44 protein-coding genes, 1 rRNA gene, 3 pseudogenes and 1 riboswitch (2 of these 49 only partly in view) are annotated in these 57,671 nt (G+C 45.4%); of the genes and pseudogenes, 14 read left to right on the top strand and 34 right to left on the bottom strand.

Going from position 1 to position 57,671, the window contains the following annotated elements; all coding sequences use genetic code 11:
- Positions 1-289, bottom strand: a 16S ribosomal RNA gene (locus AAC853_RS06270); it reaches 1,253 nt to the left of the window's first position.
- A gap of 589 nt (positions 290-878) precedes the next feature.
- On the opposite strand from AAC853_RS06270, the gene purH reads away from it, so the two are divergent.
- Positions 879-2,468, top strand: coding sequence for a bifunctional phosphoribosylaminoimidazolecarboxamide formyltransferase/IMP cyclohydrolase (gene purH / locus AAC853_RS06265; RefSeq protein WP_340613983.1), 1,590 nt, complete (start codon positions 879-881; stop codon positions 2,466-2,468).
- A 30-nt stretch (positions 2,469-2,498) separates the two neighbouring features.
- Positions 2,499-3,794 (top strand): phosphoribosylamine--glycine ligase, encoded by a 1,296-nt coding sequence (gene purD / locus AAC853_RS06260; protein ID WP_338804317.1) that lies wholly within the window; start codon positions 2,499-2,501, stop codon positions 3,792-3,794.
- A 29-nt stretch (positions 3,795-3,823) separates the two neighbouring features.
- Here the strand turns inward: purD and AAC853_RS06255 are convergent.
- The 6 genes and pseudogenes from AAC853_RS06255 to nudC form a co-directional block, all read right to left on the bottom strand.
- Positions 3,824-4,383, bottom strand: a pseudogene (locus AAC853_RS06255) (DUF1481 domain-containing protein).
- 154 nt (positions 4,384-4,537) lie between these two features.
- Positions 4,538-4,810: a nucleoid-associated protein HU-alpha gene (hupA, locus tag AAC853_RS06250; RefSeq protein WP_047771029.1), complete on the bottom strand. Its 273-nt coding sequence runs from the start codon at positions 4,808-4,810 to the stop codon at positions 4,538-4,540.
- Between the two features lie 185 nt (positions 4,811-4,995).
- Positions 4,996-5,584 (bottom strand): annotated as a pseudogene (locus AAC853_RS06245) (YjaG family protein).
- Between the two features lie 76 nt (positions 5,585-5,660).
- Positions 5,661-6,338 (bottom strand): deoxyribonuclease V, encoded by a 678-nt coding sequence (gene nfi, locus AAC853_RS06240; protein WP_273570668.1) that lies wholly within the window; start codon positions 6,336-6,338, stop codon positions 5,661-5,663.
- A gap of 4 nt (positions 6,339-6,342) precedes the next feature.
- Positions 6,343-7,407 carry a uroporphyrinogen decarboxylase gene (gene hemE / locus AAC853_RS06235; RefSeq protein WP_189759096.1) on the bottom strand — a complete coding sequence of 355 codons (1,065 nt, stop codon included), beginning with the start codon at positions 7,405-7,407 and terminating at the stop codon, positions 6,343-6,345.
- 106 nt (positions 7,408-7,513) lie between these two features.
- A complete protein-coding gene (nudC, locus tag AAC853_RS06230; protein WP_273570665.1) occupies positions 7,514-8,281 on the bottom strand; it encodes an NAD(+) diphosphatase in 768 nt (255 codons plus the stop codon).
- Between the two features lie 263 nt (positions 8,282-8,544).
- Positions 8,545-8,669: riboswitch (TPP riboswitch) on the top strand.
- Positions 8,670-8,814: 145 nt separating this feature from the next.
- Between nudC and thiC the strand changes: the two genes are divergently transcribed.
- Genes thiC through thiH form a run of 6 tightly spaced genes read left to right on the top strand, consistent with a single transcriptional unit; the run spans position 8,815 to position 14,351 of the window.
- On the top strand, positions 8,815-10,791 hold the full coding sequence (gene thiC / locus AAC853_RS06225; RefSeq protein ID WP_338884162.1) for a phosphomethylpyrimidine synthase ThiC: 1,977 nt from the start codon (positions 8,815-8,817) through the stop codon (positions 10,789-10,791).
- Complete coding sequence (thiE, locus tag AAC853_RS06220) at positions 10,775-11,449, top strand: thiamine phosphate synthase (RefSeq protein WP_273570661.1); 675 nt, start codon at positions 10,775-10,777, stop codon at positions 11,447-11,449. The genes thiC and thiE overlap by 17 nt, the downstream gene beginning before the upstream one ends.
- A complete protein-coding gene (locus AAC853_RS06215) occupies positions 11,443-12,228 on the top strand; it encodes a HesA/MoeB/ThiF family protein (RefSeq protein WP_340613982.1) in 786 nt (261 codons plus the stop codon). Before thiE ends, AAC853_RS06215 begins: the two co-directional genes overlap by 7 nt.
- On the top strand, positions 12,225-12,440 hold the full coding sequence (gene thiS / locus AAC853_RS06210; RefSeq protein WP_273570657.1) for a sulfur carrier protein ThiS: 216 nt from the start codon (positions 12,225-12,227) through the stop codon (positions 12,438-12,440). The genes AAC853_RS06215 and thiS overlap by 4 nt, the downstream gene beginning before the upstream one ends.
- A gap of 19 nt (positions 12,441-12,459) precedes the next feature.
- Positions 12,460-13,230, top strand: coding sequence for a thiazole synthase (locus tag AAC853_RS06205; RefSeq protein WP_273570655.1), 771 nt, complete (start codon positions 12,460-12,462; stop codon positions 13,228-13,230).
- Positions 13,227-14,351 carry a 2-iminoacetate synthase ThiH gene (gene thiH, locus AAC853_RS06200; RefSeq protein ID WP_338804300.1) on the top strand — a complete coding sequence of 375 codons (1,125 nt, stop codon included), beginning with the start codon at positions 13,227-13,229 and terminating at the stop codon, positions 14,349-14,351. Before AAC853_RS06205 ends, thiH begins: the two co-directional genes overlap by 4 nt.
- Before the next feature lie 128 nt (positions 14,352-14,479).
- On the opposite strand, the gene AAC853_RS06195 is transcribed toward thiH, so the two are convergent.
- The 6 genes from AAC853_RS06195 to malT all read right to left on the bottom strand — a co-directional run bounded on the left by AAC853_RS06195 (position 14,480) and on the right by malT (position 22,283).
- Positions 14,480-15,076 carry a DUF1349 domain-containing protein gene (locus AAC853_RS06195; RefSeq protein ID WP_338884158.1) on the bottom strand — a complete coding sequence of 199 codons (597 nt, stop codon included), beginning with the start codon at positions 15,074-15,076 and terminating at the stop codon, positions 14,480-14,482.
- Positions 15,077-15,090: 14 nt separating this feature from the next.
- A complete protein-coding gene (locus AAC853_RS06190) occupies positions 15,091-16,242 on the bottom strand; it encodes an MFS transporter (protein WP_338884157.1) in 1,152 nt (383 codons plus the stop codon).
- A gap of 99 nt (positions 16,243-16,341) precedes the next feature.
- The gene (locus tag AAC853_RS06185; protein WP_340613981.1) at positions 16,342-16,998 is read right to left on the bottom strand and encodes an HAD family hydrolase; all 657 of its coding nucleotides are present in this window, start codon (positions 16,996-16,998) and stop codon (positions 16,342-16,344) included.
- Positions 16,999-17,023: 25 nt separating this feature from the next.
- Entirely contained in the window at positions 17,024-18,085 is a 1,062-nt protein-coding gene (locus AAC853_RS06180; RefSeq protein ID WP_340613980.1) for a zinc-dependent alcohol dehydrogenase, read from the bottom strand.
- Positions 18,079-19,332, bottom strand: a complete 1,254-nt coding sequence (locus AAC853_RS06175; RefSeq protein WP_340613979.1) for a class-III pyridoxal-phosphate-dependent aminotransferase — start codon at positions 19,330-19,332, stop codon at positions 18,079-18,081. Before AAC853_RS06175 ends, AAC853_RS06180 begins: the two co-directional genes overlap by 7 nt.
- A gap of 236 nt (positions 19,333-19,568) precedes the next feature.
- Positions 19,569-22,283: an HTH-type transcriptional regulator MalT gene (malT, locus tag AAC853_RS06170; protein ID WP_340613978.1), complete on the bottom strand. Its 2,715-nt coding sequence runs from the start codon at positions 22,281-22,283 to the stop codon at positions 19,569-19,571.
- 472 nt (positions 22,284-22,755) lie between these two features.
- Between malT and malP the strand changes: the two genes are divergently transcribed.
- The gene (gene malP / locus AAC853_RS06165; RefSeq protein ID WP_340613977.1) at positions 22,756-25,200 is read left to right on the top strand and encodes a maltodextrin phosphorylase; all 2,445 of its coding nucleotides are present in this window, start codon (positions 22,756-22,758) and stop codon (positions 25,198-25,200) included.
- Between the two features lie 9 nt (positions 25,201-25,209).
- The gene (gene malQ / locus AAC853_RS06160; RefSeq protein WP_340613976.1) at positions 25,210-27,345 is read left to right on the top strand and encodes a 4-alpha-glucanotransferase; all 2,136 of its coding nucleotides are present in this window, start codon (positions 25,210-25,212) and stop codon (positions 27,343-27,345) included.
- Between the two features lie 189 nt (positions 27,346-27,534).
- Here the strand turns inward: malQ and malG are convergent, their stop codons facing one another.
- The 3 genes from malG to malE form a co-directional block, all read right to left on the bottom strand.
- On the bottom strand, positions 27,535-28,425 hold the full coding sequence (gene malG / locus AAC853_RS06155; protein ID WP_189759082.1) for a maltose ABC transporter permease MalG: 891 nt from the start codon (positions 28,423-28,425) through the stop codon (positions 27,535-27,537).
- Between the two features lie 12 nt (positions 28,426-28,437).
- A complete protein-coding gene (gene malF, locus AAC853_RS06150; RefSeq protein ID WP_340613975.1) occupies positions 28,438-29,994 on the bottom strand; it encodes a maltose ABC transporter permease MalF in 1,557 nt (518 codons plus the stop codon).
- 90 nt (positions 29,995-30,084) lie between these two features.
- Positions 30,085-31,284 (bottom strand): maltose/maltodextrin ABC transporter substrate-binding protein MalE, encoded by a 1,200-nt coding sequence (gene malE / locus AAC853_RS06145; protein ID WP_340613974.1) that lies wholly within the window; start codon positions 31,282-31,284, stop codon positions 30,085-30,087.
- 436 nt (positions 31,285-31,720) lie between these two features.
- On the opposite strand from malE, the gene malK reads away from it, so the two are divergent.
- Genes malK through malM form a run of 3 tightly spaced genes read left to right on the top strand, consistent with a single transcriptional unit; the run spans position 31,721 to position 35,068 of the window.
- Entirely contained in the window at positions 31,721-32,830 is a 1,110-nt protein-coding gene (gene malK, locus AAC853_RS06140) for a maltose/maltodextrin ABC transporter ATP-binding protein MalK (RefSeq protein ID WP_338884145.1), read from the top strand.
- Positions 32,831-32,864: 34 nt separating this feature from the next.
- Entirely contained in the window at positions 32,865-34,127 is a 1,263-nt protein-coding gene (locus AAC853_RS06135) for a maltoporin (protein WP_340613973.1), read from the top strand.
- Complete coding sequence (gene malM, locus AAC853_RS06130) at positions 34,127-35,068, top strand: maltose operon protein MalM (protein ID WP_340613972.1); 942 nt, start codon at positions 34,127-34,129, stop codon at positions 35,066-35,068. Before AAC853_RS06135 ends, malM begins: the two co-directional genes overlap by 1 nt.
- A gap of 499 nt (positions 35,069-35,567) precedes the next feature.
- On the opposite strand, the gene AAC853_RS06125 is transcribed toward malM, so the two are convergent.
- The 18 genes and pseudogenes from AAC853_RS06125 to fkpA all read right to left on the bottom strand — a co-directional run bounded on the left by AAC853_RS06125 (position 35,568) and on the right by fkpA (position 57,268).
- Complete coding sequence (locus AAC853_RS06125) at positions 35,568-36,833, bottom strand: polysaccharide deacetylase family protein (RefSeq protein ID WP_422824181.1); 1,266 nt, start codon at positions 36,831-36,833, stop codon at positions 35,568-35,570.
- 90 nt (positions 36,834-36,923) lie between these two features.
- Positions 36,924-41,150: a DNA-directed RNA polymerase subunit beta' gene (gene rpoC / locus AAC853_RS06120; RefSeq protein ID WP_340613971.1), complete on the bottom strand. Its 4,227-nt coding sequence runs from the start codon at positions 41,148-41,150 to the stop codon at positions 36,924-36,926.
- 130 nt (positions 41,151-41,280) lie between these two features.
- Positions 41,281-45,308: pseudogene (gene rpoB, locus AAC853_RS06115) on the bottom strand (DNA-directed RNA polymerase subunit beta).
- A 383-nt stretch (positions 45,309-45,691) separates the two neighbouring features.
- Entirely contained in the window at positions 45,692-46,057 is a 366-nt protein-coding gene (gene rplL, locus AAC853_RS06110; protein WP_189759073.1) for a 50S ribosomal protein L7/L12, read from the bottom strand.
- 63 nt (positions 46,058-46,120) lie between these two features.
- Positions 46,121-46,618: a 50S ribosomal protein L10 gene (gene rplJ / locus AAC853_RS06105; protein WP_074020846.1), complete on the bottom strand. Its 498-nt coding sequence runs from the start codon at positions 46,616-46,618 to the stop codon at positions 46,121-46,123.
- Between the two features lie 337 nt (positions 46,619-46,955).
- A complete protein-coding gene (gene rplA / locus AAC853_RS06100) occupies positions 46,956-47,660 on the bottom strand; it encodes a 50S ribosomal protein L1 (protein ID WP_340613970.1) in 705 nt (234 codons plus the stop codon).
- Between the two features lie 3 nt (positions 47,661-47,663).
- Positions 47,664-48,092 carry a 50S ribosomal protein L11 gene (gene rplK, locus AAC853_RS06095; protein WP_047684958.1) on the bottom strand — a complete coding sequence of 143 codons (429 nt, stop codon included), beginning with the start codon at positions 48,090-48,092 and terminating at the stop codon, positions 47,664-47,666.
- Positions 48,093-48,307: 215 nt separating this feature from the next.
- On the bottom strand, positions 48,308-48,853 hold the full coding sequence (gene nusG / locus AAC853_RS06090) for a transcription termination/antitermination protein NusG (RefSeq protein ID WP_189759071.1): 546 nt from the start codon (positions 48,851-48,853) through the stop codon (positions 48,308-48,310).
- Between the two features lie 3 nt (positions 48,854-48,856).
- Positions 48,857-49,240: a preprotein translocase subunit SecE gene (gene secE, locus AAC853_RS06085; RefSeq protein WP_074020841.1), complete on the bottom strand. Its 384-nt coding sequence runs from the start codon at positions 49,238-49,240 to the stop codon at positions 48,857-48,859.
- A 335-nt stretch (positions 49,241-49,575) separates the two neighbouring features.
- Positions 49,576-50,760 (bottom strand): elongation factor Tu, encoded by a 1,185-nt coding sequence (gene tuf / locus AAC853_RS06080; RefSeq protein WP_338804007.1) that lies wholly within the window; start codon positions 50,758-50,760, stop codon positions 49,576-49,578.
- A gap of 70 nt (positions 50,761-50,830) precedes the next feature.
- Positions 50,831-52,939: an elongation factor G gene (gene fusA, locus AAC853_RS06075; protein WP_338884140.1), complete on the bottom strand. Its 2,109-nt coding sequence runs from the start codon at positions 52,937-52,939 to the stop codon at positions 50,831-50,833.
- Positions 52,940-53,032: 93 nt separating this feature from the next.
- Positions 53,033-53,503, bottom strand: coding sequence for a 30S ribosomal protein S7 (gene rpsG, locus AAC853_RS06070; protein ID WP_047770766.1), 471 nt, complete (start codon positions 53,501-53,503; stop codon positions 53,033-53,035).
- A 98-nt stretch (positions 53,504-53,601) separates the two neighbouring features.
- On the bottom strand, positions 53,602-53,976 hold the full coding sequence (gene rpsL, locus AAC853_RS06065) for a 30S ribosomal protein S12 (RefSeq protein WP_010848548.1): 375 nt from the start codon (positions 53,974-53,976) through the stop codon (positions 53,602-53,604).
- Between the two features lie 210 nt (positions 53,977-54,186).
- Positions 54,187-54,474, bottom strand: a complete 288-nt coding sequence (tusB, locus tag AAC853_RS06060; RefSeq protein ID WP_189759325.1) for a sulfurtransferase complex subunit TusB — start codon at positions 54,472-54,474, stop codon at positions 54,187-54,189.
- A gap of 19 nt (positions 54,475-54,493) precedes the next feature.
- Positions 54,494-54,853 carry a sulfurtransferase complex subunit TusC gene (gene tusC, locus AAC853_RS06055; RefSeq protein WP_338884138.1) on the bottom strand — a complete coding sequence of 120 codons (360 nt, stop codon included), beginning with the start codon at positions 54,851-54,853 and terminating at the stop codon, positions 54,494-54,496.
- A 34-nt stretch (positions 54,854-54,887) separates the two neighbouring features.
- Positions 54,888-55,283 carry a sulfurtransferase complex subunit TusD gene (gene tusD, locus AAC853_RS06050; RefSeq protein WP_338884137.1) on the bottom strand — a complete coding sequence of 132 codons (396 nt, stop codon included), beginning with the start codon at positions 55,281-55,283 and terminating at the stop codon, positions 54,888-54,890.
- The gene (locus tag AAC853_RS06045) at positions 55,283-56,020 is read right to left on the bottom strand and encodes a helix-turn-helix transcriptional regulator (RefSeq protein WP_338884136.1); all 738 of its coding nucleotides are present in this window, start codon (positions 56,018-56,020) and stop codon (positions 55,283-55,285) included. Before AAC853_RS06045 ends, tusD begins: the two co-directional genes overlap by 1 nt.
- A 483-nt stretch (positions 56,021-56,503) precedes the next feature.
- Positions 56,504-57,268, bottom strand: coding sequence for an FKBP-type peptidyl-prolyl cis-trans isomerase (gene fkpA / locus AAC853_RS06040; RefSeq protein ID WP_338884135.1), 765 nt, complete (start codon positions 57,266-57,268; stop codon positions 56,504-56,506).
- A gap of 244 nt (positions 57,269-57,512) precedes the next feature.
- Between fkpA and AAC853_RS06035 the strand changes: the two genes are divergently transcribed.
- A protein-coding gene (locus AAC853_RS06035) for a SlyX family protein (protein ID WP_338884133.1) crosses the window boundary here: on the top strand, positions 57,513-57,671 show its 5' portion. The gene runs 60 nt beyond the window's last position; only the first 159 of its 219 coding nucleotides appear in the window; its start codon is at positions 57,513-57,515; its stop codon lies beyond the right edge, outside the window.

The following is a 57,671-nucleotide window of genomic DNA, read 5'->3' as shown; positions in this document are numbered from 1 at the left end:
CTAGGGATCGTCGCCTAGGTGGGCCATTACCCCACCTACTAGCTAATCCCATCTGGGTTCATCCGAAGGCGTGAGGCCCGAAGGTCCCCCACTTTGCTCCTTAGAGATTATGCGGTATTAGCCACCGTTTCCAGTGGTTATCCCCCGCCCTCGGGCAGATCCCCAGACATTACTCACCCGTCCGCCGCTCGCCGGCAGGAAAGCACGCTTTCCCCCGCTGCCGCTCGACTTGCATGTGTTAGGCCTGCCGCCAGCGTTCAATCTGAGCCATGATCAAACTCTTCAATTAAAAGTTTGATGCTCAAAGAATTTCACTGTTAGTTCATAATGAATTAACTGCTTAGTCACTCTTTAAGACTTGAATCTTTTTTGCCTTGCGGCAATTCGATAGTCTCTTGCGAGTGCCCACACAGATTGTCTGATTAACTTGTTAAAGAGCGTTGGCAACCGGAAGCGTCTTCCGGGTTGCGAGGCTGCGTATCTTACGCTTTTCGCCTTGAGAGTCAAGCGATTATTTTCACTTTTCTCTCACCGGCCTTCGCGGCTTGTTTCAGCGCAGCGTCGGTCAGTGGTGGCGCATTATAGGGGGTTTTTCGGCGCTGGCAATAGTTTTTTTTGAAATAATTATCGTTTGATGAATTACACAGCAAAACACTGCTTTATACCTACATATGCACAGATTTATCCACAAAGTGATATTTTGATAAAATTTATCGAGCATCACGCAAACGTTTTCGTTACAATCTGCGAAGGAAAAATCACCAAGTGTTTTTTCAGATTGTTTTGAAATGTTATTGCAGAAACCATTTTTTTCTCTCAATCAGTGGATTTTCCCCAATAGCACATTCTTGTTTTATGAAATTCAAGGGATCACACCAATGCAACAGCTTCGTCCAATCCGCCGTGCCCTGCTAAGTGTTTCTGACAAAGCGGGGGTTGTTGAATTTGCCAAAGCCTTATCCAATCGCAGTGTCGAACTGCTTTCAACGGGAGGCACTGCTCGTCTGCTGGCCGAAGCAGGATTGAATGTCACCGAGGTTTCTGACTATACAGGCTTTCCCGAAATGATGGATGGGCGTGTCAAAACACTCCATCCTAAAATTCATGGCGGCATTTTGGGTCGGCGTGGATTAGATGATGAAGTGATGGGACAACACCAGATTTCACAGATTGATATGGTGGTTGTTAACCTTTATCCCTTTGCCCAAACCGTAGCGAAACCCGATTGCTCTCTGGAAGACGCAGTAGAGAATATTGATATTGGCGGCCCAACAATGGTTCGCTCCGCGGCTAAAAACCACAAAGATGTGGCGATTGTTGTCAATAGCCAGGATTACGACAAAATTATTGAGGAGATGGACAACAATCAAAATTCACTGACACACTCCACTCGCTTTAATCTAGCCATCAAGGCGTTTGAACATACCGCCGCTTATGACAGCATGATTGCCAATTATTTTGGCAAGTTGGTTCCTCCATATTATGGCGAAACTGATCAGCCATCAGGACGCTTCCCTCGCACGCTGAATCTCAACTTCATTAAAAAGCAGGATATGCGTTATGGTGAAAACAGCCACCAAGATGCCGCTTTCTATATAGAAGACCAAATCGCAGAAGCTTCAATTGCTACGGCAACCCAGTTACAAGGTAAGGCACTTTCTTATAACAATATCGCAGATACCGATGCCGCACTGGAATGTGTAAAAAGCTTTTCCGAACCAGCTTGTGTCATTGTCAAACATGCCAATCCTTGTGGCGTTGCGATTGGTTCTGATATCCATACCGCCTACGATCGTGCCTTTAAAACCGATCCTACTTCCGCATTCGGTGGCATTATAGCCTTCAACCGTGAACTCGATATCAACACCGCTCAGGCCATTATTGAACGTCAATTTGTTGAGGTCATCATTGCGCCTTCTGTTAGTGAAGCAGCACTGCCAATTCTGGCAACAAAACAAAATGTCCGCGTTTTGGCGTGTGGTGAATGGCATTCTCCGGTTGCCGGCTTGGATTTCAAACGTGTCAACGGCGGTTTGCTGATCCAAGATCGCGATTTAGGTATGGTGACAAACGATGATCTGGTTGTTGTCTCCCAACGTCAGCCAACGGAACAAGAAATGCAGGATGCTCTGTTTTGCTGGAAAGTTGCTAAGTTCGTCAAATCCAATGCGATTGTTTATGCCAAGGATAATATGACCGTTGGTATTGGAGCCGGACAAATGAGCCGTGTTTACTCTGCCAAAATCGCCGGCATTAAGGCAGCAGATGAAGGATTGGAAGTTCAGGGCTGTGCCATGGCTTCAGATGCATTTTTTCCATTCCGTGATGGTATTGATGCCGCAGCCGCTGTAGGTGTGAGCTGTATTATCCAACCTGGTGGCTCCATTCGTGATGATGGGGTGATTGCCGCTGCCAATGAACACGGCATCGCCATGATTTTCACTGGCATGCGCCATTTTCGCCATTAACAACTTATGTCTTATTAATAGGAGATCTAGATGAACATATTAGTTATTGGCAGTGGCGGAAGAGAACATGCATTAGCCTGGAAAGCAGCACAATCGCCTCTGGCAAACAAGGTATATGTCGCACCAGGTAACGCAGGTACTGCGTTGGAAGCTAATTTAGAAAATGTGGACATTGCCGCGACAGATATTGAAGGGTTACTGGCATTTGCCCAAGATAATGATATTGGCCTAACCATTGTGGGGCCTGAAGCGCCACTGGTTATCGGTGTAGTTGATGCTTTCCAACAGGCAGGGCTGACTATTTTCGGCCCAACAAAAGCGGCTGCGCAATTGGAAGGTTCCAAAGCCTTTACTAAAGATTTTCTTGCCCGCCATCATATACCTACAGCGGCCTACCAAAATTTCACAGAAATTGAACCCGCACTGGCTTATCTGGAAAAGGTAGGCGCGCCAATCGTTATCAAAGCCGATGGTTTAGCTGCCGGTAAAGGCGTAGTCGTTGCTACAACTCTGGAAGAAGCACAAAACGCGATCAAAGATATGCTGGCAGGCAATGCATTTGGTGATGCCGGGCATCGTATTGTCATTGAAGAATTTCTGGCAGGAGAAGAAGCCAGTTTTATTGTTATGGTGGATGGCAAAAACGTGGTTCCGATGGCAACCAGTCAAGATCACAAGCGCGTAGGTGACGGTGATACAGGGCCAAATACCGGCGGAATGGGGGCTTACTCCCCCGCTCCGGTAGTCACAGATGAGATCCACCAGCGAGTGATGGAAAAAATCATTTACCCCACAGTGGAAGGAATGGCGGCTGAAGGCCATACCTACGTTGGATTTCTGTATGCGGGATTGATGATTGATAACCAAGGTGAACCGAAAGTGATCGAATTTAACTGTCGATTTGGTGATCCCGAAACCCAACCTATCATGATGCGTCTACGTTCTGATTTGGTCGAACTGTGTCTTGCCGGAGCTAAAGGTCAGTTAGGTGAAAAAACCTCTGAATGGGACGCTCGTCCTGCTTTGGGCGTTGTACTGGCGGCTGGCGGTTATCCGGCCAGTTATACCAAAGGTGACATTATCAGTGGGTTAGAGAAGTCTGATGCCGATGAATCTGACACCAATGAAAAAGTCTTCCACGCAGGGACAGCCCTTAAAGATGAAAATATTATCACCGCGGGCGGGCGTGTCTTATGTGTTACTGCCTTAGGTTGCGATATCGCAGAGGCCCAGAAAAAAGCCTATCTGAGAGCCGGACAAATCGATTGGGAAGGGTGTTTTTATCGTAAAGATATTGGCTACCGAGCCATTGCCCGTTTGAAATAGCTCAACCTCAACCGACGAAAATAACAGAATTACAGCTTATCTTTCGTCGGTTCCCAACGACAAAAATCATCATTGGCGACCAACAATAGCTTTTTACCTTCAGGCGAATCCAACCATGCAATAGTCAGTAAACCGGAGCTATTGCTTTGCCTTTCTTCGAGCCATTTTTGCGCATGAGGCCCAAATTCAATGAATAATTGTTTTCCTAAGCAGGTGGTCACTCGTCCATTCTGCCAATGCCCTTGCAGCAACTTAACCTTATCGGCAATTAAAGCGTCACTAATTTTTTCTATCGGCTTAGCATCAACTTTCAGACGAGCCATGTCATCGTCGGACAAGGTTCATCACGTTTTTGTAATTGCCGTAGCTTGAAAATGACAGAATTATCCTGGGAAATACGTAACGTCTCTACAATGGGTGGATTATCAAACACATTGCGGCGAATTTGCCACAAGCTGCCATGACGATATTCGTAGAAAGTCACAATCGTATCTTTATTATGGGGAGCTTTATTGTGGTAGGGGCTGTAAACACTCATGATAACCTGAGGCTTACTGTCTTGATCGTTTAAACGCCATAAACGAATCACGCCGTTATCGGTCACAAAACCACTGGCGCTGAAAAGCGGGGTTGTTGGCTGAATCGAACAGGCGCTGAGCAAAGAGATGAACCCTAATGCTAACAGCCCCTGTAGAATCAACAAAAGGGGTTTATTTCCCCTCTTTTTTTTTTTTGCAATTCGATTACTTAACTGCGTCTTTCAGTGCTTTACCAGCGGAGAAAGCAGGTACGTTTGCTGCTGCGATTTTAATTTCTTTACCAGTCTGTGGGTTACGACCAGTACGCTCTGCACGATGATTAACTTTGAAAGTACCAAAGCCTACCAACTGCACTGCATCACCGTTTTTCAGAGATTCAGTGATTGCATTCAGAGTTGATTCCAGAGCAGCTTTAGCCTGGATTTTGGTCAGGTCTGCACCTGCTGCAATTGCATCAACTAATTCAGTCTTATTCATAGATTATCCTTACAGTGTGTTTATCGTTTGCAAAGCATCGAGTGCGACGGATATGCCGATTTGACAGCACCCCTGCATACACGCACCGATAGCCACTTCTTTTCGCCCCCCAATGTAGAACAGAGTGAGGGCAAATGTGAAGCCTTTAAATACGGCAAATCAAGCACTAAGTCACGTTTTATAAGTTATTGCGCCAAATTTATACCGATATTGCTAACCCCCGCTTCACGGAGATCAGCCTTTAATCCTTTAATCAATTCGATGTCCCGTTCTTCGCAATTTGCCAACAAACGGTAAATCTCCCATTGAATGTCCCACTCTTCCTCAATGGCAGGTAATACTTTTAACTCATCCTCAGTCATTTCCCTACCGGCCTGCGTCATTTCTAGCATCGCAACAGTACGGACGGATGTTTCACTGACGGTTATTGCATACTCTAACGTTGAGCCACTCAGACGAGAATGAATTACTTCACTCAATGCAATACACGCATCAATCGCTGGATACACACCATAAATATCATAATCTTCTGCTGATGGGATAATGGTTTCCAATTTTTCCAGCTGATTATCAAAATTCACTTTTACATCTTTAACAACTAATTTTCCCACACCAGATCCAAAATGCGGCGATATTGTACAGGGTCTGCAAACTCCGTCTGAGACAAAATGCCTGATAATTTGGATACATCCGCTCACATAGACTAGCCATAAAAGTCAAATGTTGCCAACTTTCGAGTTTCTCCAACCGCAGGTGGATCGGGTTTCTTAACATTGGTCGTTACTCATAATGCCTAATTTGCGTCGAAGTTTACCTGAAAATCAAGAATATCCACACTTTTCCGCCACAATTATAGATTTTTCTGCATTGTTTGCTCAAAAAACGCCCTATTTGAAGCAATCCCGTCCGCCCAACGGGTGGGTTCAGGCAGTTTATATCCCCTTATACACTGCTCAACCCAGAATACCGCACTATCAATACTGATCTTATGTCCAAGAGAAATATAGAGCGGATTGCATCTTTTTTTGCTTCTCAATACGACACCAATCTGTTCACCGTGATCTATTAATGGCTGACGATCACCCAGAACCTCACCTACCGGTATATGCTCACCACACAAACGGCTTTTTGCCACCCCAATGGTGGGAACATCCACTAAGACACCAAAATGGCTGGCGATACCAAAACGCCGAGGATGGGCAATGCCCTGACCATCCACCATGACCAAATCAGGCCGCAAACTTAATTTTTGCCATGCAGCTATCAGTGCAGGATATTCACGAAATGAGAGCAAACCGGGGATATAGGGAAGTACTGTATCAATTCTGGCAATTTGGTACTCGACCAATTCTAGTGAGGGATATTGCAATACCGCAATAGCGGCACGCGTCACCGTACCGCTTTTTTCAAATCCAACATCAGCACCGGCAATGAACCTTGGCGTAAAAGATGCGGAAAAAACATCATGGCGGATAACCAGCTGTGATTTCTCTCTCTGTTCTTGACGTAATGCCTTTGTATCAATCATAAAATCATTGGTGGTATTTTACTGAAAGTCTATGTACAGCTTCGACAAATGCACCTGCGTGCTCTGGCGGAACATCCTGATGAATACCGTGCCCCAAATTGAAAACATGCCCACTACCTACACCAAAATCCTGTAAAATTGTCGAAACTTCTTCTTCAATTCGCGCTGGCGGGGCATATAGCATGGACGGGTCCATATTACCCTGCAAAGCGACCTTATCTCCAACGCGCCGACGCGCATCAGCCATATTCGTTGTCCAATCCAAACCCAGCGCATCACATCCTGTCGCCGCCATCGCTTCAAGCCACTGCCCTCCCCCTTTGGTAAACAGGGTAACAGGCACACGACGTCCTTCATGTTCGCGGATCAAACCATCAACAATTTTATGCATATATTGCAGGGAAAACGCCAGATAATCGCGATGGGACAAAACCCCACCCCAAGTATCGAAAATCATGACAGATTGAGCACCGGCTTTTATTTGCGCATTCAGATATAGAATAACGCTGTTTGCCAATTTATCCAGTAACATATGCAAGGTAGCAGGCTCTGTATACATCATGGCCTTAATTTTGGTGAAAGCCTTGCTGCTACCGCCTTCAACCATATAAGTGGCCAATGTCCACGGGCTACCAGAAAAACCGATCAAAGGGACTTGCCCTGCCAATGCCTTACGAATAGCCCGCACGGCATCCATAACATAGCCTAACTCCAGTTCGGGATCAGGCACAGGCAATTTTTCTACATCAGCATGATTTTGAATCGGAGAATGAAAACGTGGCCCTTCTCCGGTTTCAAAATACAGCCCTAATCCCATCGCATCAGGAATAGTCAAAATATCAGAAAACAGGATAGCTGCATCCAGCGGAAAGCGACGTAAGGGCTGGAGAGTGACTTCACAAGCCAGTTCGGTGTTTTTACATAACGAGATGAAATCTCCCGCCGCCTGACGCGTAGCTTTATATTCAGGTAAATATCGACCAGCCTGACGCATCATCCATACCGGTGTGATATCGACAGGCTGACGCAATAAGGCACGCAGATAGCGGTCGTTTTTCAACTCATTCATGACAAGCTCCCTTGATTAATTTATGCACGACAAACACACGAGAAAACCGGTGCAGTTTAACATGCCTAAATTTGAACTTCTGGCATAACCGCCGATAACGTGATGATTATTGATGTCGGCATAACGCAACTGTATCTTCAATTAAACGGCGGGCAATCGTATCAGGGGGAGGAATCAAGGGAAGGTGATCATAACGGTGCCAATCTGCACTAATAAGTTCGACCGGATCAATATTGATTTCACCGCTCTCATAATCGGCCAGAAAACCCACCATCAATGAATTTGGAAAAGGCCACGGCTGGGAGGCGACATAACGCAAGTTACGGATCTTAATTCCGCTCTCTTCCATCACTTCACGATGCACAGCTTCCTCCAGAGTTTCCCCCACTTCAACAAACCCGGCCAGCACGGTATGGATCCCATTACGGTGACGCTGGTGTTGTGCCAACAAGATATGGTCATCACGGCGAATACCGACAATGATGCTGGGCGCAATTTGTGGATAGTAATGTTCATGGCAGTGGTTGCACAAACAGGCCCATTCATGCTGACTATGCTGCATTTCATGACCACAGTAACCACAATAATGATGTGAACGATAAAATTCAGCCAGTTGAACACCGCGCCCAACCAACTGAAATAACTTAGCATCCCGATCAGCAATTAAACGGGGAGAGGACATATCTGAAGCCATTTTATGACGCACCAGCCAGACCGTTTCCCCCAACCACTCACCAATCGGTTTTGCCATATGGCCTTGTAAGGACCATTGACTGGCCGTACCTAAAGGTAACTCCCCTTGTGGGAGCCAAACGCGATTTTCGAGACTGACAATCCACCAGCCTTGTTCTCCACCTGTCAGTTTTTGTTGCATAATCTGTTCCATCATGGGTTATGTGATTTATACGCTTTACCTTTCAAGTTGCTCATTATAAGACAACATAACTCATTGTTTCTCCCCGCTTCGCGGGGAGAAACAATATGCATCTTGAAGTGAGATGGGTATATAACGTCTTCAATCTCATTATATTAACCGCACTGGCGAATACTCTTCTTAAATGGGCGTCACAGTAATAAACACATGCTCCTAAAAACGGGGTTGTAGTTTTCACAATCCCCTTTATACTTTGGGGTGTTTTTTTCTTGTCGGAGTGCCTAGCGTTCAACGTATATCACGATGGACACAGGCTGAGACCGTTAATTCGGGATCCGCAGAACCTGATCGGGCTAATACCCGCGAAGGGAACAAGAGTAATCCCCCGCTGCCAACAATCGTACATCTATACATTACATGTACAGATATTAATCAGCACCAACCATTACTCCCTGCGCGCTCCAGACAAGCAATTTTCTCAACTTAAGCCTGATCAACAATGAGACAGGCGATAACACGGTCAGGAATTTGCTATGTCTAAGTCCAACAATATCGTTATTTCGAATACTGTTATTCCAACGGCTGATATCTCGCCTAAAGCCCATCCAGCACGACCACGTAAGGCTCAACGAGATGCGGCACAAGCGTTTATCCATTCCATTCAAGGGGTTACTTTTCCCAACTCAAAACGCATTTACCTTGAAGGCTCACGTCAAGATATTCAGGTTCCTATGCGTGAGATCCAACTTTCTCCCACATTCATTGGTGGCACGAAAGAAAATCCCCAATTTGAGGCAAACGAACCGGTTCCCGTTTATGACACTTCCGGCTCTTATGGCGATCCTGCTGCCATACTGGATGTAAGAAAGGGGTTGTCTAAGATCCGCCAACCGTGGATTGATGAACGCAATGATACCGAACCTGTTTCAATCCTCAGTTCCGATTTTACCCAACAACGCCTTGCCGATGCCGGATTGGATCACCTGCGTTTTCACCATCGCCCGCATCCACTGAAAGCCAGGCATGGCAAGCGAGTCACCCAATTGCACTATGCACGCCAGGGGATCGTGACACCCGAAATGGAATTTATCGCATTGCGTGAAAATATGGGGCGCGAACGCATTCGTAGTGAAGTCTTGCGCCAGCAACATGCAGGGCAAAGTTTCGGTGCCAACTTACCGGAAAACATTACCCCCGAATTCGTCCGCCAGGAAGTTGCTGCCGGCCGCGCGATTATTCCCGCCAATATTAATCATCCTGAATCTGAGCCGATGATTATTGGTCGCAATTTCTTGGTAAAAGTCAATGCTAATATCGGTAACTCCTCCGTCACATCCTCCATTGAAGAAGAGGTGGAAAAGCTGATTTGGTCTACCCGCTGGGGTGCAGATACCGTGATGGATCTCTCCACCGGACGCTACATTCACGAAACCCGCGAGTGGATCTTGCGCAATAGTCCGGTTCCCATTGGGACTGTACCGATTTATCAAGCACTGGAAAAGGTCAACGGCATTGCAGAAAACCTGACATGGGAAATGTTCCGCGATACCTTACTGGAACAGGCCGAGCAAGGGGTGGATTATTTCACTATCCATGCTGGTGTACTGCTGCGTTATGTACCGATGACCGCCAAACGTCTGACTGGTATTGTTTCCCGTGGCGGCTCAATTATGGCGAAATGGTGCCTTTCCCATCATCAAGAAAATTTCCTCTACACCCACTTCCGTGAAATTTGTGAAATTTGCGCGGCCTATGATGTCTCCCTCTCTTTAGGGGATGGATTGCGTCCTGGCTCAATTCAGGATGCCAATGACGAAGCCCAATTTGCCGAACTGCATACCCTTGGTGAACTAACCAAGATCGCATGGGAATACGATGTTCAGGTCATGATTGAAGGTCCTGGGCATATCCCAATGCAACTTATCCGCCGTAATATGACGGAAGAGCTGGAACATTGCCACGAAGCCCCATTTTATACTTTAGGGCCATTGACGACCGATATTGCCCCAGGTTATGACCATTTCACCTCTGGCATTGGCGCCGCCATGATTGGCTGGTTTGGCTGTGCCATGTTGTGTTATGTCACCCCCAAAGAGCACCTCGGCCTGCCCAACAAGGAAGATGTCAAACAGGGCCTGATTACTTACAAAATCGCAGCCCATGCGGCAGATCTTGCCAAAGGCCATCCGGGTGCACAAATCCGTGACAATGCTATGTCGAAGGCACGATTTGAATTCCGCTGGGAAGATCAATTTAATCTGGCACTTGATCCTGACACCGCCCGCGCCTATCACGATGAAACTTTACCGCAGGAATCCGGCAAAGTTGCCCACTTCTGTTCCATGTGTGGGCCAAAGTTCTGCTCAATGAAAATCACACAAGATGTGCGCGACTATGCAGCAAAACTGGAACAGGAAGCCGGTATGGAACAGATGTCAGAAGCCTTCCGTTCGCGTGGCAGCGAACTCTATCACAGTGCTGAGGAGGTGACGCGTGAAAAATCAGCCTGATATCTCAACGCTGCCACAACTCCCCTTTGCCCCCACAGTGCACCGCTTGGGGCTTTATCCGGTAGTGGATTCCCTCATGTGGATTGAGCGGTTACTGGAAGCTGGAGTCAAAACCCTGCAATTGCGCATCAAAGATCAGCCGGAAGAACAGGTAGAGAAAGCTATTCAGTCCGCCATTGCCCTCGGTCACCAATATAATGCCCGATTATTCATTAATGATTACTGGCGTCTGGCGATCAAGCATCATGCCTACGGCGTTCATTTGGGACAGGAAGACCTTGATATCGCCGATCTCAATGCCATCCAGCACGCTGGGTTGCGTCTGGGCATTTCGACCCACGATCAACAAGAACTGGCGCGGGCAAAATCCCTGCGCCCCTCTTATATCGCACTAGGGCATATTTTTCCCACTACCACGAAAGAGATGCCCTCGTCACCACAAGGACTTGCCGCACTCAAACATCAGGTCGAGATCACCCCAGAATATCCTACCGTCGCCATTGGCGGTATTTCTCTGGAAAGAGTGCCTGATGTGGTGGCAACGGGAGTCGGTGGTGTGGCACTGGTCAGTGCCATTACAAAAGCGAAAGATTGGCGACAAGCAACAGCCAGGCTACTTCATCTGGTTGAAGGGCAAGATCGGAGGCTTTTATGTTAAACGATCAAGAATTTATGCGTTACAGTCGCCAATTACTGCTGGAAGACATAGGTTCTGAAGGGCAAGAGAAATTAAAAGCCAGCAAGGTATTGGTTGTCGGTTTGGGTGGATTAGGATCACCGGCTGCGCTCTATCTCGCGGCAGCGGGGGTGGGAAACCTTTATCTGGCAGATGATGACAAGTTGCATATCTCAAACCTGCAACGCCAGATTATCTATCGCACCGCAGATATTCCGGCCAACAAAGCCCAATTAGCCGCAAAACAACTGGCTGAGTTAAACCCGCAAATCAATATCACAGCCCTCGCTGAGCGGCAAGATCGGAAATCTTTGGTTAATGCTGTCAGTCAAGTCGATCTGGTATTAGATTGCTGTGACAACATGGCAACTCGCCATGCCATCAATGCCGCCTGTATTGCAGAAAACAAACCACTTATCAGCGGCAGTGCCGTCGGCTTTAGTGGACAATTAATGGTATTGACTCCCCCTTACCAGCACGGTTGCTATGCCTGCCTCTATCCTAACCAAGAAGAACCCCACCGAAATTGTCGGACAGCCGGTATCTTAGGCCCTATTGTTGGAGTCATCGGCACCTTGCAATCACTGGAAGCCATAAAAATGCTGGCGGGTCTTTCTTCTCCCTTAAACGGAAAACTCCGGCTATTTGATGGCAAACAGCAAAGCTGGAGCACATTACAGCTTACCCGTTCATCACAGTGCCCAATTTGTGGCGCTACCAGACAAACCGATAAAAAACGGTTAGGAAAAGAAGTCGCATGAACATTATCGTCAACGATCAACCAGTGACACTGAATGCGCCCATGACGGTGCAACAATTTCTGGAACATCAATTGCTGGAACATATAGAACGCCCGCAATCAGGTACTGCGTTGGCTATCAATCAAACCATTATTCCGCGTTCAGAATGGCAAACCCATCAGATTAATGACGGGGATACTATCTTGCTGTTTCAGGCCATTGCGGGTGGCTGATATTGCCGGAGGTTAATTTATGTTAAAAATTGCAGATACCATCTTCCAATCCCGTTTATTTACCGGAACAGGCAAATTTGCCAATGCAGGATTAATGATCGACGCGATCCGCGCCTCTGGCAGCCAACTGGTCACAATGGCAATGAAACGCCTCGATCTCCACGGCAATAATGACGATGGCATTCTTGCCCCATTGCAACAGTTGGGTGTCAAACTGCTACCCAATACCTCTGGCGCCAAAACAGCGGAGGAAGCTATTTTCGCCGCTCGCCTGGCACGGGAAGCATTGGGAACTCACTGGATAAAATTGGAGATCCACCCCGATGTAAAATACCTGCTGCCCGATCCCGTTGAGACATTAAAAGGGGCGGAACAGCTAGTTAAAGAAGGATTTATTGTTCTGCCCTATTGCGGCGCTGATCCTGTCCTGTGCCGCCGCTTGGAAGAAGTCGGCTGCGCTGCCGTGATGCCATTGGGCGCCCCTATCGGCTCCAATAAGGGATTACTGACCCGCGATTTTTTACAAATCATCATCGAACAGGCTAACGTGCCCGTTGTTGTAGATGCCGGGATCGGCGCACCGAGCCATGCGCTGGCCGCTATCGAAATGGGGGCGGATGCTGTGCTGGTTAATACCGCCATCGCTGTTGCCCGCAATCCCGTTAAGATGGCGCAGGCATTCAAAGCTGCCATTGAAGCCGGCGAACTTTCACATCAGGCAGGCGTTGCCAGCCAGAAATCCCATGCTGAGGCTTCCAGCCCACTGACCGATTTTCTGGGGGTACTATGACAAACCGAACATTCAGCCAACACTGGCAACAACTGGATTGGGATGACATCACCCTACGCATCAACAGTAAAACATCACGGGACATTGAACGTGCAATAAACAATGTGCGCTTGACGCTGGATGACTTTATGGCCCTGCTCTCTCCGGCTGCACTGCCTTATCTTGAACCGCTCGCCCAACGTGCACAACAACTGACTCGCCAGCGTTTTGGTAATACCGTGGGATTTTTTATCCCACTTTACCTTTCCAATCTGTGTGCCAACGACTGTACTTATTGTGGTTTCTCCATGAGCAATCACATTAAGCGCAAGACACTCAATGAACAGGAGATTGAGACGGAATGCCTCGCGCTGAAAAAACGGGGATTTGAGCATATTCTGTTGGTCACAGGGGAACACCAAAACAAAGTTGGCATGGATTATTTTCGTCGCTACCTTCCCCTGATCCGCCGCCATTTCAGCTCTGTTTCAATGGAGGTCCAGCCACTGGCACAAGAGGAATATGCTGAACTAAAAACATTGGGATTGGATGGCGTGATGGTCTATCAGGAAACCTATCATCAACCCAGTTATCAACTGCATCATTTGAAAGGCAAAAAACAGGATTTTCATTGGCGATTAGAAACGCCGGAACGCCTTGGTCGGGCGGGAATTGACAAGATTGGGCTAGGCGCCTTGATTGGGTTATCCCACAATTGGCGAGCAGATTGTTATATGGTGGCTGAGCACCTTTTTTTCCTGCAAAAACAGTTCTGGAAAAGCCGTTACTCCATCTCTTTTCCACGCCTGCGCCCCTGTGCAGGTGGCATAGAACCCGCTTCTTTAATGAATGAAGCTGAACTGGTACAACTGATTTGCGCTTTTCGCCTATTGGCACCGGATGTAGAGCTGTCCCTGTCCACTCGTGAATCCCCCTTTTTCCGTGATCACGTTGTCCCTCTCGCGATCAACAATATCAGTGCAGGTTCAAAAACCCAGCCAGGCGGTTATGCCGATGAGCACCACGAGTTGGAACAATTCGCTCCCCACGACAATCGTTCTGTTTTTCAGGTCGCTGAATCTTTGATTAAATCGGGTTTACAGCCTGTCTGGAAAGACTGGGACAATTATCTAGGCCGATAATTTTAAGTATTTGGGTATGCTGCAATCGCGGCATACCTTCTTATAAGATGCAAAAATATGACCATACATAGGCAAAAGAACCATTAATGTGCAGGAAGATGCACATTATGGTGATAACGAATAGAAGGCTAACTTAAATCATGCAGGTGCTTTTTCAACGATGACGTGAGACTAAAATCGGAAAACCTCACCTGCAATCCTTCACGTTCTGGTGAACAACACATCGCCCCGACAAAAATCCGCTGACTGTCAACGGTAAAAGGAGACAATCTCAGTAACGGCCATGTCACCCCATCTGTAGAATACTGCAACCTGATAGCCCCATCCTGGTAAGTCAGCCGTAGCCAAAACTTCTCTGGATTACCGGGAAAGATCCCCATAGCCCAGTCAGAACAGCCATTTGTCAATACACTGCCGATAGTTGCCTGTCCATCAGAATGTTCAACGCCCGCTTTTAGCCAATGTTGCTCATCCACCAACAACATAACACCAGCCTGATCATATAATTGTTCAAACTGGCCTTCGATACAAAACTGGAAAGTAAAACCTTCTTCAAGTTTAAAATCATCAACATAGCCACCAAATACATGACCACTATGACGCTGAAAACCATACCATGTATCACGCCAGAAATCGGTTTTATTGTCTGTCGTGACATGAAGTTCATTATCCTGACACCGCCATAAAGCAGGTTCATTCAACCAATGGCATTGCTGCAAATTCATCAATATTTACCCTGTTATTTTCTGGTGGGATTAATCAAACCATATCCCGCTAACAATGAAAGGGAAAGCACAGCAATACAGGCAAAAGCACCATGCAATGTTACCTGATGTGCCAAACCACCAATAATTGCCGGCCCAAGCAAAATCCCTGAATATCCCATCGTAGAAACGGCAGAAACTGCCAACGCATCAGGCATTACCTTCTGCTGGCCTGAAGCAGTGAAAAACATTGGCGCCAAATTGGATAACCCCGCCCCAATCATCAGGAAAGAAATTCCCAATTGGATCGTGTTGGTTGCCAGATAGATCAGGACAAAACCTGACGTCGCCAAAATCGCACTGCCTAAAAATACGCGCCGATATCCACATGTTGCAATAATTTTATCACCCAAAAATCGCCCCGCAGTCATGGTGATGGCAAACAGCGTATAACCAAAACCTGCCTGATGGCTACTCATATTATGCACACTACTTAATAAAATCCCGCTCCAATCCAGCATGGAGCCTTCCATCAAATAAACCACAAAACAGAGAGAACCAATCAGAGTAACAATGCCACGAGGCAAGGCAAAAAATGGCGTTTCCTCCGTTTCGGCGTTATCCAACATGCCATTCCATGTTGGCAACAATAACAGGATAACGAATACCCCTACGGCGAGGGTGACCTGAAAGGGTGAGATCCCCAAAAACAACAATAGGCTGACAGTACCGGCTCCCGCAATTCCCCCCAGGCTGAATAATGCGTGAAAACCCGACATAATCGGTTGATGTACTCTTTTCTCAATATTGACCGCATGGATATTGATCACCACATCTGTCGCCCCAATTCCCATTCCAAAGACAAACAAAGCACAAGCCAATGTCAGCGGGGCTGAGAACACACTTAATCCCGGTAATATCAAAACAGCTAACAAGGCAAAAAAGGTAAAAACTTTCCGGCAACCAAAGCGAGTAGCCAACATTCCCGCTATTGGCATCATAATGAAAGAACCAATACCAAACACCAGTATCAGAAGCCCCATTGAACCATCATCCAGACCCAGTCGTTCCTTCACCAATGGGATCAGTGGTGCCCAACTCGCAATACTGAATCCTGCAATAAAAAACGAAATTCGCGTTGCTATAATAGGCTGCTTTATTGAAGAGACTGCATATTCTTCAGACAATTTGACTCCTCCAAACTATTCCTTCAAACCATACCCTTTAAAACAACGCTTTCCACGCGTTCTGGCGGAAAGCGCCAAATAGTGGTCTTCAATAAAAAATCACTTTATATTTGTTCCTGAAAACTGGGGAATATCCATTAATTTCTCAATAACACAGGAAGCCTGTTCATACTGCTCTGCTACTGACAATGCATGGGGCCAGGCATATATCCACGGAATACCCGCCTGCTTTGCCGCCGCGATCCCCAAATCGGTATCTTCAATCACCAACGTTTGCTGAACATCCATCTTTTTCAATTTCAGCATAGCCAAATAAGGATCAGGGAAGGGTTTAGTTCTTTCCACATCATCGCCAGAAATCAAAGCTGGTGGTTCATGGAGATCCAACAAACTAAGATTGGCCAGACACACATTACGTGGCGCGGTAGAAACAAATCCAAAGTTAGTGCCATCTTGTTGTAAGGCGGCAATTAAGTCAGTAACTCCGGGACGCAAATAACGTACAGACAATTTTTCCTGGTAACGCGAAATAATTTTCTCGGTAATATCTTGATGCATTACGGGAGGGACACCAACTTTATCTAAGGTTTCCACCAAACTTAGTCCAATTAATTGCTGAGGTTGGATATTACTTATTTGAGTAGGTGCCTGTTCTCCTAATTCATTACTTAAGACATCAAGCAATACATCAAAATGCAGTTGTTCACTATCGACAATAACTCCGTCGATATCAAAAATAACATTGCATCTATTCATCGAAGTCGTCCTTCAAAATAATCCATTATTTTAGATCAGAAATACGAATTAATACCTTGCAGTTTGGTGCACTGAGAGGAACTTGTGTTTTCGATGCAATATCACAGCCGACAGTCAGAAAAGCTTGTTGGTAATCTTTGAAATCAAAAATCTGGCTGATAAAACGCTTAACGGGGATTACACCATCCCGGATCATGGCATAGGCACGTTCAAAACTATTATTCAGGGAATCAATGGAACCTATTACTGAAAGACTTTTATCTGCAATTCTCATAATATCCAAATTGGCATGTTTATCTTTCAGCGCAACATTTAATAATTTTCCACCCGGTGCCAGATGATCAAAAATATATTCAGTCAACTGCCCCGTCGTATCCACACATAAATCAATCAGGGCTGACGTATCACCATATTCCTGCATTAATGCTTCATTAAAGTCAGAATACAACCGGCATTCCGGCGGCAAATTATCTCTTGCAAACTGGATTCGGTTTTCATTCTTTTCGACCATAAAGGCTTTTACACCCCGCTCATGCAACGCCCAAATGTACAGCATCCCCATCGGGCCAGCACCTGCCACTGCCGCACGAATATGAGTATGAGAGATCCCCAGCTTATCCACGCCAGTTATTGTGCAGCTTAGTGGTTCAGTCAGTGAGGCTTCCTCCATACTGACATGATCATCCAGCTTGATAAGCAAATTTTCTTTTGCCAAATATTGCTCTGCGAACGCGCCATCATAAGAAACTCCGGCTTCTGTTCCCAGTTTTCTCTCACAATGGTTAGGACTACCTGTCTGACACATGCGGCAATGCCCACAAAAGTAAGTTGGGTTAACAACAACACGATCACCCACCTGAAATTGAGTAACACCACTGCCAATTTGGGATACCACGCCAGTGGTTTCATGCCCCAAAGTAGTTCCTGAAATTGCAACAGGATAAGCACCCGTGATAATGCCCACATCCGTGCCACAAATACCACACACTGCAATATCAACGACAACATCATCGGGTTCAGTGCAAGATAAAGGTTCAACTTGCTGAATTTCAACATCCCAGGTTTGATGATATTTAAGTGCTAACATGATACCGCCTCCTTATGTATCTGTGCGAGAGTGGTTAGTTCTGAGAAAGTCAGTTCCAGTTTATGGAGAATTTCTGCCAAATGCTCCTGTGTACAAATCAGTGGTGGGCGAACTTTGATTGCCTTGCCTTTACCATAACGAGAGCCACGCAAGATCAAGTGATGACGGTTAGCAGTAGCGATCACCTGCGCTGCAAAATCTGGGTTTGGTGTATCAAAACCATACATATATCCCACACCTCTCACTCCCGTGATTTCGGGATATTGCTCCTGTAATTTCAATAAACCATCACGCAGATAGGCTTCATTTTGCTGCACATTTTCCAAAACGTGATCATCTTCAATAATGTCGATGATTTCATTGAGGGCAACTAAAGAGAGCGGGTTAGCACCAGAGGTACTGGAATGTTCGAATGATTCCAGGATATCCAGTGAATGACGCATCAATACCCCCCCTGTTGGAATACCGACACCCCCTGCACCTTTGGCAAAGACGATGATATCTGGTTCCAATTCTTTGGCATAACCCGTCGATGCGAAGAACGTACCTGTACGGCCAAAACCTGTTTGTACTTCATCCGCAATAATGATAATGCCATGCTGGTGACAGATTTCTCTAAGCTTCCGGTAGAAAGCCACAGGGAAAACCATGTTGCCACCATTCCCCTGAATCGGTTCAATAATCAGACATGCAATATTGTCATTAGAGCCTAATTGAATAAACTGTTCTAAATCGACAAATTGTTCTTCGCTCGGCTGCGATTGCCCTGCCAGGACACTGGTTGGCGTAGGAATTTTTATTGAACCATCAATAGTTATATGGAAGTCTTTAATTCTGAATGCATTGCCAGAAATTTGAGCGGTAGCAAGAGATTGCCCATGATGAGCAAGGAAAAGTGAAATAACGCCTGAGCGTCCCGTTGATTTTTGCGCTATGCGGATAGCACATTCAACGGCCCCCGAGCCAGAAACATCTCGCAGCCAGATGCGATCGACGCCTTCAGGTGTATATTTAATTAATTTACTTAAAATATATTGCGACATTTCACGTGTATAAGCCGAGCTTAAATGTGTACATCTATCAATCTGTTGTTTGAGTTTTTCTGCAATCCGATGATTTGTATAGCCGAGCGGCAAATTAAAAGTTCCCGATGCCGCGTCAATATATTTTTCACCATCAATGATCAAATAAGGGCCATGACCGATAAAACGAGAAAGCATGCTTTCAAGATGGTTTTTATTTTCCATAATGACTCACCACTATTAGTTACATTAAACGACTCGTTATATAAAACAACGAAGAACCCTACTTACTGTGATGAGAATAGATTAAGCACATCCAAATTGGATTTCGATCACGAAAATGCCATAAAAAATATTAAGTAAATTTAAAATTTAATTTAAATTTGAAAAATCATACAGTTATTCATTAATAGCGATTAATTATATTAAATGCAGGACAAATCACATTTAGCAATTAATAACTAAACCCCTAATCCCATCATTCGCATTAATTTCTGGGCCTGCTGAATCGCCTCTTGCCGATGAGCAATTCCCATTTTTTGATATAAATTACGTATATGGGTTTTTATCGTGGTCGCTGCGACATCCAGTTCTGTAGCAATTTGATCATTGCTGTAACCAGAATAAATTAACCCTAACACCTGCCATTCACGCTGAGTAAGTGGACTATTACGGATAAGCTCAGGTACGTCAGGATGAGAGAGCAATTGTTCTACAAACGTTTCATCAAAATGAGCAAATTTATGCCGATGCTGTCGATTGATTTCCCGAAGAATACGCTGAGCTCTATGTTGTTCCATTTCAGGCAAGATATTCAGTTGGATAAGCTGGCGCAATTGCAATGCCATCAACTCACCTTCAATAACAAAATGGCTGATGAAGCCTGTACTGTTAGCCAAATTCAAGGCTTCGATCAAAACATCCTGAGCCTCTGCCTTACGCCCAAGCTGCCAATAAAGCAAATTACACAACAGAAGATTACGATTCAAATCGCTGACCAATGCCAATTTTCTGGCATATTCATTCAGTTTCACCAAAATAGATTCGGCTTCCTCATTCTGATCTAATAAGATTTTTGCCCGTGCAATGTTGCGCCATTGGTTTTGATTGAAATGGTTACAGAAACTCTCTGGTCGCTCTGCCTGTACCAACCATTGAGTCAAGGAATTGCTATCTTCCAAAGTCTGCCAAATAATGACACGCAACTCGTCAGTATTCGTTCGCCAATCGCGATGATACTGCCCATTACTCAGTAAATTTTCACAACGGGTCAAGTAACGGCGAGCGTTATCAATATCACCCCGAACCAAAGAACATTTCGCCAATTGGGTAAAACACTGTAATTGCTGCTGTGGCTGGTAATTGGCCAACACTTCCAACCCTTGACGCGCGGCCTCTTCTGAGTCATCAATACGGGCCCAACACCATAAAAGTTGTGAACGGATCCTCAATAGAAACTCATGCATCGGCAACTGTTCCAGATGCTGTTCACGGATTAAATCAAAAGCATGGGACTGGGTATCATAAGCCGCTTGCAAATAACCTTGTGCCAGTAAAATTTCACTTTGTTGCAATAACGCCCATAAAGCATAGTGATAAACATGACAAAGGCGGGCAAGCTGCTCGGTTTGCTTCATTAATGCCAATGCGCTGACCAACTGACCATGGCAATGCAATACCTCTCCTTTTACTGACATCGCCACAATACGGCCATATTGATTATTTGGAAGTAAGTTCGCTAACGCCTTTTCGGCCAAAACATCGGCATCAGCGGGGCGCCCATCATTCATCGCCACTTGCGCTCTCAGAGCATCAAACTCTGCCAGTAATTCCGGTTCTATGGCGATTTGCTTCTGCTTTAGTGATTGCTCTGCCTGATTCAATAATGCATTTACCTCATAGTAACGATGCTGGCTTTGTGCCAACCACGCTTGCAACAGTACCAGGCGAGGGCTTTCCAGTAACTGTTCATACGGCAGTGCATTCATACACTCCCCCAATAGGGAAAGTTGACTGTGGTTAAATAACTCCCAGGCATGTTGCAATAAAATATCCCGTAACAAGATAGTATCTCCTGCTGCCAGGGCGTGATGAATCGCCTCCCCTGGATACCCCTGCATCAGCCATCCTTGCACGGCTGCTCTATGTAATTCGGGCAATTTTGCTGCCATTTCCCATTGGCAACGTTGGCGCAAAAATGAAGCAAACAAAGGATGAAAGCAAAACCACTCACCAGAATCATCCATTCGCTGAATAAATAACCCCTGCCGTTCAATGTCTTCCAGACGTTGCTGACCGTTTTCCTCTCCCGTCAGGCAATTAATCAATCCATCATTCATGGAACGCAGGATAGAACTATGCAACAAGAAATCCCGCGTCTTCTGATCCACTCGATTTAACACTTCATCCACAAGGTAATCAGCAAGATGACTGGCATTAATTCCCGCAAGGCGCTTTGCTGAACTTTCAGTCGTATTACCGGATTGACGGGCAGAAAGGGCAATCAGTTGCAAGGCCGTTGCCCACCCAGCAACGTCATTACATAACTGTTCGCAGTGTTCGGGCGCCAATGGATTGGCTAACCGCTTGGCAAAAAATTGCTGGGTTTCCTGATAATCAAAAGCCAACTGTTGGCTATCAATCTCCAATAACTGTTCACGCACACGTAAGTTAGCAATTCCCAACGAGGGCAAATGGCGTGACAGAACCACTAATGTTAAATTTTCGGGTTGGTGGCGGAGAAAAAAGCGCATTGCTTCATGAATAGTCCCATTCACGATCAGATGATAATCATCGATCACCAGAAAAATCGGTTGCTGCCATTCGCTAAGTTCAATAAATAATTGCGCAAACAGTGCAGATAAACTGGCATATTGATGTTTCTGGGCCAATATCTCACTTTTCACACAGTGTCCCTGCGTTGCCTGCTGAATGGCTGCAATCAGATAGCTAGCGAAACGTTCTGGCTGATTATCACTATCATCAAGAGAATACCATCCTAGATGTTCCTGTCCGGCAGCCCATTGTGACATCAAGGTCGTTTTGCCATACCCTGCGGGACTGGTTATCAATACCAGTCGATGATCCTGAATTTCATTGAACTTTTCCAACAGGCGCTCCCGCATAACCATATTATTGAGTCGAAGAGGGCGACTGAGTTTCGATGGGATAAGCATTAAATTTCTCCCCTCACACGTAATGCATAAAAGCAACGAATATACCAATCTCACTTCAAGATGCATGTGATATCTCCCCCGCGAAGCGGGGAGATATCAGGCTTCATAGCGTGTTGTAAATTGCAACTTGAAGTTTTATACGAATAAAACTAATACCTGAATTCTGTTTGACACTATTAAGTCACTTACACATTAACATTCCTTTACGACCAACAAATGTAGAGAAACGCCCATCTTTTGCAAACAAGTTGATTAATTTCATTGTGTTAAATTGCACCTTGTCACATTCTTTGCTTGCAACCTTGCTATTTTTCTATGAAATTGCGAAAAAGCTCGAAAGAAATAGCTACGCCCTTGCGCTCCTCCCCCGCGAATATTTTCACGGGATGATGTTTCCCAAGCCACTAACCTTCAGCATATCCCTGTAAATAATTCACCAAACTTTCCTCAGTTAGTGACAGGATGCAACGCCATGCAACTATCTACATTGAAAACATCTGCATTAGATAAAAACCCGAAACTCGATAAAGCCTTATTTCAGGCCGCGCTCACACGCCAATGGCAATATTTCGGTCTCAACTCAGCTCAGGAAATGACGCCACATCAGTGGTGGCAGGCTATCAGTGCCGCCGTATCTGAATTACTCCCCCTATCCACTCAGCAAAGCCATGCTAATCCATCCTGTGACAACCAACGCCACGTGAACTATATCTCGATGGAATTTCTGATAGGCCGACTGACAGCCAACAACTTATTGAATCTTGGTTGGTATGACGATATTCAGTCTTATCTGGCAGAATATGGCATCATTTTGAGTGACGTGCTGGAAGAAGAAACCGATCCCGCATTGGGTAATGGTGGACTAGGAAGATTAGCCGCCTGTTTTCTCGATTCAATGGCGACACTCAACCAACCTGCCATTGGGTATGGTCTTAATTATCAGTATGGTCTTTTCCGCCAGTCCTTTAAAAAAGGGCAACAAATTGAAATGCCTGATGATTGGGAACGTGGTTCCTATCCGTGGCTTCGCCATAACACGCAATTAAAAGTGAGCGTCAATTTTGGTGGCGAAATCGTGACAACGGCCGATGGCAATGAAAAGTGGCTCCCCGCATTTACTTTCATTGGTGAAGCCTGGGATTTACCCGTGATTGGGTATAACAATGGCGTAACCCAGCCACTTCGGTTGTGGCAGGCCACATACGATAACCCCTTTGATCTGTCACTCTTCAATGATGGGCAGTTCCTACATGCCGAACAGCAAGGCATTGAAGCCGCCAGCCTGACCAAAGTTCTCTACCCAAATGATAATCATCAGGCAGGTAAGCGACTGCGCCTGATGCAACAATATTTTCAGTGTGCTTGTGCCGTGGCAGATATTCTGCGCCGCCACCAACAGGCAGGGAGAAAAATAGAAGCGCTAGCACAATACGAAGTTATCCAACTGAATGATACCCACCCCACTATCGCAATCCCTGAAATGATGCGTCTTCTGCTTGATGAATACCAATTAAGTTGGGAAACCGCATGGGAAATCACAGGAAAAACTTTCGCCTATACCAACCATACTTTGCTACCAGAGGGCTTGGAACGTTGGGATGAACAATTGATGAGTGAGCTTCTGCCACGCCATCATCGCATCATCCAGGAAATTAACCGACGCTTTAAAACAACCGTAGAACAAATTTGGCCTGATAACCAACAAGTCTGGGAAAAATTGGCAGTTATCCATGACAATCAAGTCAGAATGGCTAACCTGTGTGTTGTCGCTTGCTTTGCCGTCAACGGAGTCGCAGCCCTGCATTCATCCTTGATCGTGACCGATCTGTTCCCTGAATATCATCAATTGTGGCCAACTAAATTCCACAATGTGACTAATGGGGTAACTCCACGTCGTTGGTTAAAACAGTGCAACCCTGCACTCTCTTCATTAATTGACCAAACATTAAGTCAGGAATGGGTAAATAATCTTGCCGCCTTAAAACAACTCGAACCTTATGCCGATGATGCTGCCTTCCGTGACACCTATCGAACCGTTAAGCAAAACAATAAAATTCGCTTGTCCAACTATGTCAATAAGGTCATGGGACTCAAAATTGATCCCCATGCCATTTTCGATATACAGATAAAACGACTGCATGAATACAAACGTCAGCATCTGAACCTACTCCATATCTTGTCACTTTATCGACAAATCCAGGAAAATCCGGCCTTGGATATTCATCCTCGTGTTTTCCTGTTTGGTGCCAAAGCGGCTCCCGGTTACTATCTGGCGAAAAATATTATCTCTGCCATCAATCATGCCGCCGAAAAAATCAACCATGATCCGCTTGTCCGTGATCGCATCAAAATTGCCTTTATCCCCGATTACAATGTTTCCGCCGCGGAATTGATGATCCCGGCAGCTGATGTGTCAGAACAAATCTCTACAGCAGGCAAAGAAGCCTCTGGTACAGGTAATATGAAATTGGCCTTAAACGGCGCACTGACCATTGGGACACTGGACGGTGCGAATGTCGAAATAGCCGAACAAGTTGGAAACGACCATATCTTTATTTTCGGTAAGACCGTAGAAGAGGCTAAGGCTTTACTAAACAGTGGCTACAATCCGCAAGATATACTTCAACAGGATCAGCACCTGAAAGATATCCTTGGTTCCCTTGCTAAGGGTGAATTCAGCCACGGAGATACGCACGCATTTGATCTTATGTTACATAGCCTGACTGACGGTGGTGACCCTTATTTAGTTCTGGCTGATTTTGCCTCTTATTGCCACGCTCACAAGCAAATTGATGCTCGATATCGCGATACCCAAGGCTGGACGTACAGTACTGTACTCAATACCGCTCGAATGGGTAACTTTAGTTCTGATCGCGCTATTCAGGATTATCAACAACGTATCTGGCAAACCAAATAAGGGCTTAGTATGGAAAAAAACTGCCTCAATGAATTGGCAACTGAGGCCGGCATTGTCAGCGAATATATTAATGCCTATGGAAAACCCCAGGCGATCCCCGCTGAAATCAGGCATCGAATATTGGAAGCCATGAATACAGATATACCGGTCGGGAGGCCGGTTTCTCATTTACATGCTTCCCCCCTACCTAATGTTAAGGTGGTTATTCAGGCACAAAGGATAACCCTGCCTCTGGAAGATACAAATAATTACCAGTGGCAAATACACACTGAACAAGGGGAGATATTTCATGGCCACTGCCAACATCAACTCACGTTGCCCGCCAACCTCCCTTTGGGATACCACACGCTGAACCTGATATTGGAGGAAAAACCAGAAACTGGCTCTCGGCAATACGTTATACAACTTATTGTTGCCCCTGAACGTTGTTACGAACCCGATGCCATAACACGTGGGGAAAAACTTTGGGGTGCTTGTGCTCAGCTTTATACCCTGCGATCGGAAAATAACTGGGGAATTGGTGATTTTGGTGATCTGAGATATATGCTGCAAGAACTGGCACAGCGTGGTGGTGCCTTTGTTGGCCTAAATCCTCTTCATGCCATATATCCCGCAATGCCGGAAAATGCCAGCCCTTACAGTCCATCTTCTCGCCACTGGCTCAATATCATCTATATTGCCGTGCACCAAGTAGAAGACTTTAGTTATAGCATCGAAGCACAAAAGTGGTGGCATTCAACGGAAACACAATCCAAACTCCAGCAAGCCCGCCAGGCGGAATGGGTTGATTACACCACAGTCATGTCTCTAAAAATGGCTGCATTGCGTCTGACTTATCCGCAATTTAAGCACCGTTCTGGCGATGATCCCCAACAGATCGCTTTCCAACAGTTTGTAACCAAAGGAGGCAAAAATCTTTATTATCAAGCTGCTTATGATGCCCTTCACCATAAGTTATATGGGGAAAATAATGTTTATTGGGGCTGGCCTGTATGGCCGGAAGAATACCGTGAACCAGAAAATGACGCAGTTAAGGCATTCTGCCATTCATATCCACAGGAGATAGAGTTTTTCCTTTGGCTACAATGGCTGGCTGATACCCAGCTTGCCGAGTGCTTCACTACCAGCCAAACCCACCACATGCCAATTGGCATTTACCGTGATCTTGCCGTTGGAGTAGCGCAAGGGGGTTCAGAAACCTGGTGTAACCGAAGCATCTATTGCACTAAGGCATCCGTCGGAGCACCACCCGATATTCTGGGGCCTCTGGGACAAAACTGGGGGCTACCGCCAATGAATCCCCATGTATTAAAAGCGCAAGCCTATCAACCTTTCATTGAATTATTGCGTAGCAATATGCGTCATTGCGGTGCATTGCGTATCGATCATGTGATGTCATTGCTCAGACTCTGGTGGATACCACAAGGAGAAACTGCCGATAAAGGCGTTTATGTCCATTATCCAGTTGACGATCTGCTGGCAATATTGGCATTAGAAAGCCAGCGCAATCATTGCCTGGTGATAGGCGAAGATTTGGGGATCGTACCGGCAGAAATTGTCGATAAGTTACGGGACAGAGGTGTTTATTCCTATAAGGTATTTTATTTCGAACGCAATGAGCAAGGTGAATACCGTTCCCCCGATGAATATCCCGTGCAAGCAATGGCAACTATTACTACCCATGATTTACCTACCTTACGTGGATTCTGGCAAAATGAAGATCTCACTTTAGGGGACTCCATCGGTTTATACCCTGATAAAGCTCTTCTTGCTGATTTATATTCGGAACGCAAACGCTGCAAGCAAGCGTTATTAGCCAGTTTAAATCGTCACGGCTATTTATCGCCCAAAACAGATACCCTCTCCCCATTGCAGGGAGCAATATCACAGGCACCAGCTGAACATCCGATGTCACATGCTATAAATCAAAGCATACATCGCTATATAGCCCATAGCGCCTGTGCCTTATTAGGATTACAACCTGAAGATTGGCTGGATATGGAACGTCCCGTTAATATCCCTGGCACAACAGAGGAGTATCCCAACTGGCGACGAAAACTGACCTCCACGTTGGAAACGATGTTTGCGGATGCTCATATCAATGACTTGTTAAAAACAATTGGAGAGTGCCGAAAACAGGGTTAATAACTGACTCAGCGCACAGCTATATGTAGCCAAGTAGCAAGAAACACCCCCAATCATATCTATACCAATCTAACTTCAATATGCGTGTGATTTCTCCCCGCTTCGCGGGGAGAAATCAGATTTAATAAAGTGTTGTAAATTACAATTTGAAGTTTAATGCGTATAGATAAATATGATTGGGGGAGAGGATTAGCCTTTCACACCTCCCGACGTTAATCCACCGACTAACCAACGTTGGGCAAGTAAGAAGACTGCCGTGATAGGGATAGCAGAAAGCACAGCCGCCGCCGCAAAATCCCCCCAGAGATAGTTCTGTGGGTGAAGGTATTGCTGCATTCCCACCGCCAGCGTGTAATTGTCCACATCACGTAATAACAGAGATGCAACAGGTACTTCGGTGATCACGCCAATAAACGACAAAATAAATACCACCGCCAATATAGGTACAGAAAGTGGCAACAGTATCAAACGGAAAATTTGCCACGATGTCGCTCCATCCAACATAGCGGCTTCTTCCAGAGAACGATCTATCGTTTCGAAATAACCTTTTATCGTCCATACATGCAAAGCAATTCCACCCAAATAGGCAAAAATCACACCACCGTGGGTATTGAGACCAAGGAAAGGAATATATTCTCCTAATCGATCAAACAAGGCATATAGTGCCACCAAAGAAAGTACCGCCGGAAACATTTGAAAAATTAACATCGCTTTGAGTAAGGTACTTTTTCCACGAAAGCGCATTCGAGCAAATGCATAAGCGCACGTCGTTGATAATGCCACAATACCAGTGGCAGTAATCAAGGCAACCTTGACAGAATTCCAAAGCCATTGCATGACCGGAAATGGGGGGAGCATGACGTGTCCATCAGCAGATTCCACGCTATAACCAAATGCCAGCTTCCAGTGTTCCCATGAAATGGTATCTGGGATCAGGTTACCCGTAGCAAAATTACCCGGACGTAAAGAAATTGCAATGACCATCAGCAAGGGGAACAAAATCAGGGCAATAAAAGCCAGCATCAATATATGTGTCCCCCATACCCGCCATCGTTGCGATTTTGGTTGTACCATCGCCATTTTCTTTCCTCCTTAATCAAATTTCATGCGGGCAGTTTTCAAATTGATGATGGCTAATGCCCCCACCAATAAGAAGATCAATGTTGCAATTGCGGCAGCCAGACCAAAATCCTGTCCACCACCACCTTCAAATGCGATACGGTAGGTGTAATTCACCAAAAGATCGGTATAACCCGCCGGTGTCGATGTACCAATATGATCAGGTTTACCATTAGTTAGCAGTTGAACCAGAACAAAGTTATTAAAATTAAAAGCAAAGCTGGCAATCATTAACGGAGTCAATGGCTTAATCAATAATGGAAAAGTAATTTTGGTGAAGTTCTGCCATGGCCCTGCACCATCAAGCGCTGATGCCTCATAAAGATCATCAGGAATAGATTTCAGCAACCCCATGCAAAGAATCATCATATAGGGATAGCCCAACCACATGTTTACAATAATCAACATAGTTCGAGCTAGTGTCGGATCTGTGAACCAGTCTGGTTTAAGACCAAACAACCCGTTTAGCACCAAATTAATTTCACCAAAACTCTGGTTAAATAATCCCTTAAAAATCAGAATGGAAATAAACGAGGGAACAGCATAGGGCAAAATAAGCAGTACACGGTAAATTGCTCGTCCTTTAAGCGCTTCCCACTGTACAATACAAGCGAGAATCATCCCCAATATTACCGTCAATACCACTGTCAGTAGGGAGAAAACCACGGTCCAGACAAAAATGGACAGGAAAGGTTTTTGGATACCTTCATCCTGTATCACCCGTAAGAAGTTTTTCCAACCAATAGAAACAGTAAATCCAGGGCTTAACGTTTCCTTATCCCATTCTCCTTTAGCATTAATGGATTGGTAGAACCCCGTATCCATATTCGGCAGGTATCTTATACCTGTTTGGTTATCGGTCAGCGTAACGCCATCTTCATCAAGGGAATAAAGAGGATTTATAGCAGAGAACTGACGCAAGGAACTCATTCTCAGTTTACTGCCATCAGGAAGAACAACGACCAACTGGTTCAATGCCTGCCGATACTGAGTAATAGTACGCAATGTCGCAACATTGCCTTCAAATTTTTCCGCCTGCTCATGGAGAGGCAGAATAATTTCTTCCGTTCCCGCAAGAGAAAAAGGCTCAGAGATCAATACGTGAGTGCTATCGGGGACGCTCAACGCCAAAACCCACTGTTCAGATACCGGATAGAGTTTAAAATTAAATGGCTCTCCACTCTGATAATGGCGGCTCATTAATACTGTTTGGGCACGTTCAAACGTCAATTGGTTGGTGCTGCTATAATTTGTAAAAGCAATAGCAATCGTACAAATAAGCGGAAATAGTATAAATATCCCTATTCCAGCAATTCCAGGGTAGGTATAGCGCCAAACATACGCCTTCCGGTTGGAAAAAACATAGATACCGCTTCCCAATAATACCAGTGTCACCATAGCAAACAGGTATTCTCCCTGTGCATACATCAGCACAACCAGATAACCTGTAAAAAGTAGGCAAAAACCTACAGCAAACCATTTCAGGGCAGGATGCTGCCACCATACTGTTTTTTCTAATGTCGCTGACATCTTGCACTTCCTGTTACCAACAACTGTGATTATCCAACACCTATCACAATAAGGGCGAAGGCTCCTCAAACTCAGGAGCCTGTCATTCGTTTATTTTGTCATTCTCGCTTCAGCATCATTGAGAGCAGCCTCTACTGTCTGACGCCCACTGATTGTGTTAAGAACAGCACTACGCATGGCGTACCAGAAGCTACTCATTTGGGAGATATTCGGCATAATTTCGCCGTTTTGGGCATTTGCCATCGTGGCAGCAATACGTGGATCTTTCTCCAAGATCTCCTGATAGGATTTCAAAGCCACAGCCCCCAACGGCTTATCTTTATCCATCGTTGCCAAACCTTCATTGGTAAGTAGATAATTTTCCAAAAATTCTTTCGCTAACTCTTTGTTAGGACTGGCCGCATTAATTCCCGCCGTTAAAATACCCACAAAAGGTTTGGAGGGCTTTCCTTTAAAGGTTGGTAATAGCGCAACGCCGTAATTGATCTTACTTTTATCGACATTCGCCCATGACCAGGGACCATTAATCGTCATTGCTGCTTTGCCCTTATTAAAGGCAGCTTCGGCGATGGAGTAATCGATATCAGCATTGAGGTGTTTATTTTTGACTAAATCAACCAGAAATGTCAGCCCCGCTTTAGAACCCGCATTATTCACTCCGCTGTCTTTAACATTATAAGTCCCGTTTTCTGCCTTGTAGGCATATCCACCATCAGCAGCAATCAGCGGCCAAGTAAAATACGGTTCCTGCAAATTGAACATAATTGCGCTTTTATTTTGCTTTTTCAGCTCATTATCTAAGGCAGGGATTTCCTCCCAAGTTTTGGGCGGAGATTTAATCAAGTCTTTATTGTAGATAAGAGAAAGAGCTTCAACTGCGACAGGGTATCCGACCAATTTTCCGTCATAACGAACGGCATCCCATGTAAAGGGAAATAGCTTATCAATAAATGACTTATCAGGCGTGATTTCAGCCACTAATCCTGACTGGGCATAGCCACCAAAGCGATCATGTGCCCAGAAAATAATATCCGGCCCATCTCCACTGGCTGCAATCTGGGTATATTTCTCTTCCAGCTTGTCAGGATGTTCGACAGTGACAGGAACTCCCGTTTCTTTTGCAAATTTCTCACCAACCTGTGCCAGTCCGTTATAACCTTTATCACCATTGATCCAAATAACCAACTTTCCTTCTTCCGGCTTTGCAAAAGCCGAAGCAGACAATACACATGTTGTTAGAACGGAAAGCATCAGGGTACGAGTCCCTACTTTTAAAATTTTCTTGGTCATCATTCCGCCTTTTTCATTTGTTAGTTTAAGATAATTATCTTTGTTACATTGTGATAAAATGGCACCAGTGTGCAATCAATGTAAAAAAGACTCATCCTCCCCTGTTCTACGCCTCATACTGTATGAGTGTGAACTTGCTTACAAAAACAATTGAAATCAGAACCTTAATACCAAGACAGTGCCCTTTTTTGCGATTTAAATCACATCTTACTTGACAATTTTCTTCTTTCTTTCCCAATCACATTAAGCTCGTCCTCCTGACTCCTCCACCATCAAAAATTATGGAATGGAGGATTTTCGCGCTTGGTATTTTATACACAATCCAGCCATCAGTTTTCCATTAAGTTTCTCGCTGCAATAAATAGAAAACATAGAAAACGAAGACTCATAAGAAACGAACAGAAAACTGAGGCGGTAAATCCGAGGGAGGGAACAAATGTCTAGCATCACATTCCGCAATGTATCTAAATCATATGGTGAAACAGTCATCTCCAAAGATCTTAATCTTGATATTCAGGAAGGAGAATTCGTCGTTTTTGTCGGCCCATCAGGATGTGGGAAATCGACGTTGCTAAGGATGATCGCGGGGTTGGAAGACATTACGTCCGGTGATTTGCTGATAGACGGAAAGCGAATGAATGATGTTCCACCCGCCAAACGCAGTGTCGGCATGGTTTTTCAATCTTATGCGTTATATCCCCATCTCTCTGTTGCAGACAATATGTCATTCGGTATGAAGCTGGCGGGTGTCAAAAAAAGCGATATCCAAAAGCGAGTGCAACAAGTTGCAGAAACTCTCCAGCTTGCCCATCTACTGGATCGCCGTCCCAAGGCATTATCTGGCGGTCAACGCCAGCGAGTTGCTATTGGCCGAACACTTGTTGCTGAACCCAATATCTTTCTGCTGGATGAACCGCTTTCTAATCTGGATGCGGCTCTGCGTGTACAGATGAGAATTGAAATTTCACGTCTACACAAGCGACTACAACGTACGATGGTCTATGTCACCCATGACCAAACCGAGGCCATGACTCTGGCAGATAAAATTGTCGTTCTGGATGGGGGCAATATTGCTCAGGTTGGTAAACCACTTGAAATTTATCACTATCCTGCCAACCGCTTTGTCGCGGGTTTCATTGGTTCACCGAAAATGAATTTCCTGCCAGTCAAAGTCTCTGCGATTGCTGTTGATCAGGTACAGATCATCCTGCCTAACGGTCAGCTCGTTTGGTTACCTGTTGAAAGTAAAGGGCTAACTGTCGGGAGTAATGTATCTTTGGGAATTCGCCCCGAACATCTTTTGCCTAATGATGTAGCTGATGTTACGTTAGAAGGGACAGTACAGATCGTGGAACAACTGGGGAACGAAACTCAGATTCACGTCCGCATACCTGCCATTCATCAAAATTTGATTTACCGCCAACCCGATGTTGTTCTCGTTAAAGAAGGTGCAGATTTCTCTATAGGACTCGCTCCCCACCGATGTCATCTTTTCCGTGAAGATGGAACTGCATGTCAGCGTTTACATAAAGAACCCGGAATCTAGATCCGCGGCCATAAAAAATAATAGGAGAATCATTATGCGTATATTGTCTCTCTCATTGGCTATGCTAACGACTGGTTTATTATCCACGCAAGCTATTGCTATTGACTTCCACGGCTATGCCCGTTCAGGAATTGGCTGGACTGGTAATGGTGGTGAGCAGAAATGTGCCAAAGTCACTGGTGCGCCAAGTAAATACCGTCTCGGTAACGAATGTGAAACCTACGCCGAACTTAAGTTAGGGCAAGAGTTATGGAAAGAAGGGAATAAAAGTTTCTACTTTGATACCAATTTAGCCTATTCCGTCAGCCAACAAAAAGACTGGGAAGATACCAAACCTGGTTTTCGTGAAGTCAACGTGAAAGCAACCAATATTATTGATTGGTTGCCTGGTTCAACACTGTGGGCGGGTAAACGTTTCTACCAGCGTCACGATGTACATATGATCGACTTCTATTACTGGGATATTTCCGGTCCTGGTGCAGGATTGGAAAATATTGACCTTGGGTTTGGTAAGCTTTCCTTCGCCGTAACCCGTAATACAGAAGAAGGCGGTTCATATGGGTGGATTGATGATAAATCCGGTAAAGGCCAATCAACCTCAAATGATATTTTTGATATACGGTTAGCCAACTTACCCGTTAATGCTGGCGGTACACTGGAGCTTGGTATTGATTATGGGCGTGCGAATACCCGTAAGGGATACCATCTTAATAAACAAGCACCTAAAGACGGTGTAATGCTGACTGCCGAACATACCCAAAGCCTGTTAGGTGGTTTCAACAAATTTGTCTTACAGTACGCAACCGACGCTATGACTTCAAGCGGCAATGGCCGTGCTGAAGGTGCTAATGTGAATAATGACGGGCATATGCTGCGCGTTTTGAATCATGGTGCCATTAGTATCACCAAGAAATGGGATCTCATGTATGCCGCCATGTATCAAGACATTGACCTCGACAATAACAATGGCAACACATGGTACACCGTGGGTGTCCGTCCAATGTATAAGTGGACGCCAATAATGAGTACCTTAATGGAAGTCGGTTATGATCATGTGAAGTCACAACGAACCAAAGCAAATAATGATCAGTTCAAGATTACTTTAGCTCAACAGTGGCAAGCAGGTGATAGTATCTGGTCACGTCCGGCTATCCGTTTGTTTACTTCTTACTCCAAATGGAATGAAAAATGGGGTTATGATGGTAACATTGCCGCCAAAGATACAGCAGCCCATCGATTCAGTCGTGGGAACAAAGATGAGTTTACATTTGGCGCCCAATTTGAGGCTTGGTGGTAATGAAAAAGCAATTACTCTCACTTTGTCTCAGCGCCCTGCTCTGCAACTTAATTCCGGCGGGTTATGCTACATCAGATGCTGCACTGTCTGACACAGCTAAAGCTGGCATAGAGACAACCAACTCTGCCCCAACGTTGTCTTTGCCAACCTTGCAGAAATTACAGTGGCAGCCCATTAATACTCATAGCACACAGACTATTATTCTTGATAGCACATCACAGCAGCTTAATGATGGTCATATTCAGGGTGCGGTAGCCACATTTGCTTTACCGGCCAATCAGGGTTCATTGGAAATCACTCTGAACAGCCTGGTAAAAGATAAGCAGGTATACTCACCGAATGTTTTAGTTCTTGATGAACAACTCCACCCTGCCGCTTTCTATCCAAGCCACTACTTCCGCTATCAACAACCCAGTATTATGTCCACCGATAGGCTTGAAGGAGTGTTAAAGCTGACACCAGCATTGGGACAACAACGCATCTATTTGCTGATTTACACCACTCGTTCTGATGTACAAGCTTCAACACAAATGGTTGATCCTGCTAAGGCTTATGCCAAAGGTGTCGGTAATTCTGTGCCAGATATTCCAGATCCGATCGCTCGCCATACAGCAACAGGTATACTGACGCTGAAAGTGCAATCAGAAAGCAATGCAGGCAATATCCTGATAGGCCAGGTATTTTCTTCTCCTTCGCCTAAACCCGTCACAGTTGGTTCAACACAAACAGTATCTGCATCGCCGATAAAAACAACCCCGGCTGATGCCCCAGTAGTTAAACCTGTACTGAACGATACCGAACAGTATTTCAATGACGCTATCAAAAGCGCTATTAACAATGGTGATGTTGATAAGGCATTGAAACTGTTAGATGAAGCAGAACAACTTGGTTCTTCAACAGCACGGGAAACTTTTATTAAGGCGATAAAAAACAAAAAATAAATTCATCAAATCATTATAGCGAGATATTAAACTTAAGAGCCTAAAGGAATAGGCTCTTAAAAGATACATTTATTATCCTTATTGGATAAATTTTCATTACATAGTATTATCAACATCATATTTACTTAAAGTAACCCATAATCCCTTTCTTATTCAGATAATTATTTATTTTTTCACGAAATTTATAAACCAAATAGATAAAAATTAGTAATAGCAAAATACTAAAAATAAACCGAGGTATTATGAATGAAAATATAATGCAAAATAAACCCCCTATGGAAAGTCATAAAATCACCCTTTCCTTCATGGTAATCTTAAATATCGACGCAAAAAACTTGATAGTGCACTTTATGATCCTATAAAAGATTTCCAATATTAATCCCAAGAAACCTATCACTTCTATCCTCAATGAAAAATATTATATTAAAATATTCTCTTGCTATTTAGCAATTACATGATTTTATATCCTATATTCAATTATTAAGCGATCGTAAAGGCGTTAAGTAGATTTATTAGCAATCATTTTTGCCATTTTCTCAATTGGATATGTGCGCAATATATATAACCGTTTCAAAGAAAAGGGATTATCTCCCAATTTAACTTTTCCCTTTACCGTGGTAACAGCCAAATGAAATCCAGCTTGTTTAGCTGCTTTCATTGCCTTTAAATTATATCGACCAAAAGGATAAGAGAGATAAAACACATGTGGATTGAATTGCGATAATACCCGTCTGGAATGTTTGAAATCATACAGGATATTATGATATGACCGACTTAATAGTATGGGTTTTTGATTATTCTTGCTAAAACGATGCAAGAAATGGGTATGAGACTGAATATCAAATACATCTTGCATGGCATACAACTCTGGGAAACTCAAGAATTGCAAGGTATCCGGATCCCATTTCTGCGGGTGGCGTTTAATTCTGGATGAAATAATAAAGAGTGTAGCTTTCTGACCATTTTCTTTCAAAATGGGATAGGCATAACGATAAACGGATTTCAACCCATCATCAAAGGTTAAACCAACCACTTTTGCCGGCAAGTTAATGGAGCCATTTAGGTAGCCTTCTAATTCATAGAATGAAATTGTGATATAACCTGCTCGCTTCAAATACGCCATCTGCTCACGAAAAGCAGTCAAGGATGTTGTTGTTGAGCTATGTAAAAAACGTTTAATATCTTTAAGAATATGATGATAGGTTAATAAAGGAATACCATTATCCAGTTCAGCATCCCGATCACTAATGTAACCTAATCGATCACCCAAATTAATTTCGTACCAAGTATGATGGAAAGGATCTTGTAATTTATCTAAAACCGGATAGCGGAGATTTTCCCTCAAAACGGCAATTGGTTGGCTATCCGTATCAGGTGTGCTATAAACTTGAGCTGCCTTAATTATCATCAAGTTTTGGGCTGCTTTTTTGTGAAAGGGATCAATGCTAAAGGGATCACTGGGGAATGCAGATTGCTTAATTTCCTTTAAATTTTCTTTATCTATATAACCTCTTCCATTTCCGAAATGAAGCACATAGTGACCATTTTCTTCCCCTTCTTCTTCAGCAACTTTAAGGACTTGCCCTTTCTTGAATAAACCAACCTTAATGATATGCTCACCTACCCAAGAATAAATTTCACTCTCTTTAGTCACTTCCATGTAATGATAATGTGGGAAATCGTGGTATTGAGATAAAGCCGGATTAGAAAAACATATCAAAAGTGCTAAGAAACCTTTTGTAAGAACATAAATAATTCGTCTCATTTTAATTTTCCATCCAATAAAAAATGCCCTCTACCAGGAGAGGGCATTTTACGACTAGCTATACTATATAGGGTATGCTATGCATCACGATTACTCGTTATCGCTGCTGCTACCAAAACCTGCATTCAACAATTCAGCAAGGTTTGCAGTGGCTTCGTCAACGCTAAACTGTGGCGCTTCAACCACTTCATTTTCTTGACGACGACGGATGCGATCCTGATGGTAAGCATAACCTGTACCCGCAGGGATCAAGCGACCAACGATGACGTTCTCTTTCAGGCCACGCAGTTCATCACGTTTACCAGCAACAGCTGCTTCAGTCAGAACGCGGGTTGTTTCCTGGAACGATGCCGCAGAGATGAAGGATTCTGTTGCCAATGATGCCTTGGTGATACCCAACAGGTCACGCTGGAAAAGAGCTGGTACTTTGCCATCCTGCTCCAGTTTGCGGTTCGAAACCTTAACGCGGGCGTATTCAACCTGCTCACCCTCAAGGAATTCGGAACTACCCGCATTCGCAATGGTTGCTTTACGCAGCATCTGACGAACGATAACTTCAATGTGTTTATCGTTAATCTTAACGCCTTGCAGACGGTAAACTTCCTGTACTTCGTTAGTGATATAACGAGCAACAGCATGAACACCACGCAAACGCAGAATGTCATGTGGAGATTCTGGACCATCGGAGATCACGTCACCACGTTCAACAACCTCACCTTCGAACACGTTGAGCTGACGCCATTTAGGGATCATCTCTTCGTAAGGTTCACCACCATCCAGCGGAGTGATAACCAGACGGCGCTTGCCTTTGGTTTCTTTACCGAAGGAAACAATACCGCTGATTTCTGCCAGGATAGCAGGCTCTTTCGGACGACGAGCTTCGAACAAGTCCGCAACGCGTGGCAGACCACCGGTGATATCTTTAGTACCGCCAGATTCCTGAGGAATACGCGCCAATGTATCACCCGCAGAGATGGACATACCATCTTCCAGCTGAACGATCGCTTTACCCGGAAGGAAGTACTGAGCAGGCATATCTGTACCTGGGATCAGAACGTCGTTACCCTGAGTGTCTACGATTTTCAGTGCCGGACGCAGGTCTTTACCGCTACCAGTACGTTCTGCACTATCCAGAACCACCAGTGAAGACAGGCCAGTCAGTTCATCCGTCTGACGGGTAATGGTTTGACCATCAACCATGTCGTAGAACTGGATAATACCGGATACTTCACTCACGATTGGCATGGTGTGTGGATCCCAGTTTGCAACGGTTTCACCGCCAGCTACTGTCTCACCATCACCTTTCGTCAATACCGAGCCGTAAGGAACTTTATAGCTCTCTTTGGTACGACCGAAATCGTCGATCAGGCGCAATTCGGTATTACGAGAGGTAATAACCAGTTTGCTTGCTGAGTTCGTAACGAATTTCGCGTTGATCAGTTTCAGATGACCTTTGTTACGTACCTGAATGCTGGATTCTGCTGCCGCACGAGATGCCGCACCACCGATGTGGAACGTACGCATCGTCAACTGTGTACCTGGTTCACCGATTGACTGTGCTGCGATAACACCGATCGCTTCACCTTTGTTGATCAGGTGACCACGAGCAAGGTCACGGCCGTAACAGTTCGCACAAACACCAAAGTCAGTTTCACAACTTACTACGGAGCGTACTTTCACGCTGTCAACGGAGTTCTCTTCTAACAGATCACACCATTTTTCGTTCAGCAGCGTGTTACGTGGAACCAGAATGTCGGCTGTGCCTGGCTTCAGGATGTCTTCCGCCGCTACACGTCCCAATACACGTTCACGCAGTGGTTCTTTAACATCACCACCTTCGATAACTGGGGTCATCAGGATACCGTCGTGAGTACCACAGTCATCTTCAGTTACAACCAAGTCTTGAGCAACGTCAACCAGACGACGGGTCAGGTAACCGGAGTTCGCCGTTTTCAATGCGGTATCCGCAAGACCTTTACGAGCACCGTGGGTTGAGATGAAGTACTGGAGTACGTTCAGACCTTCACGGAAGTTCGCAGTAATTGGGGTTTCGATGATGGAGCCATCTGGCGTTGCCATCAGACCACGCATACCCGCCAACTGACGGATCTGAGCAGCAGAACCACGCGCACCGGAGTCGGCCATCATAAAGATGTTGTTGAAGGAAACCTGTTGTTCTTCTTCACCGTTACGGTTAATCACTGTTTCAGAAGACAGGTTTTCCATCATCGCCTTAGCAACACGTTCGTTCGCCGCAGCCCAAATATCGATAACTTTGTTATAACGTTCGCCAGCAGTTACCAGACCTGACTGGAACTGTTCCTGAATTTCGGCCACTTCCGCTTCTGCTTCCGCGATGATGCCTTCTTTCTTCTCAGGAATAACCATGTCGTCAATACCTACGGATACCCCTGAACGAGCAGCGTAAGCAAAACCGGTATACATGGTCTGGTCAGCCAAAATAACGGTTGGCTTCAAACCCAGTATGCGGTAACAGGTATTTAGCATCTTGGAGATAGCTTTTTTACCCAGTGGCTGGTTAATCAATGAGTATGGCAAGCCACGCGGTACAATCATCCACAGGATGGCACGGCCAATGGTCGTATCAACCAATCCTGTATTGACAGTGACATTACCTTCACCGTCTTTCACTTCTTCTGTGATACGAACTTTGACACGGGCGTGCAGAGAAGCCAGACCTGCGCGGTATACGCGTTCTGCTTCTTTAGGACCAGTCAGAACCATGCCTTCGCCTTTCGCGTTAACACAGTCACGGGTCATGTAGTACAAACCCAATACAACGTCCTGAGATGGAACGATGATAGGTTCACCGCTCGCTGGAGACAGGATGTTGTTGGTAGACATCATCAACGCACGCGCTTCCAACTGAGCTTCCAGTGTCAACGGTACGTGAACAGCCATCTGGTCACCGTCGAAGTCGGCGTTATATGCCGCACACACGAGTGGGTGCAACTGAATAGCTTTACCTTCGATCAGAACGGGTTCAAATGCCTGAATACCCAAACGGTGGAGGGTAGGTGCACGGTTCAACAGAACAGGGTGCTCACGGATGACTTCATCCAGGATATCCCATACCACCGCTTCTTCACGCTCAACCATTTTCTTGGCGGCTTTGATAGTCGTCGCCAGGCCACGCAGTTCCAGTTTGCCGTAAATAAATGGCTTAAACAGCTCCAGTGCCATCTTCTTAGGCAGACCACACTGATGCAGACGCAGGTATGGACCTACGGTAATAACCGAACGACCTGAGTAGTCAACACGTTTACCCAGCAAGTTCTGACGGAAACGACCCTGTTTACCCTTGATCATGTCTGCCAGGGATTTCAGAGGGCGCTTATTGGAACCGGTAATTGCCCGACCGCGACGGCCGTTGTCCAGCAGCGCATCAACCGCTTCCTGCAACATACGTTTTTCGTTACGTACGATGATATCTGGCGCTGCCAGATCCAACAGGCGCTTCAAACGGTTGTTACGGTTAATAACGCGACGATACAGATCGTTCAGGTCTGAAGTTGCGAAACGGCCGCCATCCAGTGGAACCAGTGGACGCAAATCCGGTGGCAGAACTGGCAGAACGGTCAGAACCATCCACTCTGGTTTGTTGCCAGACTGAATGAACGCTTCCAGCAGTTTAATACGCTTGGTCAGCTTCTTACGCTTGGTTTCAGAGTTGGTTTCGTTCAGTTCTTCGCGCAAGGTTTCACATTCGTTTTCCAGATCGATGCTTTTCAGCAAAGCCTGGATGGCTTCTGCACCCATTTTTGCGTCAAATTCATCACCGAACTCTTCCAGTGCATCCAGATACTGTTCTTCAGTCAGGATTTGTCCACGCTCAAGGCTGGTCATCCCCCCTTCAACAACCACATAGGATTCGAAGTACAGTACGCGTTCAATATCGCGCAGAGGCATATCCAGCAATAAGCCGATGCGGGATGGCAGAGATTTCAGGAACCAAATGTGAGCGGTTGGAGATGCCAGTTCAATGTGACCCATACGATCACGACGAACTTTAGTCTGGGTTACTTCAACGCCACATTTCTCACAAATCACACCACGGTGTTTCAAACGCTTGTATTTACCACACAAGCATTCGTAATCTTTTACTGGCCCGAAAATACGCGCACAGAAAAGACCGTCACGCTCAGGCTTGAACGTACGGTAGTTAATAGTTTCCGGCTTTTTTACTTCCCCGAATGACCACGAACGGATCATATCTGGAGAGGCCAGAGCAATTTTGATCGCATCAAACTCTTCGGTCTTGGTTTGCGCTTTCAGAAACTTCAATAAGTCTTTCACGAAATGGCTCCTGTCGGAGTTAGACCTGTTAGGTGAGTGGCCCATGCCACTCCCCTCTATAACCAGTATAACCACTGGCCGGTAAGCCGCCCGACATTCTTATATCGGGCAGTACCAGCGGGAAAACGATTTATTCGTCTTCCAGCTCGATGTTGATACCCAACGAACGGATTTCTTTCAGCAATACGTTGAAAGATTCCGGCATGCCAGGTTCCATCTGGTGGTTACCATCCACGATGTTTTTATACATCTTGGTTCGACCGTTAACATCGTCGGATTTAACGGTGAGCATTTCTTGCAGGGTGTACGCCGCACCGTATGCTTCCAATGCCCACACTTCCATCTCACCGAAACGCTGTCCACCGAACTGTGCCTTACCACCCAGCGGTTGCTGAGTCACCAGGCTGTAAGAGCCGGTAGAACGGGCGTGCATCTTGTCATCAACCAAGTGGTTCAATTTCAGCATATACATGTAACCAACGGTTACCTGACGCTCGAATTGTTCACCTGTACGGCCGTCGAACAGCGTGATCTGACCGGAAGTCGGCAAGCCACCCAGTTTCAACAACTCTTTGATTTCGGTCTCTTTTGCACCGTCAAAGACAGGTGTTGCGATCGGCATTCCTTTTCTCAAGTTTTCTGCCAGACGCATCACTTCTTCATCGGTGAAGGTACTCAAGTCAACTTTCTGACGGGTATCATCACCCAGATCATACGCTTTCTGGATAAATTCACGCAGCTTGGCAACTTCTTGTTGCTGTTTCAGCATTGCATTGATCTTGTCACCAATGCCTTTCGCCGCCATACCTAAGTGTGTTTCCAGAATCTGACCGATGTTCATACGTGATGGTACGCCCAGCGGGTTCAGGACGATGTCCACTGGTGTGCCGTTTTCATCGTAAGGCATGTCTTCGATCGGGTTGATCTTGGAGATAACACCTTTGTTACCGTGACGACCTGCCATCTTGTCACCAGGCTGGATCTGACGTTTCACCGCCAGATACACTTTGACAATTTTCAGCACACCTGGTGCCAGATCGTCACCCTGAGTGATCTTACGGCGTTTAGCATCCAGTTTTTCTCGAACTCTACTTTCAGTTCGTCATACTGTTCTGCCAACTGCTCCAGCTGATTTTGTTTTTCTTCATCAGCCAGGCCCAGCTCCAACCAACGCGCACGAGGAAGTTTGCTGAGTTTTTCCGCTTCAACACCACCGGCAACCAATACAGAGTGGATACGCGCAAACAGGCCAGCTTCGAAAATTTGCAGTTCTTCGGTCAGGTCTTTCTTAGCCTCACGCAACTGCATCTCTTCGATTTCCAACGCACGCTTGTCTTTTTCTACGCCATCACGGGTAAAGACTTGTACGTCAATAACAGTACCAGAAACACCGTTTGGTACGCGCAGTGAGGAATCTTTCACATCAGACGCTTTCTCACCGAAGATCGCACGCAACAGTTTTTCTTCTGGAGTCAGCTGAGTTTCACCTTTCGGTGTCACTTTACCAACCAGAATGTCTCCACCTTTCACTTCCGCACCGATATAAACGATACCGGATTCGTCCAGTTTAGACAGCGCAGCTTCACCCACGTTAGGGATGTCAGCCGTAATCTCTTCAGGCCCCAGTTTAGTGTCACGAGACACACAAGCCAGTTCTTGAATGTGAATAGTGGTGAAACGGTCTTCCTGAACAACACGCTCAGAGACGAGGATGGAGTCCTCGAAGTTATAACCATTCCAAGGCATGAACGCCACACGCATGTTCTGGCCCAGAGCCAGTTCACCCAAGTCAGTGGATGGACCATCAGCCAGCACGTCACCGCGTTCTACCAGTTCACCCAAAGAAACACATGGTGTCTGGTTGATACAGGTGTTTTGGTTTGAACGGGTATACTTGGTCAGGTTATAGATATCAATGCCCGCTTCACCCGCGTACATTTCATCTTCGTTAACCTTGATAACGATACGAGATGCGTCAACGTACTGAACCACACCGCCGCGTTTAGCCACAGAGGTTACACCGGAGTCAACCGCTACCGCACGCTCCATACCTGTTCCGACCAGCGGCTTATCAGCGCGCAGAGTTGGAACCGCCTGACGTTGCATGTTCGCACCCATCAATGCACGGTTGGCGTCATCGTGTTCAAGGAATGGGATCAGAGAAGCACCGACGGACACGATCTGTTGTGTCGAAACGTCCATGTACTGAACCTGATCACGGTTGAACAAGCTGGATTCATCGTAATGACGGCAAGTAACCAATTCTTCAACGAAATGGCCTTCTTCATCCAATACGGTGTTCGCCTGAGCAATAACGTAGTTACCTTCTTCGATTGCAGACAGGTAGTGGATTTCATCAGTCACCACGCCGTCACGAACTAAGCGGTAAGGGGTTTCCAGGAAACCATACTCATTGGTACGCGCATAAACGGACAATGAGTTAATCAAACCGATGTTTGGACCTTCAGGCGTTTCGATTGGACATACACGGCCGTAGTGAGTTGGGTGTACGTCTCGAACTTCAAAGCCTGCACGCTCACGGGTCAGACCACCTGGACCTAACGCAGAAATACGGCGTTTATGGGTGATTTCAGACAGTGGGTTGTTCTGATCCATGAACTGAGATAACTGGCTCGAACCAAAGAACTCTTTCACCGCCGCAGAAATTGGTTTGGCGTTGATCATGTCCTGTGGCATCAGGGTATCCAGATCGCCCAGAGACAAACGCTCTTTCACTGCACGTTCTACACGAACCAAGCCGACACGGAACTGGTTTTCAGCCATTTCACCAACGGAACGGATACGACGGTTGCCCAAGTGGTCGATATCGTCGACTTCACCTTTACCGTTACGGATATCGATGAGCTTCTTCATCACGTCAATGATGTCTTCTTTGCTCAGGATACCGGAACCTTCAACCTCTTCACGATCCAGTGAACGGTTGAACTTCATACGACCAACCGCAGACAGATCATAACGATCTTCAGAGAAGAACAAGTTCTCAAACAGGTTTTCTGCGGCTTCACGTGTTGGTGGTTCACCCGGACGCATCATGCGATAGATTTCAACCAATGCGCTCAGGCGATCATTGGTTGGGTCAACACGCAGAGTTTCGGAAATATAAGCACCGTGGTCCAGATCATTGGTGAACAGGGTCTCGATAGATTTGTAACCAGCCTGGCTTAAACGCGCCAGCAGATCCAAAGAGAGTTCCATGTTAGCCGCACAGATGATTTCACCTGTGTTCTGGTCGATGTAATCTTTTGCTACAACTTTACCCGCGATATATTCAACAGGCACCTCAATACGGTCTACCTGCTCTTTTTCTAACTGGCGGATATGACGAGCAGTGATACGGCGGCCTTTTTCAACATAAACCTTGCCGTTTGCTTCGATATCAAATGAAGCTGTCTCGCCACGCAGACGTTCTGGAATCAGGATCATCTGCAATTTATTGTCGCGAATTTCGAAAACGGTTTTTTTGAAGAACAGATTCAGGATGTCTTCAGAAGAATAATCCATCGCACGCAGAATAATCGAAGCCGGCAACTTACGGCGGCGGTCGATACGCACAAACAGGTTATCTTTTGGATCAAATTCGAAATCTAACCACGAACCGCGGTAAGGAATGATACGTGCATTATACAGTACCTTACCGGATGAATGGGTTTTACCCTTATCGCTGTCAAAGAAAACGCCTGGGCTACGATGCAACTGAGATACGATAACGCGCTCAGTACCGTTGATAACGAAAGTCCCGTTATCAGTCATGAGTGGAATTTCACCCATGTAGACTTCTTGTTCTTTGATGTCCTTAACTGTGCCTTCTGGCGCTTCGCGCTCATAGATCACCAGACGCAACTTAACACGCAGAGGTGCGGAGAAAGTCACGCCACGGATCTGACACTCTTTGACATCAAAGACAGGTTCGCCAAGACGATAGCTTACATATTGCAGCTCTGAATTGCCGCTGTAGCTCTGAATTGGAAACACTGAACGGAAGGCCGCTTCCAGTCCATTTTGGCCTTCAGGATCTTGCTCGATAAACTTCTGGAACGAGTCAAGTTGGATAGAAAGAAGGTATGGAACATCCAAAACTTGTGGACGTTTACCAAAATCCTTACGAATACGTTTTTTCTCGGTATAGGAGTAAACCATAGGGTTCCTCAGCTCGCTGATAAGTGACCCACTCTGTCCGCCCTTAAGGACAGCACTCTGCAACACTATTTTTTCGAACAGAAAACAGAATATTTTCCGTAATACCCATTACTATTACTCTTAAATCATTTCATTGCGTTACCTTTACTACCGAGCTACCCGAGTGGATCGTAGCTGAGAACGCAGTATATTAAGTCGTCAATAGGAAGAAGTATTTTGGGTTTATTAGCAGCCAAACAGTGTGAAATGCTACTAACTCCCTATTAATGCCTGTCAGGCAAATCTGGTTTTCAGATAATGCCCTTACAGCGCAAAAAGGCTGGCGATTAAAAAACCGCCAGCCGCCAGCCTTAAAAAATCAGGCTGCGAACTTCAAACAGATCTTACTTGATCTCAACAGAAGCACCTGCTTCTTCCAGAGATTTTTTCAGAGCTTCAGCGTCTTCTTTGCTGATGCCTTCTTTCAGAGCTGCTGGTGCGCTTTCAACCAGGTCTTTCGCTTCTTTCAGACCCAGGCCAGTTGCGCCACGTACTGCTTTGATTACAGCAACTTTGTTAGCGCCAGCGCCAGTCAGGATTACGTCGAATTCAGTTTTTTCTTCAACGGCTTCAGCAGCACCACCAACTACAGCTACAGCTGCAGCAGCAGAAACGCCGAATTTTTCTTCCATCATGCTGATCAGTTCAACAACGTCCATTACAGACATTTCTGCAACTGCGTCCAGAATTTGTTCTTTAGTGATAGACATAACAAGTGTTCCTAAAATTCAGAAAAAATTTATACGTTAAAAAGCAACGAAGGAAATAAGCAATTAAGCAGCTTCTTTCTGATCGCGTAGCGCAGCCAGAGTGCGAACCAGTTTGCCTGCAGCGGCTTCTTTCATGGTTGACATCAGGCGTGCGATTGCTTCTTCGTAAGTTGGGAGTGTTGCCAGGCGATCGATGTTGCTCGCTGGGATAAACTCACCTTCAAAGGCTGCTGCTTTAATCTCGAATGCTGGGTTCGCTTTCGCGAAATCTTTGAACAGACGAGCAGCTGCGCCCGGATGTTCGTTAGAAAAAGCAATCAAGGTTGGACCAACAAACGCTTCTTTCAGGCACTCAAATTCAGTACCTTCAACAGCACGGCGCATCAGAGTGTTACGAACAACACGCATATAAACGCCAGCTTCGCGACCTGCTTTACGCAGTTCAGTCATTTTATCTACGGTAACGCCGCGAGAATCCGCAACAACCGCAGACAGCGCGCCTTTGGCTACTTCGCTGACTTCAGCAACAATCGCTTGTTTGTCTTGAAGATTTAGTGCCATTAGCTTCTTGCTCCTGGATTAACCGGGCAAACCCGGGACTCACTTCACTCAAAACACCAAATGTGCCTGAGCGCTGAAACACGGTGAGCAGAATCCAGAAAATAAATTTCATTTGGCTCTGTCACCGTCTACGCAGGATATTAAGTAATTACTTACGCCTGCGGTCTTGGACGGGGCTTGGATGAGGCCAAGCTCCAACCGAAAACTTGTTATTTGCCGATACTGCCTTATTTTTCGAAAGCTGTGTGTTATAAAACACACTGATCAGGCAAATTTGAAGCGTCAGATTTTAGACAAATCTGACGCTAAGGTAAAGCGTTATTCTCAGCTTAAATCATTAAGCTGCTGATGCGTTCAGACTAGACTGGTCGATCGCAACACCTGCACCCATGGTAGTAGACAGGCTAACTTTCTTAACGTAAACGCCTTTAGCAGAAGATGGTTTTGCTTTTTTCAGCGCAACCAGCAGAGCTTCCAGGTTTTCTTTCAGTTTGTCAGCGTCGAAGTCAACTTTACCGATAGTGGTGTGGATGATACCGTTCTTGTCGTTACGGTAACGAACCTGACCCGCTTTAGCGTTCTGTACAGCTTCAGCAACGTTAGGAGTTACAGTACCTACTTTCGGGTTTGGCATCAGACCGCGTGGGCCCAGGATTTGACCCAGTTGGCCAACAACGCGCATTGCATCTGGAGATGCGATAACAACGTCGAAATCCATCTCGCCTTTCTTAACCAGTTCAGCCAGATCTTCCATACCTACCAGTTCTGCGCCAGCAGCTTTAGCCGCTTCAGCGTTTGCACCCTGAGTAAATACAGCAACACGTACTGAACGGCCAGTACCGTGTGGCAGTACAGTCGCACCACGAACGTTCTGGTCAGATTTACGAGCATCAATGCCAAGATTAACAGCTACGTCAACGCTTTCTACGAATTTGGCAGTCGCCAGTTCTTTCAGCAAAGTAACAGCTTCGTTGATGTCATATTGTCTAGTTGCATCAACTTTTTCACGGATAGTGCGCATGCGCTTGGTCAGTTTAGCCATTGATTAACCCTCCACTACCAGGCCCATGGAACGAGCAGTACCTTCGATTGAACGCATCATCGCGTCAACGTCAGCACCAGTCATGTCCGCAGCTTTAGTTTCAGCAATTTCACGAATCTGAGCGCTGGTCACTTTACCAACTTTATCTTTGTTCGGTTTGCCAGAACCAGATTTAATGCCTGCTGCTTTTTTCAGCAGAACAGCCGCTGGTGGGGTTTTGGTAACGAAAGTGAAAGAACGGTCTGCGTAAACAGTAATAACAACTGGAATTGGCAAGCCTTTCTCAATGCTTTCAGTTTTAGCATTGAATGCTTTACAAAATTCCATGATGTTAACACCCTGCTGACCCAGAGCTGGACCAACTGGTGGGCTTGGGTTAGCCATACCCGCTGCAACTTGCAGCTTAACGTAGGCTTGTACTTTCTTAGCCATTTATTTTTCCTCTATGCGGGTCTTATCGCCTCAAAATGAGGCTCCCCTGACGATTTGAACCCCGTCTATTAAAGACCAGGTCACTAAAAACTTTAACTAACCTAATATTATCTAAGTATCATCTAAAAATGATGCTTGGATAAAAAACAAAAGGCGCGAAATTGTATGCTAATTTCACACCCTTTGCAAGCATAAACGCTTACTTAATCACCAGATTAGACTTTCTCTACCTGGCTGAAATCCAGCTCAACAGGCGTAGCACGACCAAAGATAGAAACCGATACTTTCAAGCGGCTCTTCTCGTAATCGACTTCTTCTACCACACCATTGAAGTCTGCAAACGGGCCATCGCTGACTCGAACCATTTCGCCTGGTTCGAACAGAGTTTTTGGCCGTGGTTTATCACCAACTTGTTGAAGACGATTCATGATCGCATCAACTTCTTTATCGCTGATTGGTGCTGGGCGGTCAGAGGTGCCACCGATAAAACCCATTACGCGAGGTACACTACGAACCAAATGCCAAGTCGCATCGTTCATTACCATTTGTACCAAGACATAGCCAGGGAAGAATTTACGCTCGCTTTTACGGCGCTGACCACTGCGGATCTCAACAACTTCTTCTGTCGGCACCATCACTTCGCCAAAAAAATCTTCCATCTCTTGTAATTTGATATGTTCACGCAGAGATTGAGCGACGCGACCTTCAAACCCAGAAAATGCCTGGATGACATACCAACGCTTTTTTGGGGACTCAGACATTTTTTAAAACCTCAGGCCTGTAATAAATGAAACTAAACGCACCAGAATACCATCAAGCCCCCACAAAATAAGAGACATGACAGCCGTCACAGCTGCAACAATTAAAGTCGTATGCAGTGCTTCCTGGCGAGTTGGCCAAATGACTTTACGCATTTCAATGCGGGCTTCACGGGCAAAGGCTAATGCAGCTTTACCTTTTACAGTCCACAATGCAACTGCTCCTGCAAGGGCAACAATAGCAACCACGGCTATCGCGCGCAGAGGCAGGTTATACTCTCGGTAATAGTAATTACCCACAATAGCAACCACCAGTAGCACTGCCACCAATAGCCATTTTGCTATATCAAGACCACGCCCGCTTTCTTGAGCATCGCTATTCGCACTCATAAACCAACCTGTAACTATATGTAAGTAACTATGATGTAAATAGATAGCCAGCTTGCCTCGCAAGAGCAAAACAAATCAGACCGAACCCAAAGATAATTGTAATTGTATCTGACTCGGCACCTTAATTCAGCAGGACTTTTATATCTTAATGATATTTAAGCCTATCCGTTGTATCAGAGCCTATCTCACCAATAATTAAGGATAGCAATCAAATAGCAATTTATCTGCCTTAATTGGCCAATAATGAACAACTATTGATGAGATAGGTTCTTCTTAAGACAACGTATAAAAAGGGCATCTATCGATGCCCTTCCAAAATGAACACATTAAAAAAATTATGCGATCACTTTAGCAACAACACCGGCGCCTACAGTACGGCCACCTTCACGGATTGCGAAACGCAGACCTTCGTCCATTGCGATTGGCGCAATCAGAGTCACTTTCATGTTGATGTTGTCGCCTGGCATTACCATCTCTACGCCTTCTGGCAGTTCGATAGTACCGGTTACGTCAGTCGTACGGAAGTAGAACTGTGGACGGTAACCTTTGAAGAATGGCGTATGACGACCACCTTCATCTTTGCTCAGGATATACACTTCAGATTCGAACTGAGTGTGTGGGTGGATAGAGCCTGGCTTCGCCAGAACCTGACCACGCTCAACGTCATCACGCTTAGTACCACGCAGCAGAACACCCACGTTCTCACCCGCACGGCCTTCGTCCAGCAGTTTGCGGAACATTTCAACGCCGGTACAAGTGGTTTTAGTCGTCTCTTTGATGCCTACGATTTCAACTTCGTCACCAACTTTAACGATACCACGCTCTACACGACCGGTAACTACAGTACCACGGCCGGAGATAGAGAATACGTCTTCGATTGGCAGCAGGAATGGCTTGTCAATGTCACGCTCTGGTTCTGGGATGTAAGAATCCAGTGCTTCAGCCAGTTCGATAACTTTCGCTTCCCACTCAGCATCGCCTTCCAGCGCTTTCAGCGCAGAACCACGGATGATTGGGGTGTCGTCGCCTGGGAAATCGTACTGAGACAGCAGCTCACGGACTTCCATTTCCACCAGTTCCAACAGCTCTTCATCATCAACCATGTCACATTTGTTCAGGAACACGATGATGTAAGGAACGCCAACCTGACGACCCAGCAGGATGTGCTCACGAGTCTGTGGCATTGGGCCATCAGTTGCAGCAACTACCAGGATCGCGCCGTCCATCTGAGCAGCACCGGTGATCATGTTTTTCACGTAGTCGGCGTGGCCTGGGCAGTCAACGTGTGCGTAGTGGCGAGTTGGAGTATCGTACTCTACGTGAGAAGTAGAAATGGTGATACCACGCGCTTTTTCTTCTGGTGCGTTATCGATCTGGTCGAATGCACGCGCGTTACCGCCGTAAGTTTTTGCCAAAACGGTAGTGATTGCAGCAGTCAGGGTAGTTTTACCGTGGTCAACGTGGCCGATAGTACCAACGTTAACGTGCGGTTTTGAACGTTCAAACTTTTCTTTAGACACGACTCTATTCCTTAATACCGCTCCCCCGTCACAAAGATGAGGGAGCCAAAAAGATAGTAAACTCGAAAACTTATCTAGATTTACGAGCTTCGATAATAGCCTGAGCGACGTTGCTAGGCGCTTCGTTGTACTTCAAGAACTCCATGGAGTAAGAAGCACGACCTTGGGTCTGAGAACGCAGGTCAGTAGCATAACCAAACATTTCAGACAATGGTACTTGAGCACGAACAATTTTGCCCGTAGCTATATCATCCATACCATCAATCATACCACGGCGACGGTTCAGGTCACCGATGACGTCACCCATGTAATCTTCTGGTGTTTCCACTTCGACTTTCATGATAGGTTCCAGCAGAACTGGTTTCGCTTTCATGAAGCCTTCTTTAAATGCCATGGATGCAGCAATTTTAAAGGCGATTTCTGAGGAGTCAACGTCATGGTAAGAACCATCGAACAGGGCAACTTTAACGTCAACGATTGGGTAACCAGCCAGAACACCGCTCTTCAGCTGTTCCTGAACGCCTTTGTCAACGCCTGGGATGTATTCTTTAGGAACAACACCACCAACGATTTCGTTCACGAATTCGTAACCAGCACCACCGGCTTCCAGAGGCTCGATACGTAGCCAAACGTGACCGTACTGACCGCGACCACCGGACTGTTTAGCGTGTTTACCTTCCTGCTCAACAGAAGCACGAATGGTTTCACGGTAAGCAACCTGAGGTTTACCTACGTTCGCTTCAACGTTGAATTCACGACGCATACGGTCAACCAGAACGTCGAGGTGCAGCTCACCCATACCTGCGATGATAGTCTGACCAGACTCTTCATCACTGCTCACGCGGAAAGATGGGTCTTCCTGAGCCAGACGGCCTAAAGCGATACCCATTTTTTCTTGGTCAGCTTTAGTTTTTGGCTCGATAGCAACAGAGATAACTGGCTCTGGGAATTCCATGCGCTCCAGAATGATTGGAGAGTTCATGTCACAGAGAGTATCACCGGTGGTGACATCTTTCAGGCCGATAGCAGCAGCGATGTCGCCTGCACGGACTTCTTTAATTTCTTCACGTTTGTTAGCGTGCATCTGAACGATACGGCCAAAACGTTCTTTTTTGTCTTTTACCGGGTTCAGTACGGTGTCACCAGAGTTAACCACACCAGAGTAAACGCGGAAGAACGTCAAGTTACCCACAAATGGGTCAGTCGCGATTTTAAACGCCAGTGCAGAGAACGGCTCTTCATCGCTGGAGTGACGTTCTGCTGGAGTGTCTTTACCGTCTGGCAGCATACCTTTGATGGATTCAACATCCGTTGGCGCTGGCAGATATTCAACAACTGCATCCAGCATTGCCTGAACACCTTTGTTCTTAAATGCAGAACCACAGGTAACCAGGATAATTTCGTTAGCCAGAACACGCTTACGCAGAGCTGCCTTGATTTCTTCTTCAGTCAGCTCTTCACCGCCCAGGTATTTATCCATCAGATCTTCTGATGCTTCTGCTGCGGATTCGATCAGGTTTTGATGCCATTCCTGAGCCTGCTCAAGCATGTCAGCCGGGATATCTTCGTATTCGAAGGTAATACCCTGATCTTCGTCGTTCCAGTTGATTGCTTTCATTTTCAGCAAATCAATAACACCGGTGAAGGTATCTTCTGCACCGATTGCCAATTGCAGAGGAACAGGGTTGGCAGCCAGACGAGTTTTGATCTGCTCAACAACGCGCAGGAAGTTCGCACCCATACGGTCCATTTTGTTAACGAACGCGATACGTGGAACGTTATATTTGTTCGCCTGACGCCATACAGTTTCAGACTGTGGCTGAACACCACCAACTGCACAGTAAACCATTACTGCACCGTCAAGAACACGCATGGAACGTTCTACTTCGATAGTGAAGTCAACGTGGCCTGGGGTGTCGATGATGTTGATACGGTGTGGCTCATACTGCTTAGCCATACCAGACCAGAATGCGGTAGTCGCAGCAGACGTGATGGTAATACCACGCTCTTGTTCCTGCTCCATCCAGTCCATAGTAGCAGCGCCATCATGAACTTCACCGATCTTGTGGCTTACACCAGTGTAGAACAGAATACGTTCGGTGGTAGTGGTTTTACCCGCGTCAATGTGCGCACTGATACCGATATTACGGTAACGAGTTATAGGGGTTTTACGAGCCATTTTTTCCTCTCTCGTGGGCGTTCAATTTAGAGAACGGGTAGCCAGACAGCCACCCGGAACATATTCACTGCCGATGAAATACCCAATAGGGGATTACCAACGGTAGTGTGCGAACGCCTTGTTAGCTTCTGCCATACGGTGAACGTCTTCACGTTTCTTCACAGCAGCGCCTTTATTTTCAGCCGCATCAGATAATTCATTTGCCAGGCGCAGAGCCATGGACTTATCACCGCGTTTACGAGCAGCTTCAACGATCCAACGCATTGCCAGAGCATTACGACGAACCGGACGAACTTCAACTGGAACCTGATAAGTAGAACCACCAACACGGCGGGACTTAACTTCGACAGTCGGGCGCACGTTATCCAGTGCCAGCTCGAATGCTTCCAGATGATCTTTACCAGAACGCTGAGCCAGGGTCTCAAGCGCACCATATACAATTGCTTCTGCGACAGACTTTTTACCGTCTACCATCAGGATATTTACAAATTTGGCCAGCAGTTCAGATCCGAACTTTGGATCTGGCAGAATTTTACGTTGACCAATTACACGACGACGTGGCATGGAAATACTCCGTTTCGAATTTCAGGGTTGTCCAAAACTCTACGAGTTTATTTTGACATTAATGTGAAAAATGTTTGGCCTTACTTAACGGAGAACCATTAAGCCTTTGGCTTCTTCACACCGTACTTAGAACGACCTTGTTTACGGTCTTTAACACCGGCACAGTCCAGAGCGCCGCGAACGGTGTGGTAACGCACACCTGGCAAGTCTTTAACACGACCGCCACGGATCAGGATAACGGAGTGTTCCTGCAGGTTGTGGCCTTCACCACCGATATAGGAAGAAACTTCGTAACCGTTAGTCAAACGCACACGGCATACTTTACGCAGTGCGGAGTTTGGTTTTTTAGGAGTGGTGGTATATACACGAGTACATACGCCACGTTTTTGCGGGCAAGCTTCCAGAGCAGGAACGTTGCTTTTCACAACTTTCGAGCTACGAGATTTGCGAACCAGCTGATTAATAGTTGCCATTATTAAAAAAGCTCCTGGTTTTTTGCTTCGTAAACACGGATTTTATCCTCTCTCTGTCATTATGACAAAACAAGAGGACGCGGAATTTTATTGCTGACTTGACGAGGTGTCAAGAAATATACAGTTTTTCTATATCGGCAAAATAATATCGGTAAGGTACTACTGGTAAAGCGCTGAGCGGGTAAAGTTACTGAAAAGTGCCATTTACATCTACCAGGCAAAATTTTGCTGATGTTTTACCGTTAAACTAACAAAACCATTGTAATCAATCACCCTTACACGGTCTGAAATCTGTTCAATCAGCCCACGTGCATTGAGATCTTCCTTCAAAACATAAATGCCTGCCCCGGTACGGAACAACTCAGCCAAATAGCGGTTATCATTGATGCCCAATAACACTCCATTTTGCATCAATAGAACATCATCAGTATCAGATACAAGACCAAGCATTGCATTGAAGTCGTCATGGTAAGGTGAGCGACTGACAGTATATAACATGTTACCTGCCTGAAATAGATTAAAATTTCAACACAAAATCATAGCCCGCCAACAATTTTCGGATTGTTGCGGCAGAAAGAAATTCAGCTTCCAGCACAAAATTGCTGGCTGGACTGCCTCCTCGTATCACCAGATCATCCAGACAAACGTAACATTTATCAATGTCATAAAGCGGCAAAACTTTAAAAGTTGAGATGTAGTCACGAGCCAGGATTTTATCCGGCTGCTGATCGGACAGTAATTGAAATACGCCATCAGAAATAAAAAATACACCGATCTGTTCAGTCAATGCTGACGTCGCAAGCAGTGCATCCAACCCTTCCCTACCGGCAGAAGAGCCGTGAGGAGCTTCAGTAAAAACAAAGGCAATTTTTTTCATCGATACCCACGAAGATTCCCAAACCTAACCAGCGCTAAAATTGTATGACACGATCACATAGCATCATGGCTTCCGCTAACGATCCCAATCCACTAAGCTCAAACCCTTCGGCTAAATTAGCGGTGGGCAGATTCAATTCACGGGCTTGTTGTTCATCTACGATACCACGGCGCAATGCCGCGGCAACACAGATAAACAGATCGAATTGATGTTGGACTGCCAATATCTGCCAGGCTTTGACCAAATCAAACTCATCATTGGCAGGGGCAACCAATTGATTGCCGTTTTGGACACCTTCGCGATAAAAAAACACGCTATGCAGTTTATGACCTGAGGCGATCAGCGCCTGAGCAAATTGGTAAGCACTGCTGGCTTGTTGAGTACCGTAAGCTGGCCCAGTGACCAGCAAACAATAAGACAGTGACGACATTACTTCTCCGAACCCGCACATTCACCATTTTTAAACTGGCGAATATAGAGGTATACCGTATGCTTGGAGATATTCAAACGATCAGCGACCTGATTGATGGCATCTTTAATATCAAAGATACCTTTCTCATAAAGGTTCAGCACTACCTGTCTGTTTTTCGCATTATTGGAAACATTGCGATCAGCATTCACTTCTTCAATAGTAAATTCCAGCGTTTGTGCGACCAGATCATCCACGGAAGAGGCAAAATTGACGTTTGAAGCAACTTCATGGGTTTTTTCTGGGATAAAGGTCTGAATAATTTCAGAGAAAGGCACATCAAGGTTCATATTGATGCACAAAAGCCCAATGACTCGACGCTGGCGATTGCGGATAGCAATCGTGACAGATTTCATCAACGAGCCACTTTTAGCCCGTGTGAAATACGCCCTGGAAACGCTACTGTCTTCATCCGTAATATCATGCAACATTCGCAACGCCAGATCAGTAATCGGAGAACCAATTTTACGCCCTGTATGCTCGCCATTAGCTATTCTGACGGCTGAACATTTAAGATCTTCCAGTGAATGAAGAACTATTTCACAATGCCCACCAATCAACATAGCCAGGCCATCAACAGCAGCTTCGTAAGATTTTAAAATTTCGTGATCTGTTTCACTAAACGGTTGGTTTTCCAGTAAATCAATATCACTGTTATCAGTAGAGATATTATCACCAATTAATAGTGGGGTAGACATGTAATACACCATCCTTCAAATTCTGACTTTGCCTCACAAAAACACCAGGGCAAGATTTATTATAAAATCATATTACTGCAACTCAGCATCGACTACTTCGATAACTACCTGTTGTTACAAGCAAGTTAAATAGCCTTATGTGATAAGCTCTAAAAAAACAAAAGGTTAAAATATTTGTTCTATATTCTATTCGGACTATTCAGAATAGTGACGTTAAAACCACATTGAACTGCCGTCAAGCTCTTGCTGAGTATAGCGCAGGGTTCTATCACAGCTTTATGCCGAATCCACCTGAAATACGGAAAGCAATACCCCATTTAATACCGTGGGAAATAATAAGCAAATAAATTTATTATTCTTTCCATGCTTATTACTAATTACTAATCAAATAGTGATAAATATCAGCAGCAAATCGAAAGGTGGAAGAAATGTATGATAAAGCAGGAGCCTCAAGCCCCTGCAAATATCTTTTAATTACAGGAATTATTTTGCCTTAGCAGCAGGCTTAATATCCAGTAATTCAACATTGAAAACTAAAGTGGAGTTAGCTGGAATTTTAGGTAAGTTTGCCTGATCATAAGCTAGCTTAGGAGGAATAACTAATGTGATTTTTCCCCCTTTCTTCACATGCTGTATACCTTCTCTCCAACCCGGAATGACACTGTCCAAACGAATTGTCAGAGGCTCTTTGCGGTCATAAGAGCTGTCAAAAACCTGGCCATCAATCAAAGAACCTTTGTAGTTAACAACGACAGTATCAGTCTCTTTAGGTGCGTTACCAGTACCCTCTTTTTCAATTTTGTAAAGCAGCCCGGTTTTGGTTTCCACTACACCCGCTTGCTTAGCAAACTCTTTGCGATATTTGGCCCCTTTTTCACCATTTTCACTGGCTTCTTTTTCTACCTTGGCCAAGGCAGCACTTTTCACTTTAGATTCAAAGGCCTTCAGAGTTTCCTGAATTTCTTTGTCCGTCAGTTTGGCTTTATTATTTAATGCATCTTCAACACCGGCCAGCAACTGTTCTTTTTCTATATTGATACCGAGCGTTTTCTGCTCTTGCAATGAGTTGGCCATGTAGCCTCCCAAAGAAGCACCCAGAGCATAAGAATTTTGCTGTTCTGCTGTTTTAAAAGCATTATTTAGTTTTACTTCGTCTTTGGTTTCGGTGTTAGCAGCCAAAACCGAAGGTACGCTAAATGCCACCGCTAGAGTTGTTGCCAGCAGAGTTGTTTTAAACAATGATTTCATCCTATTCTCCAATAAGTTTGGGTGGGGTTACCATCAGCATAGGTCATAACGTTTACTATAACCGCCTAAGGAAACCAATGACAATATTTGCTATACCTTGCCATAAAAATCGTTGAGACAACATTAAAGCAAAGAGGTTTCGTGAGATCCTATTTCATTGGATATATGTGCATTATAGTGGCATCTTGACCGAATTATCGGTTCGTCATTTAAATTAATTGATTCAGAGGCAGGAGGAAAGATAATGGAGTTATCTGAATTTGAACGAAGATTTGTACAACTAGAAACCAAGCTAGCTTATCAAGAAGCCACCATTGAAGCATTGAATCAGGAAGTGATAAAGCAACAGATCGAAACTGACAGATTGAAAGAACAACTCAAATTAATTGCTGAGCGTCTAAAA

The sequence above is a fragment of the Xenorhabdus thailandensis genome, assembly GCF_037996785.1.
In the GTDB taxonomy this organism is placed as follows: domain Bacteria; phylum Pseudomonadota; class Gammaproteobacteria; order Enterobacterales; family Enterobacteriaceae; genus Xenorhabdus; species Xenorhabdus griffiniae.
Note: the sequence above shows the minus strand (reverse complement) of the source record. Positions and strands in the feature narration are given on the sequence as shown.

Coding starts and splice junctions, on each gene's coding strand:
- purH (WP_340613983.1), top strand. CDS start 879: ATGCAACAGCTTCGTCCAATCCGCCGTGCCCTGCTAAGTGTTTCTGAC.
- purD (WP_338804317.1), top strand. CDS start 2,499: ATGAACATATTAGTTATTGGCAGTGGCGGAAGAGAACATGCATTAGCC.
- hupA (WP_047771029.1), bottom strand. CDS start 4,810: ATGAATAAGACTGAATTAGTTGATGCAATTGCAGCAGGTGCAGACCTG.
- nfi (WP_273570668.1), bottom strand. CDS start 6,338: ATGATTGATACAAAGGCATTACGTCAAGAACAGAGAGAGAAATCACAG.
- hemE (WP_189759096.1), bottom strand. CDS start 7,407: ATGAATGAGTTGAAAAACGACCGCTATCTGCGTGCCTTATTGCGTCAG.
- nudC (WP_273570665.1), bottom strand. CDS start 8,281: ATGCAACAAAAACTGACAGGTGGAGAACAAGGCTGGTGGATTGTCAGT.
- thiC (WP_338884162.1), top strand. CDS start 8,815: ATGTCTAAGTCCAACAATATCGTTATTTCGAATACTGTTATTCCAACG.
- AAC853_RS06215 (WP_340613982.1), top strand. CDS start 11,443: ATGTTAAACGATCAAGAATTTATGCGTTACAGTCGCCAATTACTGCTG.
- thiS (WP_273570657.1), top strand. CDS start 12,225: ATGAACATTATCGTCAACGATCAACCAGTGACACTGAATGCGCCCATG.
- AAC853_RS06205 (WP_273570655.1), top strand. CDS start 12,460: ATGTTAAAAATTGCAGATACCATCTTCCAATCCCGTTTATTTACCGGA.
- thiH (WP_338804300.1), top strand. CDS start 13,227: ATGACAAACCGAACATTCAGCCAACACTGGCAACAACTGGATTGGGAT.
- AAC853_RS06195 (WP_338884158.1), bottom strand. CDS start 15,076: ATGAATTTGCAGCAATGCCATTGGTTGAATGAACCTGCTTTATGGCGG.
- AAC853_RS06185 (WP_340613981.1), bottom strand. CDS start 16,998: ATGAATAGATGCAATGTTATTTTTGATATCGACGGAGTTATTGTCGAT.
- AAC853_RS06180 (WP_340613980.1), bottom strand. CDS start 18,085: ATGTTAGCACTTAAATATCATCAAACCTGGGATGTTGAAATTCAGCAA.
- AAC853_RS06175 (WP_340613979.1), bottom strand. CDS start 19,332: ATGGAAAATAAAAACCATCTTGAAAGCATGCTTTCTCGTTTTATCGGT.
- malT (WP_340613978.1), bottom strand. CDS start 22,283: ATGCTTATCCCATCGAAACTCAGTCGCCCTCTTCGACTCAATAATATG.
- malP (WP_340613977.1), top strand. CDS start 22,756: ATGCAACTATCTACATTGAAAACATCTGCATTAGATAAAAACCCGAAA.
- malQ (WP_340613976.1), top strand. CDS start 25,210: ATGGAAAAAAACTGCCTCAATGAATTGGCAACTGAGGCCGGCATTGTC.
- malG (WP_189759082.1), bottom strand. CDS start 28,425: ATGGCGATGGTACAACCAAAATCGCAACGATGGCGGGTATGGGGGACA.
- malF (WP_340613975.1), bottom strand. CDS start 29,994: ATGTCAGCGACATTAGAAAAAACAGTATGGTGGCAGCATCCTGCCCTG.
- malE (WP_340613974.1), bottom strand. CDS start 31,284: ATGACCAAGAAAATTTTAAAAGTAGGGACTCGTACCCTGATGCTTTCC.
- malK (WP_338884145.1), top strand. CDS start 31,721: ATGTCTAGCATCACATTCCGCAATGTATCTAAATCATATGGTGAAACA.
- AAC853_RS06135 (WP_340613973.1), top strand. CDS start 32,865: ATGCGTATATTGTCTCTCTCATTGGCTATGCTAACGACTGGTTTATTA.
- malM (WP_340613972.1), top strand. CDS start 34,127: ATGAAAAAGCAATTACTCTCACTTTGTCTCAGCGCCCTGCTCTGCAAC.
- AAC853_RS06125 (WP_422824181.1), bottom strand. CDS start 36,833: ATGAGACGAATTATTTATGTTCTTACAAAAGGTTTCTTAGCACTTTTG.
- rplL (WP_189759073.1), bottom strand. CDS start 46,057: ATGTCTATCACTAAAGAACAAATTCTGGACGCAGTTGCAGAAATGTCT.
- rplJ (WP_074020846.1), bottom strand. CDS start 46,618: ATGGCACTAAATCTTCAAGACAAACAAGCGATTGTTGCTGAAGTCAGC.
- rplA (WP_340613970.1), bottom strand. CDS start 47,660: ATGGCTAAACTGACCAAGCGCATGCGCACTATCCGTGAAAAAGTTGAT.
- rplK (WP_047684958.1), bottom strand. CDS start 48,092: ATGGCTAAGAAAGTACAAGCCTACGTTAAGCTGCAAGTTGCAGCGGGT.
- nusG (WP_189759071.1), bottom strand. CDS start 48,853: ATGTCTGAGTCCCCAAAAAAGCGTTGGTATGTCATCCAGGCATTTTCT.
- secE (WP_074020841.1), bottom strand. CDS start 49,240: ATGAGTGCGAATAGCGATGCTCAAGAAAGCGGGCGTGGTCTTGATATA.
- fusA (WP_338884140.1), bottom strand. CDS start 52,939: ATGGCTCGTAAAACCCCTATAACTCGTTACCGTAATATCGGTATCAGT.
- rpsG (WP_047770766.1), bottom strand. CDS start 53,503: ATGCCACGTCGTCGTGTAATTGGTCAACGTAAAATTCTGCCAGATCCA.
- rpsL (WP_010848548.1), bottom strand. CDS start 53,976: ATGGCAACTATTAATCAGCTGGTTCGCAAATCTCGTAGCTCGAAAGTT.
- tusB (WP_189759325.1), bottom strand. CDS start 54,474: ATGTTATATACTGTCAGTCGCTCACCTTACCATGACGACTTCAATGCA.
- tusC (WP_338884138.1), bottom strand. CDS start 54,853: ATGAAAAAAATTGCCTTTGTTTTTACTGAAGCTCCTCACGGCTCTTCT.
- tusD (WP_338884137.1), bottom strand. CDS start 55,283: ATGTCGTCACTGTCTTATTGTTTGCTGGTCACTGGGCCAGCTTACGGT.
- AAC853_RS06045 (WP_338884136.1), bottom strand. CDS start 56,020: ATGTCTACCCCACTATTAATTGGTGATAATATCTCTACTGATAACAGT.
- fkpA (WP_338884135.1), bottom strand. CDS start 57,268: ATGAAATCATTGTTTAAAACAACTCTGCTGGCAACAACTCTAGCGGTG.